This is a genomic window from Xenorhabdus littoralis, assembly GCF_033949345.1.
Classification (GTDB): Bacteria; Pseudomonadota; Gammaproteobacteria; order Enterobacterales; family Enterobacteriaceae; genus Xenorhabdus; species Xenorhabdus littoralis.
In genome coordinates this window covers 1-57,671 of the sequence record NZ_VCDP01000023.1, presented here as the reverse complement: position 1 = coordinate 57,671, position 57,671 = coordinate 1, and the positions used below count along the sequence as shown (strand labels likewise).

19 protein-coding genes (1 of these 19 running past the window's edge) are annotated in these 57,671 nt (G+C 46.9%); 15 read left to right on the top strand and 4 right to left on the bottom strand.

Going from position 1 to position 57,671, the window contains the following annotated elements; all coding sequences use genetic code 11:
• Positions 1-1,999 carry the 5' portion of an arginine decarboxylase gene (gene adiA, locus FE394_RS06910; protein ID WP_319925664.1) on the bottom strand. Its footprint begins 275 nt before the window's first position, so only the first 1,999 of its 2,274 coding nucleotides appear in the window; it begins with the start codon at positions 1,997-1,999; its stop codon lies off the left edge, out of view.
• Positions 2,000-2,252: 253 nt separating this feature from the next.
• Here adiA and FE394_RS06905 point away from each other — a divergent pair, with 253 nt between their 5' ends.
• Positions 2,253-2,462: a hypothetical protein gene (locus tag FE394_RS06905; RefSeq protein ID WP_319925663.1), complete on the top strand. Its 210-nt coding sequence runs from the start codon at positions 2,253-2,255 to the stop codon at positions 2,460-2,462.
• A gap of 78 nt (positions 2,463-2,540) precedes the next feature.
• Here FE394_RS06905 and FE394_RS06900 read toward each other — a convergent pair whose 3' ends face one another.
• Both FE394_RS06900 and FE394_RS06895 read right to left on the bottom strand, forming a co-directional pair.
• Positions 2,541-3,605, bottom strand: coding sequence for a lectin MOA-related protein (locus tag FE394_RS06900; protein ID WP_319925662.1), 1,065 nt, complete (start codon positions 3,603-3,605; stop codon positions 2,541-2,543).
• A gap of 354 nt (positions 3,606-3,959) precedes the next feature.
• On the bottom strand, positions 3,960-4,940 hold the full coding sequence (locus FE394_RS06895) for a helix-turn-helix transcriptional regulator (protein ID WP_319925661.1): 981 nt from the start codon (positions 4,938-4,940) through the stop codon (positions 3,960-3,962).
• A 256-nt stretch (positions 4,941-5,196) separates the two neighbouring features.
• Here FE394_RS06895 and FE394_RS06890 point away from each other — a divergent pair, with 256 nt between their 5' ends.
• From FE394_RS06890 to FE394_RS06845, 10 genes are all read left to right on the top strand, one after another.
• A complete protein-coding gene (locus FE394_RS06890) occupies positions 5,197-7,203 on the top strand; it encodes a TonB-dependent receptor (protein ID WP_319925660.1) in 2,007 nt (668 codons plus the stop codon).
• Positions 7,200-8,450, top strand: coding sequence for an MFS transporter (locus tag FE394_RS06885; RefSeq protein WP_319925659.1), 1,251 nt, complete (start codon positions 7,200-7,202; stop codon positions 8,448-8,450). The genes FE394_RS06890 and FE394_RS06885 overlap by 4 nt, the downstream gene beginning before the upstream one ends.
• A complete protein-coding gene (locus FE394_RS06880) occupies positions 8,437-10,326 on the top strand; it encodes an ABC transporter ATP-binding protein (RefSeq protein ID WP_319925658.1) in 1,890 nt (629 codons plus the stop codon). Before FE394_RS06885 ends, FE394_RS06880 begins: the two co-directional genes overlap by 14 nt.
• Positions 10,226-12,103 (top strand): ABC transporter ATP-binding protein, encoded by a 1,878-nt coding sequence (locus FE394_RS06875; RefSeq protein ID WP_319925657.1) that lies wholly within the window; start codon positions 10,226-10,228, stop codon positions 12,101-12,103. The genes FE394_RS06880 and FE394_RS06875 overlap by 101 nt, the downstream gene beginning before the upstream one ends.
• 111 nt (positions 12,104-12,214) lie before the next feature.
• Entirely contained in the window at positions 12,215-18,424 is a 6,210-nt protein-coding gene (locus tag FE394_RS06870; protein ID WP_319925656.1) for a non-ribosomal peptide synthetase, read from the top strand.
• Complete coding sequence (locus tag FE394_RS06865; protein WP_319925655.1) at positions 18,424-30,333, top strand: non-ribosomal peptide synthetase/type I polyketide synthase; 11,910 nt, start codon at positions 18,424-18,426, stop codon at positions 30,331-30,333. Before FE394_RS06870 ends, FE394_RS06865 begins: the two co-directional genes overlap by 1 nt.
• Positions 30,330-31,427, top strand: coding sequence for a Gfo/Idh/MocA family oxidoreductase (locus FE394_RS06860; RefSeq protein WP_319925654.1), 1,098 nt, complete (start codon positions 30,330-30,332; stop codon positions 31,425-31,427). The genes FE394_RS06865 and FE394_RS06860 overlap by 4 nt, the downstream gene beginning before the upstream one ends.
• A gap of 26 nt (positions 31,428-31,453) precedes the next feature.
• Complete coding sequence (locus tag FE394_RS06855) at positions 31,454-32,230, top strand: thioesterase II family protein (RefSeq protein WP_419836313.1); 777 nt, start codon at positions 31,454-31,456, stop codon at positions 32,228-32,230.
• Positions 32,231-32,280: 50 nt separating this feature from the next.
• A complete protein-coding gene (locus FE394_RS06850; protein ID WP_319925685.1) occupies positions 32,281-35,202 on the top strand; it encodes a salicylate synthase in 2,922 nt (973 codons plus the stop codon).
• A gap of 132 nt (positions 35,203-35,334) precedes the next feature.
• A complete protein-coding gene (locus FE394_RS06845; protein ID WP_319925652.1) occupies positions 35,335-35,532 on the top strand; it encodes a histidine phosphatase family protein in 198 nt (65 codons plus the stop codon).
• On the opposite strand, the gene FE394_RS06840 is transcribed toward FE394_RS06845, so the two are convergent.
• Positions 35,511-35,777, bottom strand: a complete 267-nt coding sequence (locus tag FE394_RS06840; RefSeq protein WP_319925651.1) for a hypothetical protein — start codon at positions 35,775-35,777, stop codon at positions 35,511-35,513. The genes FE394_RS06845 and FE394_RS06840 overlap by 22 nt on opposite strands.
• Here FE394_RS06840 and FE394_RS06835 point away from each other — a divergent pair.
• From FE394_RS06835 to FE394_RS06820, 4 genes are all read left to right on the top strand, one after another.
• Positions 35,776-36,435, top strand: a complete 660-nt coding sequence (locus FE394_RS06835) for a methyltransferase (RefSeq protein WP_319925650.1) — start codon at positions 35,776-35,778, stop codon at positions 36,433-36,435. The genes FE394_RS06840 and FE394_RS06835 overlap by 2 nt on opposite strands.
• Complete coding sequence (locus FE394_RS06830; RefSeq protein ID WP_319925684.1) at positions 36,432-36,716, top strand: colicin Z C-terminal domain-related protein; 285 nt, start codon at positions 36,432-36,434, stop codon at positions 36,714-36,716. Before FE394_RS06835 ends, FE394_RS06830 begins: the two co-directional genes overlap by 4 nt.
• Positions 36,717-36,964: 248 nt before the next feature.
• A complete protein-coding gene (locus FE394_RS06825; protein ID WP_319925649.1) occupies positions 36,965-46,861 on the top strand; it encodes a non-ribosomal peptide synthetase in 9,897 nt (3,298 codons plus the stop codon).
• Positions 46,858-57,453, top strand: a complete 10,596-nt coding sequence (locus tag FE394_RS06820; RefSeq protein WP_319925648.1) for a non-ribosomal peptide synthetase — start codon at positions 46,858-46,860, stop codon at positions 57,451-57,453. Before FE394_RS06825 ends, FE394_RS06820 begins: the two co-directional genes overlap by 4 nt.
• Positions 57,454-57,671: the final 218 nt, after the last annotated feature.

Sequence of the window (57,671 nt, the reverse complement as noted above, 5' to 3'; positions counted from 1 at the left end):
GTGTCATCGCCATCTCAGGCAGACCCGCATAGGCCTGATTCAACTTTTCGCCCGGATTATTCTTCCGTAAATAATCGAACATTTTATCGCCCAGATCTTTCAGTCCTGAGTGACCGTATATTTCTGGATGCTGAGTCACTAAATCCGGCAAAATCTTACTCAATGGGGTATTAGCATCATAATGGTGTTTGAACGACAGTAAGGTGTTGAGCAATGTCCCCCATTTCCCTTTCGTAATGCCCATTGAAAACAGGAACATAATTTGGAAATCTGTTGTACGGGTGGGAACGATACCGTGCTGGCCCAACCATGCCGTTACCAACGCTGCCGGTACTCCCTGTTTCTCTAATTTGCCGTTTGCTCCCATACCCGGAGCCAGTATGCTGACTTTTATCGGATCGAGCATACTCCAGTTTTCAGGCAAATCTTCGAATCCGTGCCAACTGTCTCCCGGACGCATGACCCAACAACTTTGCTCTTTCGTCAGCAATTCTCTTGGGGCATCTTCAAAAGCAACTTTCTTGCCCGTTGCAGGATCGGTGACTTGCTCCTGATTCCACGGTTTAAAGAACCAACTTCCCTCTTTGCCAAAATTCCGATGCAAACGCGCCAGTGCCTGACGAAAATCAACCGCTTCTTCAATCACTTCCTGAGTCAGGGAATAGCCACTATTGCCATCCATCATCGAAACCGCAATATCGTTTGAGGCACAAATCGCATAAAGCGGAGAGGTTGTCGCATGCATCATGTAGGCTTGATTAAATCTTGAAAAGTCCACCGGATTACGTCCGTCACGCACATGAATAAAAGAGGCTTGTGATAACGCATTCAGTAACTTGTGAGATGAGTGAGTGGCAAAGACTGTCGGTCCGGAATGCTGTTTAGGCTCTCCGCGCATCGCATAATGGTCATGATACATCGGATTAAAACGCGCATACCCGTACCATGCTTCATCAAAATGAATCCTATCGACACTTTTATCCAGCAATTCCTGTACATGTTTAGCGTTATAGCAAACACCATCATAGGTGCAGTTTGTCACTACACTATAGGCGGGTTTATGGTTCGCCATCCCTTTAGTCAACGGGTTTTGTTTCAACTTTTTCTGTAGCGTCTTGGCCTGCATTTCTTGCGGATAGATAGGGCCGATGATGCCATAACGGTTACGGCTCGGCAGCATATAGACAGGTTTCGCGCCAGTCAGGATCAGACCCTGTTCAATAGATTTATGGCAATTCCGGTCAATGATGACGACATCATCTTCGGTCATGCAAGCCTGCATAATCGTCCGGTTAGACCCTGATGTTCCTACTACAACCGAATAAGAATGATCTGCGCCAAATACTCGTGCCGCATTCCTTTCACTTTCACCAAATGCACCGGAGTGATCCAATAATGAACCCAATGAGGCTCTTTCAATCCCCATATCGGTACGGAAGAGATTTTCCCCATAATAATCATGATACAAGCGACCAACGGGAGTTTTATTAAACCCCACTCCCCCTTGATGTCCCGGTGCAGCCCAGGAATATTCGTAGGTTTTACTGTATTTCATCAAAGCCGACATTAAAGGCGGTAACAGCTGTTGACGATAACGGTGTATTGCAGCAATAGCACGGCCTGCAATAAAATCTGCCGAATCTTCCAGTATCCAGGCAAATTCCGACAACTGTTCTAACAATTCATGATTCAGCAGAAATACTGTTTTTTCTCGATCACTTAATAGAAAGACGGGAACATTTTCCTGTCGCTCAAATAACTTATTCAACAATCGCTGTACACTCAGATATAAATCATCATCCATCAGCGCACAGCTGACCATTAAGCAGTCGAACGGTTCATTAGATGAAACTATCGTATAGCTATCAGCAAGAGAATCCGCAATAACAACATCAACGTCTTTCTCGATTAGTTTATCCGCCAATCTTTGCACCGCATTTTCGATATAGTGGCTATGATATCGTGAACCCACTTCGTTTTTTGCTATCAATACTTTCATGACATTTTCCTTACACTATTTCTACTTAAACTGAACAGGCTCTGCTTGAACCGATAAGGCAAATTTAGCGTTATTTGGCAATGGACATCGAATGCCGGACACAAATGTCAGTAACACCATCATCAATAACACAGTCATACTAGGTAACTATTTGTTAAAATATAATTTTTCTATTTAAAATTACATTAATTAATATAGTGTCTATTTCGGATTGTGCAATTTATGCTGTAAACCCTTTAACCTTGAAGAAGCGATGAAACTGGTGAGTAAATCGATAGGTATTTATAATCGGTATAGACCCCGCTTAGCCCAGCGCCAAACCAATCGGCATCACCGCCGTGTTTATCTTATCGTTTCCGTAAAAATGGCTTTCTTCCCTGCTGGTCCTGAGGTGGCAAAGCGTTATCCAATAAGTAATGCTGCATGTTTAATTAGCCACATTTTGTGGCCTGCAACTATCTGAATGACAGTGGATGCATGGTTTATAGAGATAAAAACGAATATATAAACAGCGCCAGAAATAAGATAAAAACAAACCGTTTCACATTATGATATAAAACGGTGTGTATATCCAATCCTCTGGTTCTATTATTCTACCACTTTGTGGCTCTATAATTTTAACTTTTAAATCATGGTTGATATATATATTAACAGCATGTGCTCTTTTTTCTAAAAAACCGAATATCACTCCGATTGCATACCCAAAACTCTCATTATTTGAATAGGCTTCTTTGGAAGCTTGTGCTTTGTATACAAAACTAAAGTCATCACAATCAAAAGATTTACTTCTATATTCGAAATTTTTCAACCCTGAGTCTTCATATATTTTTTTTACTTTTTCATCTGAAACTAATTTGTAGAATGGGTCAAGGATCTTAAATGTCAATAACTTTAATTTGATATCCGGCCAGTGTTTTTGAATTAAGGGTTTTATAAGTCTTTCCTTAATAAAATCAGCATGCAGAGTAAATAAGCTGTATTTCTTATGATTTGCGGTTAGCAATGCGTATGATTCATCATGGGAATGACTGAACAAAAACATTTCTGTTCCCTGATTATTCCAAACGAGCCTGTATTGCTTTATTCCATTTTCTGTTTTTACATACTCTTTGTTGAATGATATTCGCCTATCATCCATGTTGGGATTACGCGTATGCCAGTATACATCAGTTGAAGCGATATCTGTAGAATTGTCATAGGCATACATAGCGTATTTCTTATCATTGTATTCACCTATTATTTTTATTGAGTTTTCCGGAATTTTCTTATCCCGCAGTTGTAGTACGATAAAGGTTGAAGAATAATCTTCCGAACCCATATAAGCAGATTTTTCATCATCTTCAAAATGACCATCCCCATAATCATTACCATTGATGCAAAGTGTACGTCCATGTGTGTCTTTAATGAAATAATAAGCGTGAGGGGATGTATCGTCTTCTGTATCATCGTCAGGAAACTCAGGGTCATCCATCAAGGTAACATAAGGCTCATTTGGGGAAAGAAAAATCGAACCCTTACCATGATAAATATTTTTTTCTTCTGGAAGAATTGATTTATCTGAATCGAATACGTTATGTATTCCAATGGTTTTATCTTTCTTTTCCATAATAGAGTACCTTATTGTTATATTAAATATTTTTGTGTAATTTTTAAGTGGCTGTGCATGATTTTTACTATTTACTATTTACTAATTAATGGAAACAGTGGAAACAGTGGAAACATAATCAGTCAATAACCGAGGTTATGATGTCATATATTTATAATGATAGACTAAAACTATAAACTTTATAGATTAAATGGTTATATGAGAAATATTTAATGAGCAGAAAAATGACTGACAGTCCGCAGCATCATTGCTATTGATCGCCACCGGACTTTGTTGGCTGTACTCACACCCCAGTCACATAGTTCGCTATGCAATCTGACTATGTAACTGGGATTAATGAATACACCGTAATCTTTACTGACTTTTCACCCTATTATTTTCTGTCAACAATGTGTGGTTCACGGCATATTTCACCTGCCATGCTTTAGGGTTGATCAAATAATGTTGCCGGAAACGTTTAGAAAAATGGCTTGGGCTGGAATAACCCACAGCGGTCGAAACCTCAATGACACTCATTCCTTTTTTCAATAATTCTTCTGCCGTGGTCATACGCACGTTTTCCAGATATTGATGAAAAGTACGGAAAACAACGGCGCGAAATCCCTCTTTTAATTTTCGTTCATTCAAACCGACTGCTTTTGATAACGATTTTATTGTCCAAGGATAATGATAGTCGCTATTAATTATTTTTATTGCGTTGTAAACAGCACGGCGTTGCAAACCATTAATCGCATTATATTGGCAATCATAAATCTGAGCTGTTATACAAGCGAGTATTTCCAATGCTTTTGCTTTTAAATAGATCTTTCTGACACTACCATTTAATTGACATTCTTCTATTTGATTAACTATCTGCATAAATGGTGGATAAATAGGACGCGCCATCATTAAGACATCACTGTAGCTGACATTTTTTTCAAAACCCGCCGTTAGCTGAGTAAAAGATGGCAACTCCTGAGCTTCAATTTCATTCAGTGAAAAACGGATATCGAGAATATGCCATGTTCCGCTGCCAAAGAAATTCATGCCGCGAGTCATCTTAGGCGAATAAAAAAATATCATTGTTCCCGGATTAATATCTAAAACATCGCCATCTTCAATTGCCATTTTTCCTTTTCCACTCAAAATAAAAGCAATTGATACTGTCGGCGGGCCTTCACGATGTTCTGTGAAATCTTTGTTAAGCTCAAAATACATCCGATTCATATGAATTCCGTCAGATAATTCCTCTGTGAGCAATGAAGGGATTGTATCATTTTTCTCCATTGATGAATTCGCATAGTTGCAATGGCCAGCAGTGAAAACTCCCAATTTCTCGCTATAGATCGTCTTCATGAGATCCCCTGTAAAATTAGCATCAGATACCATTTAAAAAGCTATTTTTACAAAAAAACAGCAAATTGTGCATATCAAGGACGTTATTCTTTTAATTTATATAGATAGTTAATGTAAATATAACGCAATTTATCATTAATGATAATCATTATCAATAGTGCGCATTGCGCTACTTTTGTCCCTATCCCGTTAGCGCTTCTTTTCTACTCCCGTTAGTCTCCCTGCTACGTTTGAAGGAACCTTAACGAGTACTTATATGAAAAAAAAATATGCTAAAGCGTCTGTCCTATGTTGCCTGATTTCGCCTGTTGCGTGGGCGGAACATTCGCCTGAAACGACAGAAGATGTCTTGATTGTGACAGCTAATAAACAAAAAGAAGAATTAAATAAAGTTAACGGCAGCATTTTGGTTAAAACCGGCGAAGAACTTGAACAAGCGGGTATTACCCAAGTGCAGGATCTTGAGCGGGCTTTTCCCGGATTACAAATCCGTTCGCGCGGTAATCGAACCTATTCAGCAACCACCATTCGCGGTATCAGTTCACCCGATTACTATTCTCCTTCCATTCAGATTTATGTTGATGGTGTTCCTCAGGATCACCAATTTCTGACGCAAGAATTAATCAATGTAGAACGCGTAGAATTATTGCGTGGCCCTCAGGGCACTTTGTATGGCGGAAATGCCCAGGCGGGGGTTATCAATATCATCACTCGTTCGCCAAAAGAAGGCCCCTGGCTTAATCTTTCCGGCAATTATTCTAAGTTGAAACAAGGTAGTTCCTTCAGCGGATCAATACCGCTTGTCGAAGACCTGCTTTACGGCAGCGCCAGCCTGCGTTGGGTAAAAGAGTCCGGACAAATTGATGTCCCAAACCGGGGTGACAAGAACATTGACTCCAGCAAAACCTGGCTGGGTAAGGGACAGCTGACATTTGCACCAGAAGGTTCTCCTTTCAGCGCTGAACTGAGTTTTGCTCATGAAGATCTCAATTCACATGAAGAGCTTTATTTAACCGATGAGCAATTCCGTCGGAAAGAATACGATGGCTCTACCCCTGATTTAACAAGACGGGTCAACAGTTATGCACTCAAGGCTGACTATGATTTCGGCAGCAATGTATTAACCAGTGTCACAGCCTATCAGGATCGTGATATTTCCCGTCAGTTCGTCGGGGGTAAGTGGAAAGAGTTACACCACGCGACAACTCAGGAATTACGTTTAAATTCCAGCTATTCAAATGGGGTAACCAGTGTTCTCGGTGGCTGGTTCTCAGATGAAAAAAGCAAACATCATGTCGGCGGCTATCCCGGTTACTATGGCAATGCCTTTAACACGATAAAAATAAAATCTCTGGCCTTGTTTGGCGAAGTTAAGTTACCGATTGCAACGCAATGGGATCTGACTCTTGGCGGACGTTTGTCACATGAAAAATCGCAGATAGACTATGCCGGACGTTCTGGCATGATGGCGATCGGCGCTTTTGATAACCAAGTCTCCAGCAATGAATTTACGCCTAAAGCAGCACTGGGCTGGCAACTGACCCCTGATACCCGTTTCTATGTTTCTACGACTAAAGGTTATAAACCCGGCGGGTTCAATCACATTGTTTCTTCCGCCAATGATAGCAAGCCTTACGAGACAGAAACCTCGGACAATTATGAATTCGGTTGGCATACATCGTTCCTTGATAATGCAATCACGTTAAACAGCGCTGTTTATTACATTCTCTCCAAAGACAAGCAGATCTATGTCGGACCTGTTGCCATGCAATCCATTCACAACGCAGGTAAAGCAGAAAGTAAAGGTATCGAGCTAAGCAGTCAGATCAAGCCAATACAAGGGCTGAGACTTTCTCTCGGCGGTAATGTAGGTAAATCAAATTTCACTGATGCAACCGATACAATAACCGGCGTCAGTTATAACGGCAAGCGCCTGCCTTATGCGCCGGATATCATGCTCAATGCAAGTGTTGACTATCTTATCAATCAGACATGGTTGCCCGGAAATCTCTATTTAAATGCCGGTGCGCGACACTATTCAAAAAGCTACTTTAATGAAGCCAATACCCTCGTACAAGGGGCATATACTCTTTACGACGCATCAATAAGTCTGGAAATGGCCCATGGCATTAATGTCAAACTTTATGGCGAAAATCTGGGTAATAAAAAGTACCGCGTTTCTGGTTTCCAGCAACAAAACAATACCCTCAGTATGATAAGCAAGGGATTGAATGTAGGGTTGGATGTGAGCATTGCACTATGACGCACAATCGCTCACAACCTCGTCATATCCCATTACTGCTTCTGACGTTGGCAGGTGTTTACACCATCCAAAGTACCATTGGGATGTTAACGTTACAAAGCATGCCTGCATTCCTACGCAGCCATGGTGTTACTCCCGATAAGATAGGGCTGCTTTATCTGTTGATGTTGCCTTGGGCATGCAAATTCCTCTGGGCACCCGCTGTAGAACGCTATCGTAAATCCGGTTCGGGGGATAGTATCCCCCGCCGCATCATACTCTGCGGCAATCTGCTGATTGCATTACTTTTCTGTTCAATGGCACTGGCTGAACCTGCCGAACATATGCCGCTGATTATCGCGGCTCTGTTTCTGATGACATTCTGCCTGACCATAATAGATACCACCACAGATGGTCATGCTATCGACCGATTGCCACCACAGCATCGTCCCTGGAGCAATGTCATGCAGGTCGGGGGCGGTTATATGGGGGCCATTATCGGCAGTGGCCTGTTTTTATATCTTATCTCACAATATGGCTGGCACATTGGTGCAGGCATGTTAGCCATCGTGATTCTATTAATGTCACTGCCTATTTTGTTTATCCGTGACGCGCAGGGAAAGAAAGTACCGGATGAATCAAAAGCCACGGTAACCCCTTCCCTGAAAAATGCCTTGCGCCGTTCATCGGTTAAACAGGCACTGATTTTAATCCTGCTGTGTATGATTGGCACACGCCTGTCACTCGGTATGCTTTCTACGTTTTTAATCGATCGCGGAGTAGATTTAACCCAACTTGGTATCATTGCTGCCAGTGGCGGTGCGTTAGCCGGATTATCCGGTGTCCTGCTCGGCGGCATCATTGTGCGTAAATCAGGAGCCATTCAGGCATTGCTGGGCTTCATGTTGCTTGAATGTATGGTATTGGCGGGGATTTTCTGGCTGTCCCAACAACCAGAAGCTTCCCTGTCCCTGTTGTCAGCGGCATACGTTTTCATCACCTTAATCACCGCAGCCAAATTTGTTGCCTTGTATACCCAGATGATGTCTCTGGCGGCAAGCTCACAATCTGGTGTGGATTTTGCGCTGATGCAATCCGCCGATATGTGCATTGCGATCATTTGTTCGATGCTGGGGGGGCTGATTGTCACCAAAGTAAGCTACGCTTCCCTTTTCGCTCTTGCCTCGCTCTTCACTCTCGCCGGCCTGCTCTGGGTATTATACAAGCGTCGTGATTTCCAAAAGGAGAACATACATGCTCAGTCATGATTCTTCTGTACAGAATTCGCCAGAACAACGTGCTGCGGATGCGGGTGTCCTTAAAACACTGTGGGATATGATGCGCCCATACCGCGCACTGAGTTACGTTGCGATTGCGCTTGCCATTGTTTCCGCTGGCCTGCAAATCCTACCGGCAGCAATTGCCGGGCTGATTACCCAATCTATCTATGACGGAAAATATGACTCGTTATTAAGTTACGGCGTCATGTTATTAATCTTTACCTTTGCCGCTATGTTGACTTTCAGTGGTTCAACATTTGTTTCTCATTTGATCGCCGCTGACGTTCAGGCGGATGTTCGTCGTCACATCAGCAGTAAGTTGAAGTCTGTTCCCTTGGGCTTTTTCATGCAGACCGACAGCACCGAAATCAAGAAAATGATGTTGGATGACGTCGAACAGCTTGAAGATGGGATTGCCCATATCATTCCAGAAATGTCAGCAACCCTGTTCGGCCCGCTGATTGCCCTGAGTGTCATGTTGGCTGTCGATTGGCGGTTAGCGTTGGCTGCATTCGCCCCAACGTTGGTTGCCTGTTTATTATTCATCTATATTCAGATGAAAGTTCAAACCACCACCCAGCGCTTTTACGCAGCCCAAAATCGCATTGCTTCGACTATGGGTGAAGTTATCAATGCAATTCCTGTGGTAAAAACCTATTCCGGTGGCAATGTGGCGCTACAGAGGGCCGAAGAAGCCTTTACCGCCCTGACTCGTATTATTGATGTCTGGGTTGAAAAAGTGCAGGTCAAATCCAGCCGTTTCTTTGTGCTGTCCAGCGCTAACCTGTTGTTTGTCCTTCCATTGGCAGTCTGGCTGTTTAACCGACAAGAAATCGCTTTATTTGAATTCACCTTCTTTATTCTGGCTGCGATGGCATTCGGCAATATTGCCTCATCCATGTTCTCTGTGATGACACGTTTGCAACAACAAGAAGCACTAATCACACGCTATCGCTGGTTAATGAACCAGCCTGAACTGGCACAATCTCCTCAGAGTCAGGCTTCTGGCGCTAAAAGCCCGGTTGATCACAGCGTTACTTTGCATAATGTCAGCTTTTCCTATCAGGATGAGCAGAAGAATGCCTTAAATAACATCTCATTTTCTATCCCTGCCGGCAGCTCACTGGCTTTAGTCGGTGCCAGTGGTTCGGGTAAATCCACAATAGCCAGCTTGATTGCGCGCCTCTGGGACCCCCAACATGGCAAAATTACGGTGGGTGGAGTTGATATCCGTGACATGGATGAAACTACCCTGCGCAATAACATCTCTTTTGTTTTCCAGCAGGTATTTCTGTTCAACGATACGATAGCCAATAACATTCGCCTTGCCCGCCCTGAGGCTTCACAAACTGAAGTCGAAGCCGCCGCTACCGCAGCACAAGCGCACCAATTTATCCAGCGATTGCCACAAGGTTACAACACCGTGCTTAACGGCGGGGTCAGTTTGTCGGTCGGAGAAAAACAGCGTATCGCTGTTGCCGCCGCTATCCTGAAAAACTCCCCCATTCTTGTATTGGATGAAGCGACTGCCTATGCCGATCCGGAATGTGAAAAAGAGATGCAACAAGCACTCAATGCACTATGTCTCGATAAAACAAGTCTCGATAAAACAGGTCGCGATAAAACTAGTCTCGATAAAACAAGTTGCGATAAAGAAAGCCGCAATAAAACCGTGATTGTGATCGCCCATCGCCTGCCAACTATTCGTCATTTGGATCAAATACTGGTTTTGGATAAAGGCCGAATCATTGAGCAGGGAACCCATGACGAACTGGTTGCACAGCAAGGTGCATATGCCAAGCAATGGGCAGCATGGCAAGGAGAAAATAACGCAACAGGAGTTAATGATCATGGGATTATTTAATCGCCTCCAGCAACATCTCTCACCCAAACTACAACGGGTTTGGTTCAGTGGGCTATTGTATAAGCAGCTTGATACCATTGCGATTATTGCTCAACTTGCTATCGCAGCCTGGGCTATCACCCATCTGGAAGTGATCCATCAAAAGGACAGTGGCAACGATATGCTGCCGCTTATTACTCTGGTGTTATTGGTTACCTTGCTGTTGCTGCGGTTCGCTTTTATGTCCCGTGCATTACGTAAACTCACCATTGCCGCTTATGGACTGGGCATAGAAATCCGCCGCTCTTTGTTACAACGGCTTGTGAGTATGTCTGTCGCTACAATCCGGAGGTTAAGTGCCGGAAAAATAGCGCTGACATTATCCGAAGATGTGCAATGGCAGGAAAATCAGTCCGCCTATACCACGCCACAAATCACCTGCCAGATCACAATGCTGGCGCTCATCTATCTGGCTTTATTCTGGTTCGACTGGATTGTGGCGGGCAGTGCCCTGTTGGTATTACTGGTCGGATTGATCATTCTGGGCGCTATCCGTAAAAAGCTCAATGAAATACTGCGTCGGCGGGCGGACATGATGGCTGATGTATCCGAAGCGATAGTCGAATATGCGCAGGGCATGGCCTTTATCCGTGCGGCAGCGGCAACCACGACAATAGAACAGCGTTTTGATCAAGAAATTGAGCAATTACGTGTCGCATTCCGACGTGGAATATTTAACAGCATACCGTTATTAAGTCTGTTCTATATCATCATTGATACCAGCGTAGTCGTTGGCATTTTAACCAGTGCCCTGCGTTTTTCACCGGAAGCACTGACTCTCACTGAGATGCTCACCACTATTCTGCTGTTGTTTGCCACCATTACGCCTTTACGCGGGATCATTCCCCTGATTAATGTGACCGCCCTGACACAAGTGGGTGAAACGCATATTGCAGAAATAGAGGCGGTTGCAACGCAAGTCTCCGGGCCATTAGCTGCGCCAACCAACTATGATGTTGCCGTTGACAATATTTCATTCAGCTATCCGGGCACTAGCCAGCCAGCTATCCAGAACGTTTCATTTTATGCGCCGCAAGGCAGTATGACGGCCATTGTGGGGCCAAGCGGCAGTGGTAAATCCACGCTGGCCTATTTATTGCTCTCTTTTTATCAACTGGATAAAGGTGAAATCCGTCTGGGTGGTGCGCCTGTTCATCATTACCAGACTCAGGCCCTGTATGACACCGTCACAATGGTGTTTCAGGAAACAGCCCTATTCCAAGACACTGTCGCCAATAATCTCCGTTTGGGTGATCCGAATGCAACTCAGCCGGAACTGGAACAGGCCGCCCGCCTCGCCAATATTCACGATACGATTATGGCATTACCGCAGGGTTACGAAACATTTTTGGGTGTGGATGGCGGTACGTTATCTGGCGGTGAGCGCCAGCGCCTTGCCATTGCCCGCGCCATCCTGAAACAGTCTCCGGTTTTATTTTTGGACGAAGCAACAGCTTCGCTGGACCCCGAAAATGAACGATTGATACAAGAAGCATTTGATTCTCTTACCCAGAATAAAACGGTCTTTGTCATCGCTCACCGTCTAAGCACGATCACCCGCGCTGATCAAATATTGGTGATGGATCATGGGGGTCTTTGTGACAGCGGTACGCATGACGAATTACTGAATCGTTGCCCGCTTTATCAATCCCTCTGGGACAACCATATCGGCAACAATCACATCGGATCAGAGAAGCACTGGCACTTACATTCGGAACAGTCACCTGAGCAGGTGTAACCCATTCTTTAATTTTAATTAATATCCAATCGATTTTGAGTTGCAGCTTTGTTGGCTGCAACTCGATAGACGACGGATATATATGTACTGCCATTTTTACAGGAGTTATGCATGAACACGGACCTTTTCTCCCCAGATTCGCTACGCCAGCTCATATCTGACCTGTTCAATCAAAAAAATATTTTGATAGATGATAACGACGATTTAATTCGCAGTGGACTGGATTCAATGCAAATCATGGCATTGTTAAACCAGTTCAGGCGTCGGGGATATCGTGTCACCCTGCGCGCACTTTATCAAAAACCAACACTATATGCCTGGAGCCGGCTTCTCCAACAGCACGCGCCTGTCGCTCACGCAGTATCCCCGGATACCGCTCAGCAACCACTGATTGCGGATGCCGAACCATTCCCATTGACGGCAGTACAACATGCTTATTTTGTCGGACGTTCACCGGAACAAACGTTGGGAGGCGTTGGTTGCCATTTATATCACGAGTTTGATGGTGTCGGGCTGAAACCTGAACAATTGGAAGCTGCGATCCATATGCTGATCCAGCGACATCCTATGCTGCGGGTACGATTTTTGCCAGATGGCCACCAGCAAGGCATGGCCTCTGCTTACTGGAAAAAATTGACTGTTCACGATCTACGCCATCTGGCAGCAAATGAGCAGCAACAGACGCTGAATAGCATACGTGACCAACTGAGCCATCGGATATTACAGGTTGAGCAAGGCGAAACTTTCGATATTCAACTTAGCCTATTGGGTGATAATCAACACAGGCTGCATACCAATATCGATCTGCTGATCATGGATGCCGCCAGTTTCAGCCTGTTCTTTACCGAACTCGCGGCATTGATTGCCAAGCGCACCCTGCCTGCTGTTTCTGCTGATTATGATTTTTGCAGTTACCTGACACAGTACCAAACCCAGTTTAAGCAAGCCCGGCAGGAAGCCGAAATGTTCTGGCGTAACCGGTTAGACACGTTGCCACTGGCCCCCCGGCTTCCTCTGGCTCAGGAGCCTTCTTTAATAAAAAACGTCCGCATTCAGCGCAGATGTTTCCGTTTAGCACCTAAACATTGGGAACGCTTTAAACAACTCGCACAGCACAACGGTGTTACACCCACCATGGCATTGGCGACCGCATTTGCCGCTTTATTGTGTCGCTGGAACAATTCAACACGTTTGTTATTCAATCTGACGCTCTTTGACAGAGCGCCGCTGCATTCCGCTGTTGACAACATTCTGGCGGACTTTACCAACATCCTGCTGTTGGACATTCCGGGCGATAATTTACCGTTCTGCCAACTGGCTCAGGATGCACAAGCAACATTTGCCGAAGCTTACGAACATCGTCACTGGTCCGGTGTCGAGGTTCTGCGTGAACTCAAGAAACGGAGTAACCATCCGCATGGCGCGCCGATTGTGTTTACCAGCAATTTAGGACGCCCCTTATATGGTGAAAATACCCGTGATGTTCTGGGAAAACCAGGCTGGGGGATCTCACAAACACCTCAGGTCTGGCTGGATTTTGTTGCTTTTGAACACGAAAACCATCTGAATATTCAGTGGGACAGTAACGATGAACTCTTCCCTGCCGGTTTAATGGATACCTTATTCACGGCCTATCAGGGACTTATTGAGAATCTGACGGAAAATGCTGCACAGTGGGGCGAGAAACTACCGGATTTGATGCCTGAATCGCAATATCATCTGCGACGTAAAATCAATCACACGGATGAACCACTCCCAAACGCCCTGCTGCATGAAGGCGTGTTTACACAGGCAGAGCGCACACCTCATGCTGTTGCATTGGTGACTCATCATAATGAAAAAATCAGCTATGGCGAACTCAGTCTGGCAGCCCGTCGATTAGCTGCTGCCCTACAAAAAATGTCGGTCATGCCGGGCGATCGGGTTGCAATCAGCATGGAAAAAGGCATCGGGCAAATCGTTGCTGTGCTCGCTATCCTTTATGCCGGAGGTGTTTACGTTCCGGTTCCGGTGGATCAGCCATTAACCCGACGCCGTGCTATCTGTGAAAGTGCCGGTATCAATATCGTTATCATTGCCCCTGAACAGCAACATGCTGAGTGGTCACAGAACATATGCTGCATTTCCTGGCAGCAAGACAAACAATTATTACCGTTAGCCAACATGGCTGAACGTGCTGTCACCGATCCGGCCTATATCATCTATACCTCCGGCTCAACGGGAATGCCAAAAGGTGTCGTGATCAGCCACCAAAGCGCACTGAATACCTGTCTGGATATCAATCGCCGTCATCAGGTTCAAAGCAGTGACCGGTTGCTGGCACTCTCTGCCCTGCATTTCGATCTCTCCGTTTATGACATTTTCGGCATTCTCAGTGCAGGAGGGGCGCTGGTATTAATTAACGAAACCCAACGTCGCGATCCTTCAACGTGGGAAATGCTGATCAAGCATCATCAGGTTACGTTATGGAACAGCGTGCCGGCATTGTTCGATATGTTGCTGACCTATTGTGAAGGAATGGAAGTCGATGCACCGGAAGTGCTTCGCACCGTGATGCTGTCCGGAGACTGGATCGGCTTGTCATTGCCTGAACGTTACCGGGCGTTCAATCCTGATGGTGTCCTCAGTGCCATGGGCGGCGCAACAGAAGCCGCTATCTGGTCGAATGAATATATCGTCAAAAACGTTGAAACACAGTGGCGATCCATTCCTTATGGTTATCCTCTGGCTAATCAGCGTTACCGTGTCGTGGGAGAAGACGGGTGTGATTGCCCTGACTGGGTTGCCGGTGAACTTTGGATTGGAGGTGCCGGTGTCGCATTAGGTTATTTTAATGATGAAGAACGCACTGCCGCCCAATTCGTCGTCGATAAAGGAGAGCGCTGGTATCGTACTGGTGATCTGGGTTGTTATCACCCAGAAGGCTGGCTTGAGTTTCTGGGACGCCGCGATAGCCAAGTAAAAATTGGTGGTTACAGGATTGAGTTAGGAGAAATTGATGCTGCCCTCAATCAAATAACCGGGATCAGTAAAGGGGTTGCCCTAGCCAGTGGTGAAAAAGAGAAATCATTGGTGGCTTTCCTTGAGTTGGAAGGCACTGCCTTGTGCCAACACCTATATCGTGCTCCGCAGTTACCTGCAAACTATCGTGATTTGTTCCCGGCAATGCAGGCAACAATCAATGCGAACCAGGCACCTGATAGCGGCAATGAATATCAGGTTGCACTATTTTTGCTGGAACACCTGTCCCGCCACGGCATGACATTTACGTCTCCTCAGTCAGTTACCGATTGTCTGAAATGCTATCAGCCTCAACCGGAATATCATGACTGGTTTGTCCGGATGCTGACATATCTCTGCCAATGCAATCTATTGGTTGAATCTGCCCATCATGTATATCAGGCCGGATTGTCATCCTCTACTTTGTCATCCTCTACTTTGTCATCCTCTACATTGTCATCCTCTACATTCCCTTCCGCTAAATGCAACAATAAAGCAGACGACATCCCTGAACGCTGGCATTCTACGCTGCATAGCATTCTCACCGGACAACAGACAGCCGTCACGTTATTGGATGATCCGCAATTCGCACCGGAACAACAGCTCTTTGCGCTGCCGGAAGTTCAGCAAGGGTTAGCAGGATTAAAACAGGTAATCATCACCCTTTCCCAACAGTTACATCGCCCTGTTACCGTGATGGAGTTCGATGCCCGCAGCGGTCGCTGTGCTCAGTGGCTGGCGGAACATATTACTGACCAACACATGGCTTATACCGGCTTTGAGCGCTCTCGTGCGCTGGTCAATCAGGCGCAAGCACGGTTGAATGATTATGCCCATGCATCCGTACTAAGCTGGTCTGAACAATGTTGGCCTGAACAGGTTCCTGAATCGCTACAGTATCAGGCAGATATCATCCTGTTAAACAATGTATTGCACCGGGAAGAAGAACCTGCGAAATGCATTGAGGCATTGCTTCCCCTGGCACAACCCGGTGCGTTGATAATGGCAATGGAGTTGCAACAGGCATCGCCCATCTCTCTGATTACAACCGAGTTACTTTCACCTCAGGGTATTCAATTACGTTCTGCGTCACAATGGTTGCCTCTTCTTCCGCTACCAGCGGAAAACCCGATTACTTTTGGCAACCTGAGTGTGTTGTTGATGCAAACGGGTGACAGCGTCACTATTCCTGATCCGGAGAAAATTAAATCCAGACTGGCACAACATTTGCCGGGATATATGATCCCGCAGCGCCTGAATGTTATCCCCCACCTGCCGCTGACACCTAACGGCAAGATTGATCGCAAGGCACTGGCACAAAATTTACAGACCGCCACAAAAACAGCAGTACCACACCAAAATGCAAGTATCTTGCTGAATACGGTGGAGCAAACTGTTGCCGATATCTGGAAACGTCTGCTGAATACAGAGCAATTAGGCCGTAACAGCGACTTTTTCCAACTTGGCGGTGATAGCCTTTTAGCAACACGCCTGATCGGTGAATTGGCACAACAAAACCTTCAAGGCGAACTGGGGGATCTTTTCCGTAATCCGCAATTAGCTGGCTTCGTTTCTACACTGACGACTCTTTCTGAAACGCCATTATCAGAAGAAACATATTCAACACCCAAAGATCAGGATGAATATCAACCTTTCCCATTGACCGAAGTTCAGCAAGCTTACCTGGTCGGGCGTCATCCCGGTTTTGCCCTGAGTGGTGTGGGTTCTCATTTCTTTATCGAATACCGGACAGAACAATTAGATGCCCAGCGCCTGAACCGGGTGTTAAATCACCTGATCCAGCGTCATCCGGTACTCAGAACGGTTGTGGTAAATGGACAGCAACAGATATTGAAAGAGGTACCGACCTTCTCAGTTAAACAGCATCAATTTGCTGATATCACTGAAGCGGACACATTACGCGAACATCTGTCACATCAGGTATTAGATGCCAGTCACTGGCCGCTGTTCGATTTCCAACTGGCGCAAGATAACAGCCCGGTCTCCCGACTGTTTGTCAGTCTGGATAATCTGCTATTAGACGGATTGAGCATGCAGATATTGCTGGCTGAATTAGAACAGCTTTATCTCAACGAACAACACGAATTGCCGCCATTGAACGTGACATTCCGGGATTGTGTGTTACGCCAACAGCAAATGCCAGTGCATCAGAGTTCACTGCAATATTGGCAGGAGCAAGTGAAAACATTACCACCAGCGCCACAATTACCCTTGCGGATTGCACCGGAGAGTATTCAAACTCCGCGTTTTGTGCGCTATAGCGATCGTTTATCTGCACATGAATGGAATCAGCTAAAGCAACATGCGGCCCCTCACCAGATAACACCTTCTGCGCTCCTGATTGCTGCTTATGCGGCGGTTCTGTCCGCATTCAGTACCAGAGCGGAATTAACGCTTAATCTTACCCTTTTCGATCGTCCGCACTGGCATGAGGACATTAATCATATTCTGGGTGATTTTACTTCATTGTCACTTCTCGCGTGGCATCCGGAGAAAAACTGGTTATCAAGCGCACGACGGCTGCAACAACAGTTATGGCAGGATCTGGATCACCGCCATATTTCAGCGATCAGAGTGATGCGTGAGCTGGCGCAGAACCGTGGCCCGGATGCCGCCATTATGCCGGTCGTTTTCACCAGTGCTCTCGGGACACATGAAGGGAAGTTCCTTTCAGATTCATCATGGATGAAACCCGTCTGGGGCATTTCGCAAACGCCACAAATCTGGCTGGATCATCAGGTTTACGAATCTGACAATGAACTTTGCCTGAACTGGGATGCGGTCGAAGAGTTATTTGAACCCCATCAGTTGCAAACCATGTTCAACAGCTATATGGCGTTATTGCGTACCCTCGCCGCGCAGCCAGAGATCTGGCATTCAGCGTTGGAACAACTGGTGCCCCGCCAGCAAAGCCTGAGGGTTCCGGATAACGCAGTCAAAAATAACGCTTCCGCTGTTATTGCGCCATTACCCCGTCCGGAAGAATTTGATTCGCAGATATGCAGCGACATTCAACGCCTGTTTTTATCTGTCACCCACCAGCCCATTCATGTTCAACAGAACTTTTTTGAGGCAGGAGCCAGTTCGCTACAACTCATTCAATTGCACAGCAAATTACAACATGCAGGTTTCCACCATCTTGCTGTGACTGATCTATTCGCTTATCCAACACCAGAAGCGCTTAGCGTGCATTGCCGGACAGACACTCAGGACGGAAATCCGCCATCAGGTACTCTTCGTCAACGCCAACAACAAAAGCGTCTGCAACAACGGGAAAAACGTCATAAAGGAGCTGCATAATGACTGATTTAACGCCTCACTACGATAATTGTGATCCCATCGCAGTGATTGGCCTTGCCTGCCGTTTTCCACAGGCACCAGACAGCGATACGTTCTGGCATAACCTACAACACGGGATTGAGTGTACTACCGCTCTCTCCCGCCAAACATTATTGGATGCCGGTATTCCGACGGAAATCATTGATAGTGAAAACTTTGTCAATCAGGCCGCGATATTAGAGGATGCGGAACAATTCGACGCTACGCTATTTGGCTATTCACGTCAGGAAGCAGAAATACTCGATCCTCAACAGCGTCTGTTCTTGCAAACAGCCTGGCATGCTCTTGAACATGCCGGTTATTCGCCACGTAATGTACGCCTGAAAACAGGTGTTTTCGCCAGTAGCCGGGTCAGTACCTGGCCTTCATGGTCACAATTTACTATGACCGATGTCGGCAAGGTGAAAGGGTTACAGGCGCTGATGAGCAACGATAAAGATTATCTTGCAACGCGCACTGCCTATAAATTGAATCTGAAAGGCCCCGCACTGACGATACAGACAGCCTGTTCAAGTTCACTGGTTGCCGTGCATATGGCCTGCGAAAACCTGCGTTCCGGTGAGTGTGATATGGCGCTGGCCGGCGGTGTGGCGGTTTCTTTCCCGCAAGAAAGCGGTTACGTGTATCAGCCCGGAATGATCTTCTCGCCTGATGGACATTGCCGTCCCTTTGACAGTCAGGCCAATGGCACTTACGGCGGCAATGGTGTCGGCGTTATCACGCTGAAACGCCTGAGTGACGCGCTGCGCGACGGCGATCCCGTCATGGCTGTATTGCGTGGCAGTGCCATTAATAACGATGGTAACGAAAAAGTCGGTTTTACTGCCCCGTCGGTTAATGGTCAGCGCCGCGTGATTACCGAAGCCCTGCAACTGGCAGATGTCAGTATTGATGATATCGGTATGCTTGAAGCACACGGCACAGGAACACCGCTTGGCGATCCGATAGAAGTTGATGCATTGCGCAGCATATTCACTGATCGAAATAGGGCAATCCCGCCTTGTTATCTTGGATCAGTGAAAAGCAACATAGGCCACCTCGATACTGCCGCAGGCATTGCCAGCTTGATTAAAGCGGTTTTGTCTGTCTGGCATGGCTACATTCCCCCGACCCTCAATGTGCAGCGCCCCAATCCGGCATTACGACTGGAAGAAAGCCCGTTCAGGCTGGCAGCGCAAGGGCAACATTGGACACAAGAATTGCGCACCGCAGGCGTTTCTTCATTCGGTATCGGCGGCACCAACTGCCATATCGTGGTGCAATCATTGCCAGAAGAATTGCATCATCGCCGTGTCGAACATTCACACACTCATTCACAAACAACACCTTTGTTGCTTTCTGCGGCGTCCGAATCGTCATTACGCCAATTGGCACAAAGTTACGCAACGGCGCTGGCATCAGAAAATCATGCAGATCTGGCATGGACGGCATTACAGGGACGCGACCTTTCACTCCCCTGGCGTTTAGCGCTGACATTGACACCACAACATACAGCCAAAAATGCAGCGAGCTTATCTGACTTTGCGAACCATACCTTTGCTAATCATACCCTTGCTAATCATACCCTTGCTAATCATACCTTTGCTAACCATAGCCCAACACCGGATATTTTTAGCGGACAAGCCAAAAGTGACAGCAAGCAACTGTGGCAATTCAGCGGTCAGGGTTGTCAATGGTCTGGCATGGGAAAAACCCTGTATGCCAGTTCACCTGTTTTCTCCGCCATGTTGGATCGCTGTTGTGCCGCCAGTGCCCCCGAATTGGCACTGCCATTAAAAGCAGTGATGTTCGGAGAGCATGATGCCGCATTAGCTACCACCGAATATGCACAACCCGCCATTGTGGCACACCAGATTGCACTGGCGGCACATTGGCGGGCACTCGGATTAAAGCCGGATTACGTACTGGGGCACTCCGTTGGTGAATTTGCAGCAGCCGTTGTTGCCGGGATTTTTACGCCTGAACAAGTGATGCCGCTGGTCGCTGTACGGGGCAGATTGATGCAAAAATGCGCCCACGCCCAAAGGGGTGCAATGTTGGCAGTTTTTGCCAACGAAGAGGATATTATTCCTTTTACCCGTTCACTGATATTGGATCTGGCGGTTTGCAATGGCCCACAACACTGGGTTTGGGCGGGTACAGAAGCGGAAATTGACACACTGGCACAGCGTCTGGAACAACAACAAATCCGTTGCCAGCGCCTTAACGTTGGCTGTGCCGCACATTCGGCCATGCTTGATTCAGTGCTGGATGAGTTTTCTCAGTCTCTTTCTCAGCATAACCGCCAGTTACAGCCTGTATCGGGAGAAATCCCGCTGATCTCTACCCTGACAGCCAATATTGCCACTCATGAGCAATTAGCTTCACCAGACTATTGGCGCAATCATATGCGTCAGACTGTACGCTATTATCAAGCCATTGAGTTTGCCCGCCAGCAAAATGTTTCATTATTTGTCGAATTCGGGGCTGATGCACAGTTAACGGGCATCGGGCGACGTCTCAGTCTGCCGCAGGAAACGTGGATTGCGGGTATACATCGTCAAAGCTCTCCAGAAATGACTCAGCAAACGGTACTGATGCAACTTTACTGTGCTGGTGTACATCTTGATTGGCAGCATATTTTCCCTCTCACAGGGGTAAAATGCCATGCTCCGCTCTATCCATTCGATAAGCAGCATTACAGCTTACCCACCGCCAGATCTGTGCCGCATTCAGTCAGTGCCAATTCCGGGCTTGATATCAATATCCTGCTTGATCCTGCCATTGAACAAAATTCCGGTGCCGCAATATTACGGGCGCTTTATACCGATGCATTGGTCTATCAATGTCACGGTCGTGAAGCAGAACAGGGATTCAGTGCCATCGATACGATTCGGGCCGGCCGACTGCAACCTTGCTGGCGTCCTTTGCTGGAACAATTACTGGCTTATTGCGTTCAGCAAGGCTATTACCGGGAAGTTTGCGGGCCAACCGCCAGTAAAATGTATCGTCCTCACCGAGCGTTACCGTATGCCAGACGCCGTTCATTGGAGACGACTTTACTCACTGATTTCCCTGCCTTGATCCATGCAGGAGAGCGTTTATTCCCGCTCATGAGTGATCGAGCTGACTTGCCCCGTCAATTGCCGGCATCTCTGACTAAAACATCATGGCTTCCCGCACCACAGCCATGTCCTGATACTCACTATGCCCTGCATTGGCGCACAATAAATCTTGCGGATAAACCACGATCCTCAGCGGAATATACCCTTCGTTCGTCAACGGCGAGTGACACGATGACTCAGCACTGGCGTCAGGCAGGTATCAATTTGCAGCCTGAAAGTGGGAATATAATATTGCTGCTCCAAGGCGATGATGTTGCTGAATTATGTGATCAAGTGATCAGCGAATTAAAACGTGATGAAACAGCATCTTTGACTGTTATCACTTGCCGCGCCCAACCGGAAACGACCTTATCGAAAGAGGATATCAATCCAGCCCAATACGCTGTCTGGGCATTGCTGCGTGTTGCGGTCGAAGAGTATCCCCATCGTCGCATTCAGGCGATTGATATAGCGGATATCAACGACACTGACGCTCTGTCATTGGCACTGGATTCTCTGGATGAACAGCATCGCTGGTTGAAAGTACGCGGAAACCAAGTCGCCGTCCCTGTTTTACAACGTCAGCCACTTCAGTTATCGCAACAACCGATGTCGATTCCCCATCAGGGTTGGCACATCGTTACCGGCGGTATGGGCGGTATCGGCCAGATTTCCACCCGCTGGTTGCTGGCTCAGGGTGCGCGTAAGATTGCTGTGTTTGCCCGTCGCAAACATGCAGATTGGGATGCTTTTGTCCACGAGCTGTCACTGAGTAAAAAATGCGAAATACGCTGGATCAATGTTGATGTCACTGACACACCAGCCTTGTTGAATGCGGTGCAAACACTGGCACAGGAAGATGGTATCGCTGGCGCGATCCATGCCGCCGGGATTGCTGATCACACCCCGCTGGCAAAACTTGAGCGCCAGCATCTGTCACAAATGTTATCCGTCAAAGCCCGGAGCGCGGCAACGTTGCAGACTGCTCTTCTGCAACATAAGGCGCAATATCTGCTGCTTCATGCTTCTGCCGCTTCCATGTTGGGTGCTCAGGGGCAAGGTGCTTATGCAATCACCAACGCTTATCTGGAATCTTTAGCACTGACAGCCCCCGAATCGTTGATGGTAAAAACGTGGGTCTGGGGCGTTTGGGGTGGCATTGGCATGGCCAGCGATCGGCGATTAGTGGAAAAACTGGCGCAGGATGGCATGCTGCCGTTCAATGCCAATGAGGGGATCTGGCATCTCAATCAATCTCTGCGTACCGTTTCTCCTTGCTATCTGGCAATGCGGTTAGATGAACATCATCCTGATATTTTGCGCCGTTTACAGACTGACGCTACTTATACAGGAACGCATACAGGGACGCATACAGCGACAACTCCGGCATCTATGCTCCCTGCTGATAACGCGCTTTATCTGGATAGCCAGCAGCGGCTTAACTGGCTGCGCCAGAATGTCGCGGCATTATTGCGACTGGAACAACCGGAACGTTTAGAACCACAACAAGATTTATTGCAATTCGGTCTGGATTCCCTCCTGTTCCTTGAACTGAATACGGTGATCCACCAACAATTTGGTTTCAGGTTAACGGCGGGATCAGCGTATCAGAATATGACACTGGCAGGGCTTAATGCGCTTATCGGAGACGGATTGCCCGAACAGCCGGTCGTCTCTCCTCAACCTGAGAGCATTATTGACCGTTCCCTGCATCATGCACCATTCCCTCTGACGCCAATTCAGCATGCTTACTGGATTGGTCGTACTCAGGCCATTGATTTTGGTGGTGTGGCTTGTCACGTCCTGTTTGAATGGGATCTGTCACTGAATAGCTTTGATATCCCGCGTTTTGAAAAGGCATGGAATGCGTTGATTCAGCGTCATGGTATGTTGCGCATGATCGTCGATGAAGATGGACAACAAAGAATTCTGCCTGAAACACCTTGGTATGCTTTATCGCAGGATGATTTACGAACGCTGAACGATGCAGCCTGCGAACAGGCTTTGGCCCAGCGTCGTCATACCCTTTCCTATCAGGTCCCACCAGCAGAACAATGGCCCCTGTTTGAAGTCTCTGTTTCACAGCTGCCGAATAAGCGTTGTCGCTTACATATGAATCTGGATCTGTTGCAATTTGACGTACAGAGCTTCCGGATCATGATGAATGATTTACAACTCGCCTATCGCCAGCCGCAGCCATTGGCTCCACAAGCCTTTACTTTCCGCGATTATGTGATGGCAGAACAAGCGCAACGTGAAAGTAAAGAGTGGCGGGTATCATGGGCATACTGGCAGGAACAATTACTTTCGCTGCCTCCCGCGCCGAGATTACCCTTGAACCCGCAGCTACCTCAGCGCAGCCAGCCCCAGTTCACTACCCATGAAGGCCGGTTGGCCCGATCTGACTGGCAATTACTTAAACAAAGCTGGAAAAAATGGGGCGTGACACCTTCTGCGGGTCTGCTGACCCTGTTCGCCCATACGCTTGAATGGTACAGCCGTCATCCGTTGTTTACCCTCAACCTGACTTTCTTTAACCGACAGCCTTTCCATCCGGAGGTTCAGGAACTGATTGGCGATTTTACCTCCGTCATGTTGATGGATTTTGATTTACGCAAGACAACTTCCCTGCGCTCCAGCATGGAAAAAACCCAGTCCCTGCTTTGGCAGCGACTGAGCCATAGCCATGTTAATGGTGTTGAAGTGCTGCGGGAACTGGGTCGCCAGCAATCCGGTGAAACCCAGAGCAGACAACCGCTGACGCCGGTCGTTTTCACCAGTATGTTGGGAATGGCTCAAGAAGGTGTGGCAATCAAACAATCCATCACTCAATTACTCGGCGATCCGGTCTTTGTTCTGAGCCAAACCCCGCAAGTCTGGCTGGATCATCAGGTGATGGAAGTGGATGGTGATCTGCTGTTTAACTGGTATTGCATGGACGATGTGCTGGAGCCGGGAGTCATTGAAGCCCTGTTTGCTGCTTATAATGCGCTGTTAGCACAAATTTGCCGCCAGACTGAATATCCTGAACATGCAGAACATTATGATCTGCATACGCCACCTGCCGGCCATACACGTTATGATTTCTGGCCACAACATCCTGAATTGCGTCAGGCCGAACAATCTCTGCGTTCTCAGCCTGAGATCCGACTGGCAGAAATTCAGCCCTGTCAGGACAATAGCCAAGGTTATAATTTATGGTTGGTGGCAGAAGATAATTTATCTTTATCGTTGCCGGAACCGCTGGCGATAGACACCGGAGTCCTGCCACTGCCGACATTGGCGGAACAACACGCGTTTGAATGCTCTTGGCAACATATTGAACAACAAGCGTTACTGGGCCTGGGCCAGACCTTGCTGCGCCATCAGTTATTCACTTCTCCGCAACAATGTCACTCTCGTGAAGAGATTGAACAGCGTTTGCAACTGGCGCCGCAGTATCAACGCCTGCTTAGCCAATGGCTGGCGTTATTGAATCAGCAAGGATTTATTGAAAAAACCGCTGAGGGATACCGTTGTCTGCAATCCCTCAGCCAGATCCCTGACCCTACAGCGAAACTGGATGATGCCGCTTGGTGCCAGACCATCAGCCGCTATGTTGCAACCTGTATCAACCAACATGACACCCTGCTTGCCGGACATGGCAACGCATTGGAACTGCTGTTTGCCGATAAACAAACCACAGCCAGCCTTTACAGCGAGAACCCTGCATTACGTTGCCTGAACCAGACTGCTGCTGAAATTATCCGGCAACTGAGCCAGACAGCCGCACCTTTCTCGATGCTGGAAGTCGGCGCAGGCACAGGGGCTACATCAGAAAAAGTTCTTAAACATAATGCTCAATCCATTGAAAATTATCATTTTACTGATATTTCACCGCTATTTTTGGATGATGCCCGCCAGTTACTCGGTCACTATGGCGAAACCGTAAAATTTGCCCTGTTCGACATTAATCAGCGCATTGATTTCAGTCAGCATCCTGAATCTGGCTATGACCTGATTATGGCGGTGAACGTCTTGCATGATGCCATCCACCTGAGAAATACCCTGAAACGTCTGTCCCGGTTACTGAAATCCGGCGGATGGTTGCTGATTATTGAATCAACCAAACGCGAAAGTGCCATGCAACTTGCCAGTGTCGGATTTATTGAAGGGATTAACGCTTGGGCCGACGAGCGGGGTGATGACCACGGTAACAGTGCGTTGCTGGAACTTGCCGACTGGCGTAAATGTCTGGAGAAATCCGGTTATCAGGTTTCACTGGAATGGCCGGGGGAAAACGGGCCGGAACTGCATCAACAACTGATTCTGGCGCGGGCTGAACAGCAAGCGCGACTGAATGTCAGTGAAATAGCAACACCGTTCTCTGCCTTGCCTTACTCATTGCATATTCAACAGCAAGAGCAATTACCGCTGGCTGCGCTACCGATAGTGACCGCTAAAGAAAGCGCAGTACAACCGTTAATCACGGAAACCCATCAACCAGAGACAGAGAATAATCAACTTCATGATATTGAACAGCAGGTGATTGCTCTCTGGAATTCACTGCTTGCTCAGCCGATTCAGCGCCACAGTGACTTTTTCCAAAGTGGCGGCGACAGCCTGATTGCGACCCGCATGGTGGTGCAACTGCGTCGTCAGGGTTATGAACAAGCCAATCTGCAACAACTGTTTGAACATCCTAAGTTGAGTGCGTTTTGCCGTACCCTGCTGCGGGTTGTCGAAACACATTCAGTGACACCGACGACATCGCATCAAACGGAATTACATCAGACAGAATTACATCAGACAGAATTACATCAGACAGAACCGGAATCAGAGCAGATCCTGCCGCTCACCGCCCTGCAATACGCTTATTGGTTGGGAGAGAGCCAGTTGTTCCAGTTTGGCAACGGTATTGCCCATTTCTACGCTGAACTGGCTATCAAAGAACTTGATCTGCCTCGTTTTACTGCCGCCTGGAATCGAGTGATAAACCATCATGAGCAATTACGCGGTTACGTGAAAGAAGGGCAATATCATATTCTGCCAGAAGTACCATGCTATACACCGACAGTCATTGACTGCCGTGACATGACACCAGATGAGCGCGAAACACAACTGAATAACGCCCGCGACACTCTGCGCACTCAGGGCGTTCCCAGCGATAGCTGGCCGTTGTTTGATTTAACCCTGCACCATACCGATGACCGGGCATATCTATTGCATCTGACCACCGATCTACTGGTCGCAGATGGCAAAAGCCTGACGTTAATCCTGCATGATTTACACCATTGGTATCAGAACGCGGACTGGCAACCCGAGCCGAAAACCGTAACTATCGGCGACTATATTCAGGCACTGGAGAATGAGAAAACCGGAGAAACTTGGCAACAAAGCCGACAATACTGGCTTGACCGTTTACCTTCGCTTCCTGATGCGCCGGTGTTACCGCTGAAAGACCACCAGTCACAGCAGCTTAATCAGTTGTGCCTGACAGGTTATATCAGCCCACAGCAATGGCAGCGTTTGCAACAACGCGCGGCTGAGCACCGTGTATCACCATCCCAAGTGATGCTCACACTATTTGCCCATATCTTGTCGGTATGGAGCAACAACGCGCATTTCACTATCAATGTCCTGCATGGCAACCGCCTGTTAATGCCGCAGCATTGCGATAGGCTGGTCGGCAATCTGTCCACCACATCATTGTTGGAAGTCGATTTACGCAATATCTCCGGATTCAGTGATGCCGTCGGCCGGATACAGAGACAATGGCTGGCCGATCTCCAACATGCACTGTTTGACGGGCAACTGGTACTCAGGGAGAAAAACCAGCATCGCCACAACCTGAACGCCGGAATGCCGATCGTATTCAACGATACCACCGGTACTGCGGGTAAAGGGCCGACCGGATTAGGAACGCTCAACCTTTTTGGTGCGCAAACGCCCCATGTTTATCTCGATTGTATGCTTATTTCCAGTGCAGAAGGTGGTGTCACCCTACAGTGGGCGATCTTGCCGGAATTGTTCCAGCCCCGGATCGCAGAAAACATGTTTGCCCATTATCAAGCCTGTGTCGCAGCTCTGCTTGAACCGGATTATCAATGGAATTCCCTGCTTCCTGACTGGCTTCCGGCACATGACCGTACTTTGTGCCAGATCAGCAATACGACAAAAAACGATTTCCCGTCGCATACGCTTTGCTCGCTGATTGAACAGGCAGTGAATCGTTACCCGCAACACACTGCCGTTGTTGATGCCTCTCGTCAGATCGATTATCAAACTTTGTGGTCACAAAGCCAGATGCTGGCGTCCCATCTGCAAGCACAGGAAAATCAGACTTCGCCTCTGATTGGCGTGGTGATGGAAAAAGGCTGGGAACAGGTTGTTGCGGTTATTGCGGTTTTATTGGCCGGACGCGCTTATCTGCCTATTGATGCCAGCTATCCGCAACAGCGTATCCACCAGCTACTGGCATCAGGAGAAGTTGATACCGTACTGACCCAACCTAAGTTCGCTCAACAGACAGGCTGGCCTGACAATCTACAAATCATCCCTCTGGATGAAACATTACTCAATAGCCTGCCCGTGACCAGCAAACCGGATTTGTCTGGGCGCCCTGAAGATCTGGCCTATGTCATCTTCACCTCCGGCTCTACCGGCAAACCGAAAGGCGTCATGATCGACCATCAGGGTGCGGTCAATACTATTGTTGATATTAACCAACGCATTGCACTCAATGAGCACGATAGCGTACTGGCAATATCAGAGCTGACCTTCGATCTCTCCGTTTATGATCTGTTCGGCACCCTGAGCCGTGGGGCAAAACTGGTTATCCCGGCTCCCGGTGACAGTCGGCAGCCTGATAAGTTGCTGGCATGGTTACAACAAGAATCAGTGACTGTCTGGAACTCGGTTCCCGCATTTGTGCAACTGCTTGAGGAGTATGCCCGCAGTTATCCGCACTCCCTGCACAGTCTGCGCTGGATATTAATGAGCGGTGATTGGATACCGACCAATCTGCCGACCAAATTATATGCGCTTCATCCTGAGCTGAATCTTCTCAGTTTAGGAGGTGCAACCGAAGCGTCAATCTGGTCTATTGCCTACCCTATCGCGCAGATTGATCCGAATTGGCGCAGTATTCCCTACGGGAAACCTCTGGCTAATCAGACGTTCTATGTGCTTAATGCCGCTCTTTCACCTTGTCCGGTCTGGGTAACCGGTGAGCTTTATATTGGCGGTCAAGGGTTGGCACTGGGTTATTGGGACGATACTGAAAAAACTGAACACGCATTTATCACTCATCCGCAAACAGGTGAACGGCTTTACCGCACCGGTGACTCAGGACGCTGGCTTCCGGACGGGAATATCGAATTTTTGGGGCGTAATGATCATCAGATTAAAATTCGTGGCTATCGGATCGAACTAGGCGAAATTGAACACCGTTTATGTGAGCATCCTGCGATACAACAAGCGATTGTGTTCGCCCATACGACATCAACCGGTGCATTACAACTTGCCGCAGGTTTACGTTTAGCTGGCGAATCGCCGATATCTACAGAACTTTTGCCGATACTGCCTCACTGGTTGCAGCAAACCTTGCCTGTCTGGATGTGTCCACAGCGATTTATCATTCTCGATACGATGCCTGTCTCAGACAACGGCAAAATTGACCGACGCACATTAGTCACTTTGGTTGAAGAAGCGCAAGACGTTCATTCAGTACCGTCTGCGATCCTCAGTGCAACCGGACAAGCTGTATTAAGCCTTTGGGAATCGGTATTAGAACAACAAGGTATTAACGTACACGAGAGTTTCTTTACCCTTGGCGGCGATTCTCTTGCGGCAGTAAGGTTAATGGTAAAAATCAATCAGACGTTCAATCGTCAATACCCGCTCAGCCTGCTGCAAACTTACGATACCGTACATTCATTGGCTGAATTTATTGAACATCAACCGGAAAACACCGGCAAAGGGATCGTCTTAAACGAGGGAGGCACTGATAAACCTGCTTTATTTATCGTCCACCCTATTGGCGGACATCTATTGGGATACCGTCACCTGTCGGCCAATTTCGGTGATCAACGTCTGATTGGGCTAGCATTTACACCAGATAGCCTGAATATTGATAAACCGTCTGTTGCAGCGTTGGCGGCTGACTATATCAATCAAATCCGGACCTTCCAGCCTGAAGGCCCTTATGCACTGGCTGGCTGGTCTTTCGGTGGATTGGTGGCCTATGAAATGACCCACCAATTACGGGCTGTGGGGGAAAATGTTTCCCATTGCATCCTGATTGATAGTTTCGCGCCAAACATTCGCACCGATCTGACACTGGATGATACATTCTGCCACCGTCATTTCCTGCTCGATTTACAGGGACAATTCCCGGCTCTGGCACTGGATAACAGCGCTCTCGCCACTAACACGGAAACATTCCTGCGGGCGCTGCATGAGGCCCTGCCACAATCAGCGCAGCTAGATAGCTCACTGACCGAACTTTATACCGTATGGCGCCATAATCTACGTGCATTACTTGATTACTGTCCGCCACAGACTTCACAGCCTTTCTGCCTTATCCGGGCGACACAGGCGTTACCTGATTTTATGGATTACCTCAATCCAACAACAATCACCTCAACGGATCTCGGCTGGCAGGCTTGCGGGCCAGTCAACGTGACACAACTTGATGGTGATCATTACAGCCTATTCCAACATCAACATGTCGGCTCTCTGGTTACCCATCTGAAAAATACCCTGAATTCAGTACCCGCTATTGAGCCAGTTAAGGAGAACATATGATAAAGCCACGTCGGGTTCTGATTGTCGGTTCAAAATTTGGTGAGCTCTATCTCAATGCGTTCCTTCAACCGCGGCCTGATCTTGAGCTGGCGGGGATTCTGGCGCAAGGAAGTGCCCGTTCACAGCAACTGGCCCGTGATTTCAATGTGCCACTATTCCGCTCATTGGATGAATTGCCGGACGATATCGATATTGCCTGTGTGGTCATACGCGCGGAGGTTATTGGCGGCAAAGGCGACCAACTGGCCCAAGCGTTATTGGCACGGGGTATTTCTGTTATTCAGGAACATCCCCTTGATGCAGAGGCTATCAAAACTCACCAGTCAGTCGCTGACAAGCATAACGCGGTGTTTTGGGTAAATAGCTTTTACAGCCAATGTGATGCAGGCAGAAGTTGGTTATATGCAGCACATCAAATCAATAAATTATCACAGCAGCCGCCGCTAAGCGGCTCTCTGATCACCAGCCGCCAGTTGCTTTTTTCAGCGCTGGATCTGTTGTTACAGGCCTGCCATTGCCCGGAGCAAGTGGAGATAGTCTATGCAGGTCAACGCAGTAATGCATTCCATTGCTTTGAACTCCGTTTTGCAGACACAACGATAACGTTAAATGTTCAATCCTATCTGGACCCCAGAGATCCGGATATGCACAACCTTGTCATGCATAAAACAACGCTGATTTGGCCTGCGGGTTATCTGACGCAGGAAGCCAGTTATGGGCCGGTGATATGGACGCCGGTTCTTCATGCCCCGAATCATCTGGATAGTGATCAGAGCCTCTATCTGACTGCCAGTCAGCCTGACGGCGATTACCTGCACCAGCCAACATCACAAATGCTGTGTCCGGCAACCAAAAACTGGATGACAGCCTTTGAATGTAATGGTGCTGAGGGCGTGGCGTTCCTGCTCAATAGCTTAAGTTCTGTCTTAAATGGCGCGCTCTGTCCCCCGGCTTTTTCCTGCGATTACCAACTGCGGTTGGCGGGATTATGGCAACAAATTCTGCACATGATGGGAGAGCCTGTTATCCAAAATGTCACTCCCCCGGTCTGGATTGATCCAGCCCAACTGATACTGGCTAAGGAAGAATGCTGATGACGTGGGCACTCCCTGCACACCCGATGATTCGCCCGTGCCTGACACCCCGTGGCGAGCCTAAATATACCCTGTTAATCTGCCCCTTTGCCGGGGGCAGCAGCAGTGCATTCCGCCAATGGTCCACTCTGGAAAACTCAGATATCGCGGTTTCACTGGTGATTTATCCCGGACGGGACAGCCGCATGAATGAACGTGCTGCAACAAAAATTACATCACTGGCACAATCACTCTCTGACCTGATCGTGTCATTAACGCCTGCCCAGAGAGAAAACCTGATCCTGGCCGGCCACAGTATGGGCGCTCAGGTGGCTTTTGAAACCTGCCAACGCCTTGAACAATATAATTGTTCTCCCAAGTCACTGGTACTTTCGGGGTGTCATGCCCCCCATCTTCAATCCCGCCGCCAATTAAGCGGATTACCCGATCATGAATTCATTGAACAACTGATTAATATCGGCGGGTGCAGCCCGATTTTACGGGAAGATCCGGGATTGCTTGCGCTGTTTTTACCCATGCTACGTGCTGATTTTTTTGCTACAGAACACTATCACCATGTTATTCAGTCGGGTTCAGTAAAACTGAAAACACCCACACTTTTACTTTATGGCAAAGAAGACAAAGAGGCTTCCGCTATGGAGGTTCAGCAATGGCACCACTGGCTTGCCATTGACAAACAAAATCTTTCGTATTGCTGCCAAGAGATTGCCGGCGACCATTTTTACATCACTAAAAAACCACAAAGTTTTATTCGTCACATTACACAATTCATGCAATATATTTATTCACAGGAGTTCGCATAATGGCACCTTTTTCTATCCCAGAACGCTCTATTCCAGAAAAGAAGCTCACTATGACGCCAGATTATCTTTGGAATGGCAAAACACTAGACCAACAACTTGCCGGATGGTCAGGTATCTGGGGTGATAAAACAGCGCTGATCGATCAAGAGCAGCAACTCACTTACCGCGAACTCCATCAATCTGCAGAAAGACTGGCAAGCGGATTATTCCACCGGGGAATACGCCGTGGTGATAACGTCATGGTGCAACTGCCTAACCGCATCTCCTTTGTTGTCACCTGCTTTGCCCTGTTCAGGCTGGGTGCGCATCCAATACTCTTAATGCCTACACAAAGGGCGCATGATGTTCATGCACTTTGCCAGATCGCACGTCCGGTGGCGTATATCATCCCTGATTGCATCCATGACTTTGATTATCGGGAAATGGCACGGGAAGTTGCTGCATCTTGTCCCGATATGCAGCATATAATCGTTGACGGAGAAGCAGAGGAATTTACTGCATTGGCCTCCATAGATGACGAGCCGCTCAATATTTCTGGCCCAGACTATGGCGATATTGCCGTACTTTTGCTTTCCGGAGGAACGACCGGTACACCGAAATTAATTCCGCGCACTTATGATGCCTATACTTATGATTTTGTGCTCTCTGCCCGTCTGTGCTCACTCAATACCGAAAGCGTTTACTTAGCGGTACTGCCTGTTGCACATAACTTCACCTTAGGCAGCCCCGGTATTCTGGGCACACTTTCTCAGGGAGGATGTGTACTTCTGAGTGATACCGCCAGTTGTGATGAAGCCATGCCATTGATCGAACACCATAAGGTGACACATTTAGCATTAGTGCCCGCACTGGCACGACTCTGGGAGCAAGCGCGCGACTGGGAACAAAGCGACCTTTCATCCCTGCGCTGCTTACAAGTCGGGGGTGGCAGACTCACGCCGGAACTGGCAAAACAGGTCATGGCTCGCCTCGGGCCTTTGCAGCAGGTATTTGGTACAGCGGAAGGATTGCTCTGCTATACCCGGCTCGACGATCCTGATGAAGTCATTATCAATACCCAAGGACGCCCATTATCAGAGGAAGATGAGATCAAAATTGTTGATGCTGATATGCAACCTGTCGCATCCGGTGATGTCGGCGAATTGATTACACGAGGCCCTTACACGATTACGGGATATTATCGTGCAGAACAACATAATACTGTCGCGTTTACCCCTGATGGATTCTACCGTACAGGCGATCTGGTCCGCATGGCATCTGATGGTAATCTGATCGTTGAGGGAAGAATCAAAGAGCAGGTTAATCGCAGTGGTGAGAAAATTTCGACCCAAGAAGTTGAAACCCTCTTGCTGCAACATCCGGATATTGATGACGCCGTTGTCATCGCGGTTCCTGATGAACTATTAGGTGAACGCATTTGCGCTTGTGTACCTAAGAATGGCAATCAACCTGATCCCGCACAAATGCAAACATTTTTGCATCAGAAAGGCGTTCAGCGCCATAAAATTCCTGACCAATGGTTGTTTGTGGCGTACTGGCCATTAACGACCGTAGGAAAAATCGACAAACGCCAGTTAGTCCAAATGGCACAAGCAGAACATGGAAGCCCGATGCAGCAATATCACGAACACACCATCGCTATTACCAGCACTCCATTAGATTTAATCACTCACTTGCTTGCAGATAGTGATGAGCCACTTTATACGCTGTATGAAATGAAAGGTGAATGGTCATTGGGAATGGGCAACGCTGCAACTATCAGTGTAGATGCCTCTGGACAACTGACCGATTCACAAGGCCATCGTCACCCATGCGATATCAATACATTGAGCCAGAAGCTTGAGCAGACGCTCAACGCTCTTCCTATCAAAGACTGGCGGGCTTATGGCAGGGCATTATTTGAGTTTTCCCATATGACATATGGTCTGCCGTTAACACAACTCAATTCGCAACTCAATTCGCAGAAAAATGAAGCGCTGATAAAACTCACCGTTCCACTGCATGAATTACGCATAACGCAAGGTCAGGTTCTGGTACGGACACTCAAAGAAGATCAAATCGCCAGATTGAGCGAGAAAGTCAGACAAGCTGATCAATCGGGCACACCGGTTTTCCCCTATGCGAAAGAGATGGCAATAACCAACACCGCAGACGCCGTAAAAAATTATCAGGATAACGTTGCGAATGCAGTTAAGGATATTGGCGCAGGTCTTTATCAAAAAGTGATCCTGTCACGTAAAGTTGAACTGGGTTCAGATATTGATATAACACACAGTTATTGGTTAGGTCGTCAGGCCAACACACCAGCCCGTTCTTTCTTCTTACGGGATGAAGATTTTTCTGCTTACGGTTTCAGTCCGGAAACCGTGGTTGAAGCAGATGGTACAGGTTGGATCAGCACCCAACCATTGGCTGGCACAAGAGCATTGACACAAGACAAGGAACAGAATCAACGGCTACGGGCAGATCTACTTTCTGACCCGAAAGAAATTTCTGAACACGCCGTTTCTGCTAAATTAGCGCTGGAAGAATTAGAATCGATTTGTCAGGCAGACACGCTTTGCGTATCAGAGTTTATGGCTATCCGTGAGCGTGGTTCGGTACAACATTTAGCATCACGGGTAAAAGGATTACTGCAAACAGACAAAAATCGTTGGGATGCATTTATTGCCCTATTCCCGGCGGTTACTGCTTCGGGAATACCGAAAAAAAATGTCCTACAAGCCATTTCTGATTATGAAGGTGAACCCCGCCGACTTTATAGTGGCAGTGTCATGCTATTGGATAGCGCAGGCAAACTGGATGCTGCACTGGTATTACGCTCTCTCTATCAACATAAAGGACGTTGCTGGCTTCAGGCTGGTGCAGGTCTGGTCAGAGATTCAAAACCAGAAAGAGAATGGCTGGAAACCTGTGAAAAACTGGACTGCATTATAAAATATGTCCGGCCTTATGCCGGAGAAAAACGCTAAACGTCTATTGAAATAAGTAGCAATAAGTAGCAATAAGTAGCAATAAGTAGAAATAACATATAAGAGAAAACCAGATATCACTCTGGTTTTCTCAAAACACCTTAAATTCTGACTATTTTTCAGGAAAATTTAATGCGTATTATTGCTGTACGACATGCCGAAACCCAATGGAATATTGATGGCATTATTCAGGGACGCCTTGATAGTCCCGTGACTGAAAAAGGATTTCGCCAAATTGATTCATTATTGGCAGCAATCAAAAATTTTCCCATTCGTAAAGTGAATACCAATAGATTTCGATTTGATTCTTATCGACACGGAATCGCCTGAGGAATAGTCATTAAATACCCCTCAAAAAAGTCTCCCGTAACAAAATCTGTAATAGCAGCAATTAACAGCATACTGATAGACTTGGTGGCAGCAATATCCCAAAAAACAGGTTTAGCCACAGAAACAGCAGTGTTCAGAGATTGCAAATAAATTTTCAGTATTATTCTCACCACGTGAAATAAAAAGCGCCCGACTGTATCTATTCTTAATAATTGAAAATAATCCTGATAAAAAGAGTTCACCATGAATAAGAACAGCCAAAATTATATAAAATGGTGGTTGGAGCAGGAAAGATTAAGAACAAATAATGGAATCCCTGTAAAAATAACACTGGCAGGAATTAAGTTATCTGTTATTCCTCAAGTATTCCTTCCATCCCCATTACAAACGCATTCTACACCGTTACTTATAAAAAATATTAGACATCATAATTTCACAGGGAAAAAAGTTCTTGATATAGGAACTGGCAGTGGTGTTCTTGCCATTTATTCTGCCCTTAATGGCGCATCTTTGATAACAGCAACAGATATCGATGACCATATATTATACCATGCTAAAAATAATGCTTATCTGAATAAGATTACTGACATCCATTTTATGAACAGTAATCTCTTTGAGTCTGTCGAAGGTAAATATGATTACATATTTGCTAATGGGCCAATTTCTCCTGAATCTTGGTCAGAAAAAAGCCTTTCAGGACATACCATATCAAGTTACGGAGAAACGCTTTTTAGCCAGTATCGTAACTATCTGACAGATGAAGGGACAATGTTTATGGCATTCGCAGAATTTGGCCCGGTGGAGACATTCTACAAAACACTTCAAAAGCATTCCGTTATACACAAAGAAAAAAGAGAGGAAAAATTTGGGGTATGGTGGAGTTTTCATGAAATAAAAAAATAAATTCGATAAACAGCAGAAATGGTATCAGTCGATCCATTTGCAGTAAGACTTGTACTATCTATATCCATCTATATCCAATAGGGTCTTACGCATATACCGTTTCATTCGATAGTATTTCTCAGGCTCCTTCTTCGTTTAATGTTGAAGCTCAATATGCAACGAATAGTGGCTATAGGACTGTATCCACAATGGGGCCAGGTTCATATACTATCAGAGGTAATAATGGTGCTGGTCAGGATCGTATTCGCTTCAAAAGCCATTCAATAGTCCCGTTCAAGTAGTATTGAGTTTTCCCTGCCGTCATTTTCCCCTGAATTCGACAGGTGACTTTGTCATATCATTACAATCACTTCCATTTCCAGACAATAAAACATAAGCAATATTACACATGAAATAGTTTCCATTATTTATTGTTTTTGATTATAACAAATCATATCGAGAGCACCTTCGGCGCAAAAACTCTTTTTCTCAAACAATAAACAATTCAGCTCTCATCTTAGATTCAAGTTAATCAAAGAAGGAAATGGATATGTCACACAACTACAATCACTCTTCGGAAATTCCTTTAGTTATTAATAACAACGGGTCTCTTTCTATTCACTCATATCCGTTAAGCTCTCCTCAGCAAGCAATATGGTTTGATCAGATTTTTCGTTCTGATGCCTCCTACAATGTTGGCCTTCTTGTCTGCATTGAAGGAGAATTAGACGAAAACGTGTTCACCCGTGCTTTTGAGGCCATTGTATATCGCCATGATGTACTACGCTTACAACTTCTCAATATTCAGGCATTACCTGTCCAAAAAATTGCGGATACTCTTAAAGAATCCATAGTAATACGCGACTTTTCATCGCAATCAGATACCAAAATTGATGTGACACTCACTATTGCAACCGAGTTCATGCGACCGTTCCAAATGGCCGGAAAACTATGGCGTTCCAAGTTATTATGTGTGAATCAGACATACCGATACTGGCAATTTTGTTGTCATCATTTGATCATGGATGGTATGGGATTGTTCCTGCTTCTTGAAGAGGTCATTAATGCCTATAACCATCTGCTAAAAGAGAACCCCCTGAGTCCCCAAAAAGCCCCCTCCTATCTGGATTTTATTAAGGATGATCGAGCTTATATAAACTCTCAGCGTTACTCATGTGATTTGCAGTTCTGGTTGAAACGCTATGAAAACTTACCTCCGCCTTTGCTGCATCCTATCAGTGCCAGCCAGAGTGTGATTAACAAACCAAGCAAACCAGTCTTATGGTCAATCGACCCCGTTATTTTTAAACGTATTGAGCAAGCCATTAATGGACAGAAATTATCCCTGTTGCACTTCATTTATACCCTGCTGGCCTGCTATTTCTTCCGGACGACAGGGATAGATGAAATTGTCATCGGGATCCCTGTACACAACCGTAAAAATATCCAACAAAAACACACGGTAGGCCTGTTTGCGTCCGTAATACCAATCGGTGTGACAATTTCATCAGAAGATACCTTTCGTGATGTGATGAACAAAGCCACATCTGAAATTAAACTTTGTTATAAACACCAACATTTTCCTATTTCGGAACTCAACCGACAAACACATATCCGGCAAAAAACAGGGCGAAATCAATTATTTGATATAACATTGTCATTTGAACCCTTTAACGCCAATTTGCATCTTGAAGGGGAAACAACCAGAACCAAACTGTTGGATTTATACAGTTGCACACCTTATCCCTTTTCGGTCAGAATCAAGCAATACACTGATACCTCCTCTCCCGAAAATAACGATTCTCCTATCACAATTGAGCTTGGCTTTTCTACCGATTACTTTAGCTTCGAAGAAGTCAGTGCTCTCCAATCTCGTCTTGCTGTCTTACTGGATGCAGCGCTTAACAATATGGATGCACCAATCGCCGATTTGCCCATTTTGCCGGGAGCAGAGCGTCATAAGATATTGATGGATTTCAATGCAACACAAGCCCATTTCCCACAGGATGCTCTGATCCATCAACTAGTTGAAGCGCAGGTGAGACAGACACCGGACGCGATTGCGGTATGTTTTGGAGGCCAATCTCTGAGTTATGAGATTCTGAACTGCCGAGCCAATCAGCTTGCCCATCATTTAATCGCTCTGGGGGTTAAGCCGGGTGATCGCGTGGCGATTTGTGTTACACGTAGTTTGAATATAGTGATTGGTTTCTTGGGTATCCTTAAAGCGGGAGGCGTTTATGTCCCACTCGACCCCACTTATCCAACAGAACGACTGAGGTATATGCTGGAAGATGCGGAGCCTACCGTTTTCCTTACCCAGACGACGCTAACTGACCCTCTGACCACGACTATACCCACAGTTAACCTCGACAATCCGGCATCCTTTTCTACTCTATCATCCAAAAATCCCGAAGTGAAAGCTCTCGGTCTGACCTCACGCCATCTGGCTTATATCATTTATACTTCGGGCTCCACGGGGCAGCCCAAGGGAGTGATGATCGAACATCGCAGCTTGTGCAATTTGCTTGTCACACAACAAAACGCGCTTACCCTGTCCCCTAATAGCCGGGTTTTACAATTTGCTTCGTACAGTTTCGATGCTTGCATCTGGGAATGTTGTATGGCGCTTTTAGCCGGAGCTCGCCTCTATTTAGCCACACACGATCATCTGCTTCCCGGCGCTGCTCTCTCCCGATTCTTAGCGGATAATGCTATTACGCATGCCCTCTTGTCACCCACCGTCTTGGCTGCAATGGATACCTTGCCTGATACCCTGCAAACCTTGATTGTAGGTGGAGAAGCTTGTCCATCCACTCTAGTTAAACGCTGGTCACAGGGGCGGCAGCTAATCAATGCCTATGGGCCAACAGAAATCACAGTCTGCGCCACGCTCTATCAATGTCGTTATCAGACAGAGACGGCTCCACCAATTGGCTATCCTATTGCTAATACCCGAATTTATCTTCTTGATGCTTGTGGTCAACCCGTTCCAATAGGTGTCATTGGTGAGATTTATATCGGTGGTGTTGGTGTAGCCCGGGGCTATCTGAATCATCCCGAACTCACCGCCGGACGCTTCCTGACAGATCCGTTTTCTCCCCATTCTGATGCACGAATGTACAAAACGGGTGATCTAGGACGCTGGTTGCCCGATGGTAAGATTGAATATCTCGGCCGCAATGATTTTCAGGTCAAAATACGTGGCTTTCGTGTTGAACTGGAAGAGATCGAGGCAAGATTGGTGCAATGTCATGGCGTGCGAGAAGCTGTGGTATTACTCCGTAAAAATGAAAAAAGTCAACCCCGTCTGGTCGCCTATCTATTACCGCAAGCGGGAATTGAACTCGTGCCGGGGGAATTACATCAGCAGCTCGCGCAACACCTTGCTGACTATATGTTACCCCGTGCCTTTGTGGTACTCGACACTTTCCCTTTAACGCCCAATGGCAAACTTGACCGTCAGGCGCTACCGGAACCCGATCAAACAGCAATCGTCACACGCAGTTATGAAATACCCGTGGGGGATGCCGAAATAACGCTGGCACAAATTTGGAAAGGGTTACTGAGTGTGGACAACATGAGTCGTCATGATAATTTTTTCGAACTCGGTGGGCATTCATTAATAGCGGTCGACCTGATAAAACAGCTGGATAGTCTGAATTGGCGACTGGATATCCATACTGTACTCAGTACCCCTGTGCTGAATGAGATGGCACAAGCGATGCAGAGATATTCGGCCCAAGAAAATTCGGGAGATGTTATTGTACCACCCAATCTCATCCCTGATTGTTGTACTGCCATTACCCCTGATATGTTGACTTTAGTTTCCCTGTCTCAACATGAAATTGAAGCCATAGCTGCACAAATCCCCGGTGGCGCAGCCAATATTCAGGACATCTATCCGCTCGCACCACTGCAAGAAGGTATTTTGTTCCACCATCGCCTGCAATCTCAAGGCGATACCTATCTGTTACGCAGTATACTTGCTTTCGACAATCGTAAACGTCTTAATGCCTTTCTCACCGCCTTACAGCAATTGATTGACCGCCATGACATTCTGCGTACTGCAATATACTGGAAGGAATTAGCACAGCCAGTACAAAGTGTTTGGCGTCATGCCTCTCTGGCAATCAGTACGTTTGTACCAAATGAAGAACAAGATATCCCGTCTCAATTATTGGCACATACCGATCCAAACCAACGTCGTCTGAATTTAAGCCAGGCTCCCCTCTTCTCCGCTGATATAACCTATGACCCCCATCAGGAGGAATGGCTGCTGGCGTTGTGCTTCCATCATTTAGTCTGCGACCATATGACACTGGAACTTATCATCGCGGAAATCAGTGAACAACTGCATGGCCAAACGGAAAGCAGCTATATCCGGCATCAACGGGATGAAAAAAAACACCTCCCTATCTTGCCTTACCGAAATTTTGTTGCTCAGTCTCTGCAAATACCGGCTTCAGCACATGAAATCTTTTTCCGTGAAATGCTCGCTGACGTGGATGAGCCAACCGTGCCCTTCGGTATGCTGGATGTCCACAGTGGAACTCAACAGATAATAGAAGCCACACAGTCCATTGATACCCCATTGACAAGGGAAATTCACCTGCAAGCCCGCCGTCAGGGAGTCAGTCCCAGTATCTTATTTCATGTTGCATTGGGGCTTGTGTTGGCAAAAATCAGCGGACGTGATGATGTCGTTTTCGGCACCGTCTTGTTGGGACGTATGCAGGGCAGAGCCGGTATCGAACAAACCATGGGGCTTTTTATTAATACACTCCCCATACGACTTCGGCTGGCAGGTAACAACGTACAGGCTGCCATTCAAGCGACTTATCTCAGCCTGATGCAATTGCTGGAACACGAACAGGCACCGCTGACGCTGGCACAACATTGTAGCGGCATCATACCCCCCCTGCCGCTCTTCAACACCTTACTCAATTATCGCCATAGTCAATCGGAAGCTCCCTTCGCAGGCTGGGAAGGGATACGTCAACTGACAGTAGACGCAAGGAGCAACTATCCGCTGACTTTATCTGTCGATGATTTAAGTGACAAATTCCGATTAATCGCCATGACGGTATCAGGCATTGATCCGACACGCCTGCTGGCTTATATCACTACCGCCTTAACAGGCTTAGTTGAAGCGCTGGCAACTCAACCTCAACGCCCTGTTTTAAGCTTACCCATTTTACCTGCCAACGAACGCCAGCAGTTACTGGTAGATTTCAACGCTACACAGACCTACTTTCCACAGGAAGCGTTAATTCATCGACTGTTCGAAGCACAAGTGCAACGAACACCAGATGCCATCGCCGTCGTCTTTCAAAATCAGTCAATGAGTTATCACGAGTTGAACCAACGCGCCAATTGTTTAGCTCACCATTTGATAACGTTGGGAATACAGCCTGATGATCGTGTGGTGCTGTGTATTGAACGTAGCATGGAAATGATGGTGGGGATATTGGGTATTCTTAAGGCAGGTGGAGCCTATGTACCGCTCGATCCAACCTATCCGGCTGAACGATTGGCCAATATATTCAACGATGCCAAGCCAAAAGTTTTACTGACCCAAGCTTACTTGAAGGAAAAACTGAACTGTATTGTCCCGACCTTGATGCTTGATGATGTCACGTATCCTGACTTACCGCCAGAACCCGTTCCGGATATTCAGATACCGAATCTAAATTCACATCATCTGGCTTATATTATCTATACCTCAGGTTCAACAGGTCAACCCAAAGGCGTGATGGCAGAACATGGTAATGTCTGCAACTATCTGCTTTGGGCATTAGAATATGGTCTTACTGACAAACAACAGGATGGCATTGTTTCATCACCGTTAGCCTTTGATGCCACAGTGACCAGTCTTTACCTACCCTTACTGTGTGGTGGAAAACTTCAGCTACTCCGGGATGGAGAAGAGTTGTCTGAACTGCTTCCCACATTACTTTCGATGACGTCAGGCGCTTTGGTTAAAATTACGCCCAGTTACTTTTCAGTCATCGGTCAGAAACTAAAAGAAATGGGACAAAAATGCCCGGCTCATTGTTTTGTTGTGGCCGGCGAAATATTGCCCAAAGATACCGTGTCACTCTGGCGCGAACTATCGCCTGACTCCCGTATCATTAACGAATACGGCCCAACCGAAACGACCGTGGGCTGTACTATCTTTGATACCCAACACCCAAGCCGCTTTATTGATAACTTACCGATTGGTCATCCCATTGCCAATACTCAAGTCTATGTTCTCGATCCCTATGGAGAATCAGTGCCGATGGGAAGCCCAGGTGAACTTTACATTGGAGGGGCAGGTATCGCCCGTGGTTACCTGAATCGCCCCGATCTGACAAAGGAACGTTTCCGCTTGAATCCATTCTCTGCCCTCTCCGGGGAACGCTTATATAAAACCGGTGATTTAGGGCGTTGGTTGCCTGATGGTACGATTGAATATCTGGGACGGAATGATTTTCAAGTCAAGCTGCGCGGTTTTCGGATTGAACTCGGAGAAATCGAAGCAAAACTGCGACAATGCCAAGGCGTGCGCGAAGCCGTAGTGCTGGCTCGCAAAGAAGATGACAAACACCAGAAACGCTTGGTCGCGTATCTGCTGGCCGAAGAAAATAAGACCCCTGAACCTACAGAACTGCGGCGGCAACTGGCACAACAACTCACTGAATATATGCTGCCCAGCGCTTTTGTCATCCTTGATGATTTTCCCCTGACACCCAATGGCAAACTCAATCGCGCTGCCCTGCCCGAACCCGATCAAGCTGCAATCGTGTCGCGAGACTATGTTGCGCCAGAGGGGGATCTGGAAATCACACTGGTTCAGATTTGGCAAAAATTGTTAGGATTGGAGCGGGTTGGCCGTTATGACCATTTTTTTGAACTGGGTGGTCATTCACTTATCATCGTCAGCCTTATCGAGCAGCTACGCAGCCAAGGCTGGGATCTTGACATCCATACCGTATTCTCCACGCCAATACTGACAGACATGGCAGAAGCCATACAGGCAGAACAAGACAACCCGGCTGTTTTCAATATTCCCCCCAATCTCATCACTGACAATTGCACGACTATCACGCCAGATATGTTACCGCTGGTCTCTCTGTCCCAGCATGAAATTGATACTATCGCCAATACAGTCACTGGTGGTACCGCTAATATTCAGGATATTTACCCTCTTGCGCCACTACAGGAAGGCATTCTGTTCCATCATATTCTGCAACAACAGGGTGATATTTATCTGTTACGTAACTTACTCACTTTTGATACCCGTGAACGTCTTGATGCCTTTCTGGTCGCTCTGCAACAGGTTATCGACCGGCACGATATTCTACGCACTTCGTTCTACTGGCAAAAATTGACTCAGCCCGTACAAATTGTCTGGCGGAAAGCACGCCTTCACATCAACACCTTTGTGCCAAACAGCAAGAGCAAACAGGATATCCAGTCCCAATTGTTGGCATATACCGATCCTCAGCAACGGTGCCTTGATATAAATAAAGCCCCACTTTTCGCCGCCGATATCGTACATGAACCTCATCAAGATGAATGGTTGCTCTCTCTGTCGTTCCATCATCTCATCAACGATAATATCACCGTGGGCGTTATCATTACTGAAATCCATAAACTACTGAACAAATGCAGTACTGCGAACTTACCTACTCCTTTGCCTTACCGTAACTTTGTCGTCCAGTCCTTGTGCCTGCCAACATCAGTACATGAAACCTATTTCCGTGAAAGACTCGCCGATGTGGATACGCCGACAGCGCCTTTTGGCATACTGGATGTTCACAGCGGGGACAAATTGGTCACAGCCATCACACAATCGCTGGATACGGAACTGAACAGGTCTATCCGTGCAATCGCCAATCGCCAAGGTGTCAGCCCCAGTGTCTTGTTCCATGTCGCATGGGCACAAGTACTGGCAAAAACAAGCGGAAGTGATGATGTCGTCTTCGGAACAGTCTTGCTGGGACATATGCAGGGAAATACAAATACTGAGCGGGGTATTGGTTTATTTATCAATACATTACCCATTAGAATTCAACTTGCAGGCAACAGTATACAAGAAGTCTTAAGAGAGACGTTCCACCATCTCACTATGCTGCTGAAACATGAACAGGCTCCTCTTTCCCTGGCTCAACGATGTAGCGGCATTACTCCCCCGCTACCCCTTTTCAGCTCACTACTCAACTATCGACATAGCAAAATCAATGTCACTCTCGCGACATGGGAAGGTATCCGCTTGATGACGATACCGGAGAGAACCAACTACCCTATAACTTTATCCATAGATGACTTGACCGATGAATTCCGGTTACATGTTTTGACTGTGCCTGATATCGATCCAACCCGGCTAATCACCTATATGATCACCGCTTTAAAAAATCTGACTGAAGCGTTGGAAACCGCTCCCCAACGACTTATCGCCGACATTCCCATTTTATCGGCGGCTGATCGCCAGCAGGTGCTGATGGGCTTTAACTCTACCCTAAGAACATATCCACAAGACACGCTAATTCATCAATTAGTTGAAGAGCAGGCTCAGCGTACACCCGATGCTACTGCCGTCGTCTTTGAAGATCTCTCACTCAGTTATAATGAGTTGAATCGCCAGGCTAACCAACTTGCTCATTATCTGATTGCATTGGGTGTGCATCCAGAAGCTCGAGTAGCAATTTGTGTTGAACGCAGTCTGGAAATGATCATTGGCTTGCTCGCTATTCTCAAAGCAGGTGGCGCTTATGTACCACTCGATCCGACTTATCCGACAGAACGACTAATGTATATGTTGGAAGATGCTGCTCCCATCGCACTGCTTACCCAAACTATGCTAATTGATCCACTGAGCAGCACCTTGCCCACCGTCAACCTCGACAATCCAAATCCTGCGATTGCAACTATGCCAACCAAAAATCCGGATGCCCGGATACTTGGCCTGACACCAAACCATTTAGCCTATGTGATTTATACCTCGGGATCGACCGGCCAGCCGAAAGGGGTAATGGTCGAACACGCCAATATTATTCGCCTGTTCGCCGCAACTCAGGCACGTTTCCAGTTTAATAACGATCTATTTAATAATCAGGATGTCTGGACACTGTTCCACTCGTTTGCCTTCGATTTCTCAGTATGGGAATTGTGGGGAGCGTTGGCTTACGGTGGTCGGCTGATTGTGATTACGGCAGATTGTGCCCGCTCACCGCAAATGTTCTATTCGTTACTGTGCCGTGAACAGGTGACGATACTGAACCAGACTCCCAGCGCTTTCCGCCAGTTGATTGCCGCTCAGGATGCTCTTTCCTCTTACCTTTCGCATTCTCTGCGTTGCATCATTTTTGGCGGTGAGGCATTAGAACTACATACACTTGCGCCGTGGGTTGCACGCAATCCGACTCATCAGACTCGTCTGGTGAATATGTACGGTATCACCGAAATTACCGTACATGCCACCTATCGTGAACTAACGGAATCCGATATCCACTCAGGGCGCGGCAGTCTGATTGGTCAGCCGCTCTCTGATCTGCGGATTTATATTCTTGATGCCCTTGGTCAGCCTGTTCCTTTCGGCGTTGCCGGTGAACTTTATATTACCGGAGCCGGTGTTGCGCGTGGCTATCTGAATCGTCCTGAACTGACCGCAGAACGTTTCCTCGCCGACCCGTTCTCCCCGGATTCAAATACCCGCATGTACAAAACCGGCGATTTGGGTCGCTGGCTGCCGGATGGCAATATCGAATATCTCGGCCGCAATGACTTTCAAGTCAAGATCCGTGGTTTCCGTATTGAGTTGGGCGAAATTGAGGCAAGACTGGAACAATGCCATGGTGTACGTGAAGCTGTTGTTCTGGCGCATGATGATCTTTCTTTTGAAAGCACAGCAGCACAGAAACGTCTGGTTGCCTACTTGCTGCCTCAGGCGGGAGTTGAATTGATACCTGCCGAACTGCGTCAGCAACTCAGCCGGTATCTAGCTGACTATATGCTGCCCAGTGCTTTTGTCACGCTAGAATCTTTTCCGCTGACGGCAAACGGTAAACTCGATAGACAGGCATTCCCTGCTCCAAATCAGTCTGCTGCCGTCATACACAGCGATGAAGCACCTATAGGTGATATCGAAATAACACTGGCTCAAATCTGGCAGGAGCTTCTGAGATTAGAACAAGTCGGTCGTCATGATAATTTCTTTGTGCTGGGTGGGCACTCGCTGATGATCATGCAATTGATCGCACGCATTCAAGCTGAATTTTTCGTCAACATTCCTATGACGACATTATTCCTTACCCCGACTTTATCGAAACAAGCCAATGTGGTTTTCTTAGCTCAAATTAATGAAATAGGGGAAAACGACCTTGATTCGTTAAACAATATGCTCGATTCACTGTCGCCGGAAGAAATTGCGGAAATGATAAGCAGAGGGACGGATCAATGACTAAAATAAATATGAATTGCAATCAGCTGAAACGTCTCGCCCTAGAGAAAAAAATAAAGGCGCAGTTGAAAGCGCGCTCTGCTACCCAACAATATTCTTCAATCAAACCAGCCAGCAGGCAATATCCTGTGTTGCTATCCTTTGCACAGCAACGCCTGTGGCTCCTTGCTCAATTCGATCCGGCAGCCAGTCAAGCTTACCATCAATCGGCTGCTCTGCGTCTTAATGGAAAGCTGGATTGCCCTGCACTCACTATCGCACTGAATCATCTCGTTGCCCGACAAGAGAGCCTGCGAACCCGCTTCACTGTGATTGAGGGACAACCCTATCAGCATATCGATCCCCCTGATACGGGTTTTACACTGACTTATATTGATTTGCGTTCATTATCGAATGAAAAAAACAAAATGAGTCGTGTCGCTGAACAGCTCAAACATGAAACGCATATTCCCTTTGATTTTTCTCAAGGCCCCCTAATCCGGGGGCAATTGTTACAACTGGAAGAAGAGGAACATGTATTGCTCCTTATACAACACCACATCATCTCCGATGGTTGGTCAGTAGAAATCTTTCTTCGCGAATTAAGCGTGCTTTACCATGCGGCTGTCGAGAAGCGGGCAAATCCCCTTTCTCCCTTATCCATTCAGTACGCTGACTATGCTATCTGGCAAAGGAAAAGATTTCAGGGGGATGTTTTAGCGACACAACGTGATTTCTGGCAAACACAGCTTCAAGGTGCGTCTGAATTACTGACTCTACCCACAGATCGACCCAGGCCATCAGTGCAAAGTTATGTCGGAGATAAGGTGCCTATTCACTTTGATGCGAGTATATTGAATGCTCTCAAGGCACTGGGGCTACGTCACAATATAACATTGTTTATGACGTTGCTTGCAGGTTGGAGCATCGTGCTAAGCCGCCTGAGTGGCCAGAATGATATTGTTATCGGTACCCCTGTCGCTAACCGTCAGCGGCATGAATTGGAGGGCTTGATTGGCTTTTTCGTCAATACCCTGCCGCTGCGTATAAAACCAGAAAACTGCAATACGTTGGCCGAGCTCCTTGCTTATGTTCGTGAACAGGCTTTAGCGGCCTATACCCATCAAGACCTGCCTTTTGAGCAGTTGGTGGATGTCCTGCAACCGGTTCGCAGCCTAAGCCACAGTCCAATTTTTCAGGTTATGCTGGTTTTGAACAATACCCCGCCGTTTTCCCTGGAATTATCCGGTTTATCCGTCTCATTCATTGAGCAAGCACACAACAGTACCCATTTTGATCTGACATTGTCGCTGACTGAAACCGAACACAATCTGCATGGCTATCTAGAGTATGCTTCAGATTTGTTTGATTCAGCGACAGTTGAACGTATAGCGGGCTATCTCATCCATGTTCTGACCGCGATGACGACTGCTGATGAAACGCAGGATATTTCACATTTGTTCACACTGCCTGTTTCTGAACGCCAGCAATTACTCGTTGATTTCAACCTAACGCAAACCGACTTTCCACAAAATGGCTTAATTCACCAACTCTTTGAAGAACAAGTACAAAGAACACCAAACGCCATTGCTGTATCCTTTGAAGAAGGATCATTGAGTTATGACGAACTAAACCGCCATGCCAATCGCTTGGCCCATCACTTGAGAAAGCTCGGTGTATGTCCTGATGATAGAGTAGCGATATGTTCTGAACGTAGTCTGGAACTGGTTGTGGGATTATTGGGTATCCTAAAAGCGGGTGGTGCCTATGTCCCCCTTGATCCGGCTTATCCGGCAGATAGGTTGACTGATATACTCAATGATGCTTCACCAGTCGTATTGCTTACCCAAGGGGCATTCATTGATAAAATAGACGGCCAACTGCCTGCCATCATATTGGATATCAAAGCATCCACTGATCCTGACTTACCGGACCATAATCCCCCCAGCCTCGCCCCCGGCCTGACATCACGGAATCTGGCCTATGTCATCTATACTTCTGGCTCGACGGGTTTACCCAAAGGGGTCATGGTAGAACATCGCAATGTTCTTCGCCTGATCATCAATAATAATTTCGCCGATATCGGTTCAGATGACTGTGTTGCACACTGTGCGAACATTGCCTTCGACGCATCAACGTGGGAAATCTGGTCTGCCCTGCTCAATGGCGGACGCTTGCATATCGTTTCACCTTCATTATTACTCGAACCACTGCATTTCCGTGATTCACTGATAAAAGGGCAAGTCACTGCATTATGGCTAACCGCTGGGTTATTCAATGAATACCTCAATATGCTTACGCCTATGTTTGAACAATTACGTTACCTGATCATCGGTGGTGATGTCCTTAATCCACAAAAGATCAGACAAATACAGTTAGCGGAAACTCAGCCGGTACATCTGATCAACGGATATGGCCCGACTGAAACAACAACATTCGCAACAACCTATACCATTACATCACAGATTAATTTCACTGATTCCATTCCGATTGGTCGCCCTATCGCCAATACCCAGATTTATATCCTTGATATTAACCGCCAACCCGTACCACTTGGTGTCACAGGTGAGATCTATATTGCCGGTGCCGGTGTTGCCCGAGGGTATCTGAACCGACCTGAACTGACTGCTGAATCTTTCCTTCCCAATCCGTTTTCCTTTGATCCGGATGCGCGCATGTACAAGACTGGTGACCTTGCTTACTGGCTACCTGATGGCAATATTAAGTATATTGGTCGCCGTGATTTCCAAATTAAGCTACGCGGTTTCCGAATTGAACCGGGCGAAATTGAAGAACATCTCACCCAATGTTGCCATGTCCGTGAAGCTGTTGTGATTGTCCGGGAAGACAAGCCAGGGGAAAAGCGGCTGGTCGCTTATCTGCTCGCCGAACCCAATACTAAAATAATACCTTCAGAACTGCGTCAACAACTCGCACGATCCCTCGCCGAATATATGTTGCCCAGTGCATTTGTCACACTCAATACTTTCCCGCTAACCTCCAACGGCAAACTCGATCGACAAGCCCTTCCAACACCAGACCAAACAGCGATCGTGACACACGGCTATGAGGCACCTGTTAATGATATGGAAATTGCCCTGGCTGAAATCTGGCAAACGTTACTAGGGATAGAAAAGGTCGGCCGGTTTGACCATTTCTTTGAGCTCGGTGGACATTCCTTACTTGCGGTTCAACTGGCAGCACGGATCCGACAGACTCTGTTGCGGGAACTCCCCTTACAGCAATTGTTTGCTCACCCGCTCCTTGCTGATTTAGCCATTCAGCTTACTGAGGCTTCAAAAACCGCCCAATTCCGCATTCCTATCGCCGATCGTTGTCAACCACTGCCACTCTCTTTTTCTCAACAACGCTTGTGGTTTCTCGCCCAACTCGATCCGACTGCGAATTTGGCCTACCATATCCCGACCGCGTTACATCTCAGCGGACACCTTAATCGTCAGGCATTCAATACAGCCCTTAATCATTTAATTACCCGACATGAGATCTTGCGTACCCGCTTTGTTCTCGTCAATGAACAACCTTGTCAACACATTGATGCAGCAAACAACGGCTTTGCTTTATCTTATTTAGATCTCCGTCAATTAGATGAATCCTCCCATACAGCTTACGTTGACAATCAACTTGAATTAGAAGCACAAACTCCGTTCGATTTTACCCATCAGTCACTGATTCGAGGTCAGCTACTACAACTGGAAGATGAAGAATATCTATTTATCCTTACTCAACACCACATGATTTCCGATGGTTGGTCAATGGGGATACTCATCCGGGATTTGGTGGCTTTCTATCAGGCAGCACTTGTGGAGCAAGAAAATCCCCTTCCTCCTCTTCCCATTCAATATGTTGATTATGCCGTCTGGCAACGCAGATGGTTGCAGGGAGATATCTTAGCAGTACAGCGCGATTTTTGGCTGGCACAGTTGAAAGATGCCCCGGCGCTATTAACACTCCCTACCGATAAACCACGTCCACAAATGCAACACTACATCGGTAATCACATCGCTATTCATTTAGATACTGATTTGACCGCCAGCCTTAAAGCGCTCGGACAACGCCAGAACATGACATTATTTATGATGTTACTGGCAGGCTGGAGTATCGTGCTTTCGCATCTGAGTGGTCAGGATGATATTGTTATAGGGACTCCCGTAGCCAATCGCCAACACAGTGAGCTAGAAGAATTGATTGGCTTTTTCGTTAACATCCTGCCTTTGCGTGTCCACCTAAAACACGGCAATACAGTGGCAGAACTGCTTGCCCAGATCCGTGAAAGGGCACTCGCCGCTTATGCCCATCAAGATATGCCTTTTGAACAGTTGGTAGACGCCTTGCAACCCATTCGCAGCCTGAGCTACAGCCCGCTTTTTCAGGTTATGCTCACGTTGAATAACACCCCATCTCAGCATTTTGAATTGCCGGGTTTGTCTGTCTCACGCATTGAATATGTCCCCCACCATACTCACTTTGATCTCACATTATCACTCACTGAAACTGAGGATGGTCTGCATGGTCGCCTGGAATACGCTTCAGATTTGTTCGATCATGCCACCGTTGAGCGAATAGGGGGTTATCTCACTAATATACTTTCGGCCATCGCTACCGATGAAACCCAATCTCTTGCTCATCTGTCAGTCCTATCCGCCATAGAACGTCAGCAATTACTCGTGGATTTCAACAATACTCAAGCTGATTTACCGAAAGATATTTTGATTCATCAACTGTTTGAAGCACAGGTAAAGCGCACACCAGATGCCATTGCTGTGATTTTTGAAAACCAAACATTGAACTATGATGAATTGAATAAACGCGCCAATCGTCTGGCACACCATCTCATTATGCTGGGAATACATCCTGACGATCGGGTGGCGATTTGTATTGAACGCGGTGTGGAGATGGTTGTGGGATTATTAGCTATTTTCAAAGCAGGTGGTGCTTATGTACCGCTCGATCCGGCTTATCCCCCCAAACGACTGGCCTATATGCTTAACGATGCAGCGCCCGCAGTTCTCTTGACGCACAGCACCCTGACCAAGACTCTGGATTGCCATGTCCCTATCATCTTGCTGGATACCGTGGAGTTGAATCAATTACCCGATAGTAATCCTGAAACCAATACGCTCGGTTTGACCTCACATCATTTGGCCTATGTCATTTATACCTCAGGATCAACGGGTCAACCGAAAGGGGTCATGGTCGAACACCGCAGTTTGTACAATCTGCTGATCAACCATATGAATATGATGGCACTGACGTCAGAGAGCCGTGTATTGCAGTTTACCTCGAACAGTTTCGATGTCAGTATTTCGGAATACTGCATTGCACTGCTGAGCGGAGCCTGTCTCTATCTTGCCAAACGAATCAGTCTGTTACCCGGTAAGACACTCTCCCATTATTTAGAAATCAATGTAATTACCCATGCTCTTTTGCCAACAAAGGTTCTGGCTGCAATGGATTATCTTCCCGATACACTACACACGTTGGTTGTAGGCGGTGAGACTTGTCCAGTGAGTCTGGTCAGACGCTGGGCACAAAAACGACGTATGTTTCATGACTATGGCCCAACAGAAGCCACGATTTGTGCCACTCGTTATTTATGCGACAGCCAGGAGAGCGATTCCCCGCCAATTGGACGCCCCATCATCAATACCCAGATTTATATCCTGAATACTCTCCACCAGCCATTTTCCCACCAACCTGTTCCAATCGGTGTCACAGGGGAAATCTTCATCGGCGGAGTCGGTGTTGCCCGCGGCTACCTGAACAACCCTGAACTCACCGCAGAGCGCTTCCTGCCCGATCCATTCTCTAATGAACCAGAAGCAAGAATGTACAAAACAGGCGATTTGGGATGCTGGCTACCGGATGGAAATATCAGATACCTTGGCCGCAATGATTTTCAGGTCAAACTACGCGGTTTCCGGATTGAACCTGGTGAGATTGAAGCCAGGCTGGTGGCATGTGAAGGTGTACGCGATGCTGTCGTGATTGTCTGCCAAAATGAAGTAAACCAGAAAAATCTGGTTGCCTATTTACTCGCTGAACAAAATGTCAAACTTGAGCCAGCAAAGCTGCGGCAACAGCTTGTTCAGCATCTTGCTGAATATATGATCCCCAGTGCCTTTGTCACACTTCAATCTTTTCCGCTGACACCTAACGGTAAACTCGATCGACAGGCATTGCCCGCGCCGAATCAAGCTGAGATCGTAGCCCGTCGTTATATTCCCCCCATCAATGACACAGAAATAGCATTGGCTGAAATTTGGCAGACATTATTGGGAGTAAAAAAGGTAGGTCGTTATGATCACTTTTTTGAACTCGGGGGGCATTCCTTACTTGCAGTTCAGCTTACGGTGCGTATCCGTCAAAAATTAAGCAGGGAATTGCCATTACAACAACTCTTCGTCCACCCTATTCTGGCCGATTTAGCGGCCGTAATAAATGATTCTTCCGTTGTTACCCAATCCATCATTCCTATTATCGACCGCAGTCAACCGTTACCACTCTCTTTTGCCCAACAACGCTTGTGGTTCCTTGCTACACTTAACCCTGCTGCCAATCTGGCCTACCAGATCCCAATGGTTATACATCTGAACGGTTCACTCAATCATCAGGCATTTTCTATCGCCCTTAATCGTTTAGTTGCCCGGCACGAAATCCTGCGCACCCGCTTTGTTCTGACGGATGAACAACCTTGCCAGCTTATTGACGATGCAGATAGCGGCTTTGCTTTGTCTTACCTCGATCTCCGTGAATGGGATAAGGCTTCCCGCCTAACTCATCTCGCTGAACGGTTGGAAACAGAAACAATAACCCCCTTTGATTTCGCCAATGAACCACAAATTCGGGGACAGTTGCTACAATTAACGGATGAAGAAAATGTATTTATCCTCACTCAACACCATATTCTCTCCGATGGCTGGTCAATAGGAATATTCATCCATGAACTAGACCTACTTTACCGTGCGGCTCTTGAAGGACAGAATGCTTCCCTGCCCCCTCTACCCATTCAATACGCTGATTACGCCGTCTGGCAGCGGAAAAAACTACAGGGGGATATCTTATCTGAGCTCCGGGATTTCTGGTTATTACAACTTCAGGGGGCACCTGAGTTACTCACGCTTCCTACTGATAGACCTCGTCCACAAGAACAACGTTATATAGGATCTCATGTTCCCATCCATTTTAGCACTGAGTTAGTCACCTCCCTTAAGACGCTTGGGCAACGCCAGGGCACCACCTTGTTTATGACGCTGCTTGCAATCTGGAGTAGCGTGCTCTCCCGTCTCAGTGGTCAGAAGGATATTATTATCGGTACCCCCATTGCCAACCGACAGCACAGTGAATTCGAGGGATTACTCGGACTTTTTGTGAATGTTCTACCGATACGTATCAAACTTGCGTCTTGCAACACGGTGACAGAACTATTTACCGTGACAGAACTATTTACCGTAACAGAACTACTTGCCCATGTCCGGGAACAAACTCTGGCGGCTTATGCCCACCAAGACTTACCTTTTGAACAAATAGTTGATGTACTGCAACCAGCTCGTAGCCTGAGTCACAGCCCGATTTTTCAGGTCATGCTGGCGCTGAATAATACGCCATCCCACTCTCTGACGTTACCCGATTTATCTGTATCGCTGGTTGAGCAATCACACCAAAGCACCTATTATGACTTGACGCTGTCACTCAGTGAAACAGATGATGGTCTCCGTGGATGTCTGGAATATGACACCGATCTGTTCGACCATTCGACAGCCCAACGTATGGTGGGCTATTTTAGCAATGTGCTGAATGCCATAGTCACTGACGAAACCCAACCCATACCCTGTTTACCAATACTTTCTACCAAAGAACGCCAACAGTTGTTAATTGATTTCAACACCACACAAACTCATTTTCCGCAAGACATTCTGATCCATCAACTATTTGAAACTGAGGCTGCACTTCATCCTACCAATATCGCTGTACTCAACGAAAAAAAATCACTCAGCTATGGTGACTTGAATCGCCGAGCTAATCACCTGGCTCATCATTTAATTGCACTGGGTATACATCCTGGCGACCGGGTCGCAATGTGTGTTGAACGCAGCTTAGAAATGGTAGTCGGGTTGCTTGGTATTCTCAAAGCCGGCGGTACTTATATACCCTTTGACCCGGCCTATCCAACCAAACGGCTGGAATACATGTTTGAAGACTCACAACCAATGGTATTACTGACTCAAAAGGCATTGCTTGATACGATTACGCCGTCTACACGTTACATATCTAAGCATTCCGTTTCCGTCATAGTATTAGACACCAAAGATCCCATCATAGAAATGCAGCCTTATCACAATCCCGTGGTTCCCGGTCTTACAGCAAATCATCCGGCGTATATTATTTACACCTCAGGTTCAACGGGTCGCCCCAAAGGTGTGATTAGCTGTCACCGGAATTTGTGTAACCGATTGTTGTGGTTTACTCACAATATCGCCACACCACCATTGATAACCGCATTGAAAACAAGTATCAGTTTCGTTGATTCAGTGACTGAAACGCTGGGGGTGTTGCTGGCCGGTGGTCAGCTTGTGGTTTTTGATAACAATGACGTGAAAGACCCGATCCGTTTTAGTAAAAGATTGCAACACTTTGACGTTAATTATTTAGTGATCATACCTTCATTACTAAAACTCTTGATAGAGGATAGTGATGAAAATCACGGCGATAATGATGATTTTCTTAAATCAATCAGGACATTAATTTGCAGTGGAGAACGCCTTGCCCCCGAATTGGCGCGACAAATAGTAAAAGACTATCCTTGGATTCGGCTATTAAATTTCTATGGTTCGTCCGAAGTTAATGGTGATGCCACTTGGTATGAATATTGTGCATCAGGCATACCTCAAGTTTCGGTGATTGGACGCCCCATCGCCAATACTCAAAGCTACATTCTTGATGAAAGTCAACAACCAGTGCCCTTAGGTGTGGCAGGAGAAATCTATATTGCTGGTGCTGGAGTTGCCTGTGGTTATTTAAATAACCCAGAATTTACCGCGGAACGTTTTCTTGTTGACCCGTTTTCTTCAATCCCGGAAGCTCGCATGTATAAAACCGGTGATCTCGGATGCTGGCTGCCCGATGGCAATATCGAATATCTTGGTCGCCATGACTTTCAGGTTAAACTGCGTGGATATCGGGTTGAGCTTAGCGAAATCGAAGCGCAGCTGATACAATGTCACGGAGTGCGTGACTCAGTGGTTATATTCCACAAAGATAAAAACAAGGGCGATCAAACGCGTTTGATTGCTTACCTGCGAGCCCGTAATGGGGTTGAACTCGTGCCCTCAGAACTGCGTAAGCAACTCGCTCAGCATCTTCCCGAATACATGCTACCCAGTGCTTTTATAACGCTTGAAACCTTCCCTATAACCCCTAATGGAAAACTTAACCGTCAAGCTCTCCCAATCCCAGATCCGTCTGCTACCGTGATACACAGTTATACAGCACCAATCAATAAAACAGAGGCTGTTCTGGCTCAGATTTGGCAGAATTTGCTTGGACTTGAGCACGTTGGCCGCGATGATCATTTCTTTGAGCTGGGTGGTCATTCATTGATAGCAGTACAATTACTAAACCATATGCGTAAGCAAAATATGGAAGTTTCGTTGACAACGCTATTTGCTCATCCGACACTGAGTGAACTGGCTTTAGCTGTAGAAGAAAATACTTCTCATAAACAAACTCTCCCCTCTTTTTCCATTTTCGATGCGAACCCTGTGCCATTAAGTCCAACAGGAAGTTTGTCGCCTATTTTCTTCGTACATGAACCTTCCGGTGATCCTTTAGTTTATTCACCTATAGCCACTTTACTTCCCCCTGAACTGCCTGTTTATGCCTTACAAGCACTCGGGATTCACACATTGCCCAATCCTCCAACATCCATTGAAGAACTCGCAGGCTGCCATATTCAAGCTATTCGTCGTGTTCAACCGCACGGCCCTTATCACCTCGCAGGATGGTCAATGGGAGGTGTTATCGCTTACGAAATAGCTCAGCAATTAACTCACTGTAATGAGGAGATAGCATTTATAGGCATGATCGATTCACGAAATCCTGATAAGCAAAAAATCCCTCTTCATGATCCGGTAGATAAAACACAACAACACATTGATATCATTATTAATCACTTGCAAGCTTCCAGAAAGGTAATTAATAAACAAGAATTAGAGGAACTCCGCTGTTTTGATAGTGTAGATCAGGTCTTTGACCATTGTTTTAAACATCAATGGCTTCCTACAAATATCACTCGCGAAGATCTACTCCTGCGTATCTATACCATTGAGACGCTAATGCAGATTGGGAAAAATTATGTCCCCACCGTATCACCGCTACCAATCCACCTTTATCTGGCAGAGCAATCCCTTAATGACGACAAATACCTCGGCTGGCGGAATGTTATTATTGATGACTCTCTCACGCTCCATCACATTGGAGGGACACACCATTCAATAATGCAGCCTCCTTTACTGAATCAGATAGCTGATTCTATCGCTGGATTTCTGTTACCAGCATCAATATCTCCTTCTCATGACAATCCAAATAGTGAGTAAATACATGATTTATTACTCCCCATCTAAACATCTATGGTCTTCCCCCGTTTTTGCAACACTAATTTTGATGTATGGTTGGCTTGCTTAAATCTATCCGGCGTCTCTATGGGTATGGATACCCGCGCCACGATGAGTTCCGCACCTGATAAGCCTAAAAAGCCGCACGGCTTCAATAAGCCACTTTATAGTTCAGGTTATTCATCAGGCCGATTGGCCGT

Bases quoted from the DNA above. Each gene is read 5' to 3' on its own strand.
- FE394_RS06905 (WP_319925663.1), top strand. From the start codon at position 2,253: ATGAAACTGGTGAGTAAATCGATAGGTATTTATAATCGGTATAGACCC.
- FE394_RS06900 (WP_319925662.1), bottom strand. From the start codon at position 3,605: ATGGAAAAGAAAGATAAAACCATTGGAATACATAACGTATTCGATTCA.
- FE394_RS06895 (WP_319925661.1), bottom strand. From the start codon at position 4,940: ATGAAGACGATCTATAGCGAGAAATTGGGAGTTTTCACTGCTGGCCAT.
- FE394_RS06890 (WP_319925660.1), top strand. From the start codon at position 5,197: ATGAAAAAAAAATATGCTAAAGCGTCTGTCCTATGTTGCCTGATTTCG.
- FE394_RS06885 (WP_319925659.1), top strand. From the start codon at position 7,200: ATGACGCACAATCGCTCACAACCTCGTCATATCCCATTACTGCTTCTG.
- FE394_RS06880 (WP_319925658.1), top strand. From the start codon at position 8,437: ATGCTCAGTCATGATTCTTCTGTACAGAATTCGCCAGAACAACGTGCT.
- FE394_RS06875 (WP_319925657.1), top strand. From the start codon at position 10,226: ATGACGAACTGGTTGCACAGCAAGGTGCATATGCCAAGCAATGGGCAG.
- FE394_RS06870 (WP_319925656.1), top strand. From the start codon at position 12,215: ATGAACACGGACCTTTTCTCCCCAGATTCGCTACGCCAGCTCATATCT.
- FE394_RS06865 (WP_319925655.1), top strand. From the start codon at position 18,424: ATGACTGATTTAACGCCTCACTACGATAATTGTGATCCCATCGCAGTG.
- FE394_RS06860 (WP_319925654.1), top strand. From the start codon at position 30,330: ATGATAAAGCCACGTCGGGTTCTGATTGTCGGTTCAAAATTTGGTGAG.
- FE394_RS06855 (WP_419836313.1), top strand. From the start codon at position 31,454: ATGATTCGCCCGTGCCTGACACCCCGTGGCGAGCCTAAATATACCCTG.
- FE394_RS06850 (WP_319925685.1), top strand. From the start codon at position 32,281: ATGACGCCAGATTATCTTTGGAATGGCAAAACACTAGACCAACAACTT.
- FE394_RS06845 (WP_319925652.1), top strand. From the start codon at position 35,335: ATGCGTATTATTGCTGTACGACATGCCGAAACCCAATGGAATATTGAT.
- FE394_RS06835 (WP_319925650.1), top strand. From the start codon at position 35,776: ATGAATAAGAACAGCCAAAATTATATAAAATGGTGGTTGGAGCAGGAA.
- FE394_RS06840 (WP_319925651.1), bottom strand. From the start codon at position 35,777: ATGGTGAACTCTTTTTATCAGGATTATTTTCAATTATTAAGAATAGAT.
- FE394_RS06825 (WP_319925649.1), top strand. From the start codon at position 36,965: ATGTCACACAACTACAATCACTCTTCGGAAATTCCTTTAGTTATTAAT.
- FE394_RS06820 (WP_319925648.1), top strand. From the start codon at position 46,858: ATGACTAAAATAAATATGAATTGCAATCAGCTGAAACGTCTCGCCCTA.